Source organism: Streptomyces sp. RFCAC02, from assembly GCF_004193175.1.
Classification (GTDB): domain Bacteria; phylum Actinomycetota; class Actinomycetes; order Streptomycetales; family Streptomycetaceae; genus Streptomyces.
In genome coordinates this window covers 5,374,197-5,430,058 of the sequence record NZ_SAUH01000001.1, presented here as the reverse complement: position 1 = coordinate 5,430,058, position 55,862 = coordinate 5,374,197, and the positions used below count along the sequence as shown (strand labels likewise).

General features: G+C 74.6%; 53 protein-coding genes and 2 pseudogenes (2 of these 55 cut by a window edge). 30 read left to right on the top strand and 25 right to left on the bottom strand.

What is annotated here, in order from left to right:
- The 4 genes from EMA09_RS28720 to EMA09_RS25135 all read left to right on the top strand — a co-directional run.
- Positions 1-519: the 3' end of an ATP-binding cassette domain-containing protein gene (locus EMA09_RS28720; protein WP_129843248.1), read on the top strand. Its footprint begins 546 nt before the window's first position; the window shows 519 of its 1,065 coding nt (coding positions 547-1,065); its start codon lies beyond the left edge, outside the window; the stop codon is at positions 517-519.
- Positions 516-995: a hypothetical protein gene (locus EMA09_RS29515; protein WP_346655856.1), complete on the top strand. Its 480-nt coding sequence runs from the start codon at positions 516-518 to the stop codon at positions 993-995. Before EMA09_RS28720 ends, EMA09_RS29515 begins: the two co-directional genes overlap by 4 nt.
- A 41-nt stretch (positions 996-1,036) precedes the next feature.
- Positions 1,037-1,474, top strand: a complete 438-nt coding sequence (locus EMA09_RS29510) for a hypothetical protein (RefSeq protein WP_346655855.1) — start codon at positions 1,037-1,039, stop codon at positions 1,472-1,474.
- Positions 1,475-1,632: 158 nt separating this feature from the next.
- Positions 1,633-2,382 (top strand): ZIP family zinc transporter, encoded by a 750-nt coding sequence (locus tag EMA09_RS25135; RefSeq protein WP_129843247.1) that lies wholly within the window; start codon positions 1,633-1,635, stop codon positions 2,380-2,382.
- Positions 2,383-2,397: 15 nt separating this feature from the next.
- Here EMA09_RS25135 and EMA09_RS25130 read toward each other — a convergent pair whose 3' ends face one another.
- The 4 genes from EMA09_RS25130 to EMA09_RS25115 all read right to left on the bottom strand — a co-directional run bounded on the left by EMA09_RS25130 (position 2,398) and on the right by EMA09_RS25115 (position 6,013).
- Positions 2,398-3,261, bottom strand: a complete 864-nt coding sequence (locus EMA09_RS25130) for a glycosyltransferase (protein WP_129843246.1) — start codon at positions 3,259-3,261, stop codon at positions 2,398-2,400.
- 112 nt (positions 3,262-3,373) lie between these two features.
- Positions 3,374-3,979, bottom strand: coding sequence for an HAD-IA family hydrolase (locus tag EMA09_RS25125; protein WP_129843245.1), 606 nt, complete (start codon positions 3,977-3,979; stop codon positions 3,374-3,376).
- A complete protein-coding gene (locus EMA09_RS25120; RefSeq protein WP_129843244.1) occupies positions 3,976-5,394 on the bottom strand; it encodes a pyridoxal-dependent decarboxylase in 1,419 nt (472 codons plus the stop codon). The genes EMA09_RS25125 and EMA09_RS25120 overlap by 4 nt, the downstream gene beginning before the upstream one ends.
- On the bottom strand, positions 5,387-6,013 hold the full coding sequence (locus EMA09_RS25115) for an XRE family transcriptional regulator (RefSeq protein WP_129843243.1): 627 nt from the start codon (positions 6,011-6,013) through the stop codon (positions 5,387-5,389). Before EMA09_RS25115 ends, EMA09_RS25120 begins: the two co-directional genes overlap by 8 nt.
- Before the next feature lie 118 nt (positions 6,014-6,131).
- Between EMA09_RS25115 and EMA09_RS25110 the strand changes: the two genes are divergently transcribed.
- The gene (locus EMA09_RS25110) at positions 6,132-7,175 is read left to right on the top strand and encodes a nitronate monooxygenase (protein WP_129843242.1); all 1,044 of its coding nucleotides are present in this window, start codon (positions 6,132-6,134) and stop codon (positions 7,173-7,175) included.
- Here the strand turns inward: EMA09_RS25110 and EMA09_RS25105 are convergent.
- Both EMA09_RS25105 and EMA09_RS25100 read right to left on the bottom strand, forming a co-directional pair.
- On the bottom strand, positions 7,159-8,970 hold the full coding sequence (locus EMA09_RS25105) for a thiamine pyrophosphate-requiring protein (RefSeq protein WP_129843241.1): 1,812 nt from the start codon (positions 8,968-8,970) through the stop codon (positions 7,159-7,161). The genes EMA09_RS25110 and EMA09_RS25105 overlap by 17 nt on opposite strands.
- A 47-nt stretch (positions 8,971-9,017) precedes the next feature.
- Positions 9,018-10,082, bottom strand: a complete 1,065-nt coding sequence (locus tag EMA09_RS25100) for an NAD-dependent epimerase/dehydratase family protein (RefSeq protein ID WP_129843240.1) — start codon at positions 10,080-10,082, stop codon at positions 9,018-9,020.
- Positions 10,083-10,261: 179 nt separating this feature from the next.
- On the opposite strand from EMA09_RS25100, the gene EMA09_RS25095 reads away from it, so the two are divergent.
- From EMA09_RS25095 to EMA09_RS25050, 10 genes are read left to right on the top strand one after another with little or no spacing between them, the layout of a single operon-like run.
- A complete protein-coding gene (locus EMA09_RS25095) occupies positions 10,262-11,266 on the top strand; it encodes an NAD-dependent epimerase/dehydratase family protein (RefSeq protein WP_129843239.1) in 1,005 nt (334 codons plus the stop codon).
- A gap of 43 nt (positions 11,267-11,309) precedes the next feature.
- Positions 11,310-12,959, top strand: coding sequence for a carbamoyltransferase C-terminal domain-containing protein (locus EMA09_RS25090; RefSeq protein ID WP_129843238.1), 1,650 nt, complete (start codon positions 11,310-11,312; stop codon positions 12,957-12,959).
- A 21-nt stretch (positions 12,960-12,980) separates the two neighbouring features.
- Complete coding sequence (locus tag EMA09_RS25085) at positions 12,981-14,012, top strand: glycosyltransferase (RefSeq protein WP_129843237.1); 1,032 nt, start codon at positions 12,981-12,983, stop codon at positions 14,010-14,012.
- Positions 14,005-14,688, top strand: a complete 684-nt coding sequence (locus EMA09_RS25080; protein ID WP_129843236.1) for an HAD-IIIA family hydrolase — start codon at positions 14,005-14,007, stop codon at positions 14,686-14,688. Before EMA09_RS25085 ends, EMA09_RS25080 begins: the two co-directional genes overlap by 8 nt.
- Positions 14,685-15,773, top strand: coding sequence for a glycosyltransferase family 9 protein (locus EMA09_RS25075; RefSeq protein WP_129843235.1), 1,089 nt, complete (start codon positions 14,685-14,687; stop codon positions 15,771-15,773). Before EMA09_RS25080 ends, EMA09_RS25075 begins: the two co-directional genes overlap by 4 nt.
- Entirely contained in the window at positions 15,770-16,735 is a 966-nt protein-coding gene (locus EMA09_RS25070) for a glycosyltransferase (protein ID WP_129843234.1), read from the top strand. The genes EMA09_RS25075 and EMA09_RS25070 overlap by 4 nt, the downstream gene beginning before the upstream one ends.
- Positions 16,735-18,012: a glycosyltransferase gene (locus EMA09_RS25065; protein WP_129843233.1), complete on the top strand. Its 1,278-nt coding sequence runs from the start codon at positions 16,735-16,737 to the stop codon at positions 18,010-18,012. Before EMA09_RS25070 ends, EMA09_RS25065 begins: the two co-directional genes overlap by 1 nt.
- A 45-nt stretch (positions 18,013-18,057) precedes the next feature.
- A complete protein-coding gene (locus EMA09_RS25060) occupies positions 18,058-18,726 on the top strand; it encodes an SIS domain-containing protein (protein WP_129843232.1) in 669 nt (222 codons plus the stop codon).
- Entirely contained in the window at positions 18,723-20,156 is a 1,434-nt protein-coding gene (rfaE2, locus tag EMA09_RS25055) for a D-glycero-beta-D-manno-heptose 1-phosphate adenylyltransferase (protein WP_129843231.1), read from the top strand. The genes EMA09_RS25060 and rfaE2 overlap by 4 nt, the downstream gene beginning before the upstream one ends.
- Positions 20,153-21,139, top strand: coding sequence for a glycosyltransferase family 9 protein (locus EMA09_RS25050; protein ID WP_129843230.1), 987 nt, complete (start codon positions 20,153-20,155; stop codon positions 21,137-21,139). Before rfaE2 ends, EMA09_RS25050 begins: the two co-directional genes overlap by 4 nt.
- Here the strand turns inward: EMA09_RS25050 and EMA09_RS25045 are convergent.
- Positions 21,127-22,047, bottom strand: coding sequence for a glycosyltransferase (locus EMA09_RS25045; RefSeq protein WP_129843229.1), 921 nt, complete (start codon positions 22,045-22,047; stop codon positions 21,127-21,129). The genes EMA09_RS25050 and EMA09_RS25045 overlap by 13 nt on opposite strands.
- Positions 22,034-22,909 carry a glycosyltransferase gene (locus tag EMA09_RS25040; RefSeq protein ID WP_129843228.1) on the bottom strand — a complete coding sequence of 292 codons (876 nt, stop codon included), beginning with the start codon at positions 22,907-22,909 and terminating at the stop codon, positions 22,034-22,036. Before EMA09_RS25040 ends, EMA09_RS25045 begins: the two co-directional genes overlap by 14 nt.
- 68 nt (positions 22,910-22,977) lie before the next feature.
- On the opposite strand from EMA09_RS25040, the gene EMA09_RS29360 reads away from it, so the two are divergent.
- Positions 22,978-23,922 (top strand): polysaccharide pyruvyl transferase family protein, encoded by a 945-nt coding sequence (locus EMA09_RS29360; RefSeq protein WP_129843227.1) that lies wholly within the window; start codon positions 22,978-22,980, stop codon positions 23,920-23,922.
- 73 nt (positions 23,923-23,995) lie between these two features.
- A complete protein-coding gene (locus tag EMA09_RS25030; protein ID WP_129843226.1) occupies positions 23,996-26,116 on the top strand; it encodes a catalase in 2,121 nt (706 codons plus the stop codon).
- A 72-nt stretch (positions 26,117-26,188) separates the two neighbouring features.
- Here the strand turns inward: EMA09_RS25030 and EMA09_RS25025 are convergent, their stop codons facing one another.
- From EMA09_RS25025 to EMA09_RS25015, 3 genes and pseudogenes are all read right to left on the bottom strand, one after another.
- The gene (locus tag EMA09_RS25025) at positions 26,189-27,556 is read right to left on the bottom strand and encodes an NAD(P)/FAD-dependent oxidoreductase (RefSeq protein WP_129843225.1); all 1,368 of its coding nucleotides are present in this window, start codon (positions 27,554-27,556) and stop codon (positions 26,189-26,191) included.
- Between the two features lie 102 nt (positions 27,557-27,658).
- A pseudogene (locus EMA09_RS25020) lies at positions 27,659-28,134 on the bottom strand (DUF6328 family protein).
- Positions 28,135-28,506: 372 nt separating this feature from the next.
- A complete protein-coding gene (locus EMA09_RS25015) occupies positions 28,507-29,286 on the bottom strand; it encodes a class I SAM-dependent methyltransferase (protein ID WP_129843224.1) in 780 nt (259 codons plus the stop codon).
- Between the two features lie 151 nt (positions 29,287-29,437).
- On the opposite strand from EMA09_RS25015, the gene EMA09_RS25010 reads away from it, so the two are divergent.
- Together EMA09_RS25010 and EMA09_RS25005 are read left to right on the top strand one after the other, a co-directional pair.
- Positions 29,438-30,184, top strand: a complete 747-nt coding sequence (locus EMA09_RS25010) for a sugar phosphate isomerase/epimerase (RefSeq protein WP_129843223.1) — start codon at positions 29,438-29,440, stop codon at positions 30,182-30,184.
- Positions 30,181-31,308, top strand: coding sequence for a Gfo/Idh/MocA family oxidoreductase (locus tag EMA09_RS25005; protein ID WP_129843222.1), 1,128 nt, complete (start codon positions 30,181-30,183; stop codon positions 31,306-31,308). The genes EMA09_RS25010 and EMA09_RS25005 overlap by 4 nt, the downstream gene beginning before the upstream one ends.
- A gap of 68 nt (positions 31,309-31,376) precedes the next feature.
- Here the strand turns inward: EMA09_RS25005 and EMA09_RS25000 are convergent, their stop codons facing one another.
- On the bottom strand, positions 31,377-32,237 hold the full coding sequence (locus tag EMA09_RS25000; RefSeq protein WP_129843221.1) for a helix-turn-helix transcriptional regulator: 861 nt from the start codon (positions 32,235-32,237) through the stop codon (positions 31,377-31,379).
- A gap of 86 nt (positions 32,238-32,323) precedes the next feature.
- Between EMA09_RS25000 and EMA09_RS24995 the strand changes: the two genes are divergently transcribed.
- A complete protein-coding gene (locus EMA09_RS24995) occupies positions 32,324-33,085 on the top strand; it encodes an SDR family oxidoreductase (protein WP_129843220.1) in 762 nt (253 codons plus the stop codon).
- A gap of 82 nt (positions 33,086-33,167) precedes the next feature.
- Positions 33,168-33,377, top strand: a complete 210-nt coding sequence (locus EMA09_RS24990; protein WP_129843219.1) for a 4-oxalocrotonate tautomerase family protein — start codon at positions 33,168-33,170, stop codon at positions 33,375-33,377.
- 15 nt (positions 33,378-33,392) lie between these two features.
- Here EMA09_RS24990 and EMA09_RS24985 read toward each other — a convergent pair whose 3' ends face one another.
- Entirely contained in the window at positions 33,393-34,247 is an 855-nt protein-coding gene (locus EMA09_RS24985; protein ID WP_129843218.1) for a methyltransferase domain-containing protein, read from the bottom strand.
- Positions 34,248-34,276: 29 nt separating this feature from the next.
- On the opposite strand from EMA09_RS24985, the gene EMA09_RS24980 reads away from it, so the two are divergent.
- The 4 genes from EMA09_RS24980 to EMA09_RS24960 all read left to right on the top strand — a co-directional run bounded on the left by EMA09_RS24980 (position 34,277) and on the right by EMA09_RS24960 (position 37,978).
- A complete protein-coding gene (locus EMA09_RS24980; RefSeq protein WP_129843217.1) occupies positions 34,277-35,773 on the top strand; it encodes a PLP-dependent aminotransferase family protein in 1,497 nt (498 codons plus the stop codon).
- A gap of 41 nt (positions 35,774-35,814) precedes the next feature.
- Positions 35,815-36,288: an MSMEG_6728 family protein gene (locus EMA09_RS24975; RefSeq protein WP_129843216.1), complete on the top strand. Its 474-nt coding sequence runs from the start codon at positions 35,815-35,817 to the stop codon at positions 36,286-36,288.
- Positions 36,289-36,478: 190 nt separating this feature from the next.
- Positions 36,479-37,147, top strand: coding sequence for a lytic polysaccharide monooxygenase auxiliary activity family 9 protein (locus EMA09_RS24970; protein ID WP_129843215.1), 669 nt, complete (start codon positions 36,479-36,481; stop codon positions 37,145-37,147).
- A gap of 297 nt (positions 37,148-37,444) precedes the next feature.
- Positions 37,445-37,978: a hypothetical protein gene (locus tag EMA09_RS24960; protein ID WP_129843214.1), complete on the top strand. Its 534-nt coding sequence runs from the start codon at positions 37,445-37,447 to the stop codon at positions 37,976-37,978.
- Positions 37,979-38,206: 228 nt separating this feature from the next.
- Here EMA09_RS24960 and EMA09_RS24955 read toward each other — a convergent pair whose 3' ends face one another.
- Positions 38,207-38,965: an alpha/beta fold hydrolase gene (locus tag EMA09_RS24955; protein ID WP_129843213.1), complete on the bottom strand. Its 759-nt coding sequence runs from the start codon at positions 38,963-38,965 to the stop codon at positions 38,207-38,209.
- Between the two features lie 1,247 nt (positions 38,966-40,212).
- Between EMA09_RS24955 and EMA09_RS24950 the strand changes: the two genes are divergently transcribed.
- On the top strand, positions 40,213-41,481 hold the full coding sequence (locus EMA09_RS24950; RefSeq protein WP_129843212.1) for an FAD-binding protein: 1,269 nt from the start codon (positions 40,213-40,215) through the stop codon (positions 41,479-41,481).
- Between the two features lie 80 nt (positions 41,482-41,561).
- On the opposite strand, the gene EMA09_RS24945 is transcribed toward EMA09_RS24950, so the two are convergent.
- On the bottom strand, positions 41,562-43,244 hold the full coding sequence (locus EMA09_RS24945) for a cellulase family glycosylhydrolase (protein WP_129843211.1): 1,683 nt from the start codon (positions 43,242-43,244) through the stop codon (positions 41,562-41,564).
- 150 nt (positions 43,245-43,394) lie between these two features.
- On the opposite strand from EMA09_RS24945, the gene EMA09_RS24940 reads away from it, so the two are divergent.
- On the top strand, positions 43,395-43,637 hold the full coding sequence (locus tag EMA09_RS24940; protein WP_129843210.1) for a DUF2630 family protein: 243 nt from the start codon (positions 43,395-43,397) through the stop codon (positions 43,635-43,637).
- A gap of 127 nt (positions 43,638-43,764) precedes the next feature.
- Here EMA09_RS24940 and EMA09_RS24935 read toward each other — a convergent pair whose 3' ends face one another.
- Positions 43,765-44,370 carry an ABATE domain-containing protein gene (locus EMA09_RS24935; RefSeq protein WP_129843209.1) on the bottom strand — a complete coding sequence of 202 codons (606 nt, stop codon included), beginning with the start codon at positions 44,368-44,370 and terminating at the stop codon, positions 43,765-43,767.
- A 400-nt stretch (positions 44,371-44,770) separates the two neighbouring features.
- Here EMA09_RS24935 and EMA09_RS24925 point away from each other — a divergent pair, with 400 nt between their 5' ends.
- Entirely contained in the window at positions 44,771-45,619 is an 849-nt protein-coding gene (locus EMA09_RS24925; RefSeq protein ID WP_129844242.1) for a TrmH family RNA methyltransferase, read from the top strand.
- Here the strand turns inward: EMA09_RS24925 and EMA09_RS24920 are convergent.
- From EMA09_RS24920 to EMA09_RS24905, 4 genes are all read right to left on the bottom strand, one after another.
- Positions 45,604-45,861: a hypothetical protein gene (locus tag EMA09_RS24920; RefSeq protein WP_129843208.1), complete on the bottom strand. Its 258-nt coding sequence runs from the start codon at positions 45,859-45,861 to the stop codon at positions 45,604-45,606. The two genes, EMA09_RS24925 and EMA09_RS24920, sit on opposite strands and share 16 nt — an antisense overlap.
- Positions 45,862-45,963: 102 nt before the next feature.
- Positions 45,964-46,341 carry a VOC family protein gene (locus EMA09_RS24915; protein ID WP_129843207.1) on the bottom strand — a complete coding sequence of 126 codons (378 nt, stop codon included), beginning with the start codon at positions 46,339-46,341 and terminating at the stop codon, positions 45,964-45,966.
- Between the two features lie 110 nt (positions 46,342-46,451).
- On the bottom strand, positions 46,452-47,666 hold the full coding sequence (locus EMA09_RS24910; RefSeq protein ID WP_129843206.1) for an acyl-CoA dehydrogenase family protein: 1,215 nt from the start codon (positions 47,664-47,666) through the stop codon (positions 46,452-46,454).
- A gap of 22 nt (positions 47,667-47,688) precedes the next feature.
- Positions 47,689-48,162, bottom strand: a complete 474-nt coding sequence (locus tag EMA09_RS24905; protein WP_129843205.1) for an SCP2 sterol-binding domain-containing protein — start codon at positions 48,160-48,162, stop codon at positions 47,689-47,691.
- Positions 48,163-48,238: 76 nt separating this feature from the next.
- Between EMA09_RS24905 and EMA09_RS24900 the strand changes: the two genes are divergently transcribed.
- Entirely contained in the window at positions 48,239-48,892 is a 654-nt protein-coding gene (locus EMA09_RS24900) for a TetR/AcrR family transcriptional regulator (protein WP_129843204.1), read from the top strand.
- A gap of 5 nt (positions 48,893-48,897) precedes the next feature.
- Here EMA09_RS24900 and EMA09_RS24895 read toward each other — a convergent pair whose 3' ends face one another.
- The 5 genes from EMA09_RS24895 to EMA09_RS24875 form a co-directional block, all read right to left on the bottom strand.
- On the bottom strand, positions 48,898-49,530 hold the full coding sequence (locus EMA09_RS24895; protein ID WP_129843203.1) for a hypothetical protein: 633 nt from the start codon (positions 49,528-49,530) through the stop codon (positions 48,898-48,900).
- Between the two features lie 25 nt (positions 49,531-49,555).
- Entirely contained in the window at positions 49,556-51,835 is a 2,280-nt protein-coding gene (locus tag EMA09_RS24890) for a DUF6571 family protein (RefSeq protein ID WP_129843202.1), read from the bottom strand.
- Between the two features lie 13 nt (positions 51,836-51,848).
- The gene (locus EMA09_RS24885; protein ID WP_129843201.1) at positions 51,849-52,232 is read right to left on the bottom strand and encodes a hypothetical protein; all 384 of its coding nucleotides are present in this window, start codon (positions 52,230-52,232) and stop codon (positions 51,849-51,851) included.
- An 88-nt stretch (positions 52,233-52,320) separates the two neighbouring features.
- The gene (locus EMA09_RS29355; protein WP_276324203.1) at positions 52,321-53,064 is read right to left on the bottom strand and encodes a MaoC/PaaZ C-terminal domain-containing protein; all 744 of its coding nucleotides are present in this window, start codon (positions 53,062-53,064) and stop codon (positions 52,321-52,323) included.
- Positions 53,065-53,157: 93 nt separating this feature from the next.
- Entirely contained in the window at positions 53,158-54,522 is a 1,365-nt protein-coding gene (locus tag EMA09_RS24875) for a 3-oxoacyl-ACP reductase (protein WP_129843199.1), read from the bottom strand.
- A gap of 83 nt (positions 54,523-54,605) precedes the next feature.
- Between EMA09_RS24875 and EMA09_RS24870 the strand changes: the two are divergent.
- Positions 54,606-55,862 (top strand): annotated as a pseudogene (locus tag EMA09_RS24870) (acetyl-CoA C-acetyltransferase); its annotated part runs 21 nt beyond the window's last position; the annotation flags it as partial.

Genomic DNA, 55,862 nt, shown 5'->3' with positions numbered 1-55,862 from the left:
TCCAGCCACCTGATGAGCGAGATGGCGCAGACGGCGGACCACCTGATCGTCATCGGGCGCGGGCAGCTCATGGCGGACCAGCCGGTGCGCGAGTTCATCGCGCACAACGCCTCGGACTTCGCCCGGGTGCGGGTCGCCGACGGTCTCGACCGGGAGCGCGAGGCCCTCACCGGGGCGCTGCGGGCGGCCGGCGCGCAGATCGTCGCCGAGCAGGACGGGGCGCTGCGCGTGACCGGGCTGCCGCTGCCGAGGATCAGCGACCTCGCGCACGACGCGGAGGCGCGGCTGTGGGAGCTGTCGCCGCACCACGCGTCGCTGGAGGAGGCGTACATGCGGATGACGCAGGGTGCGGTCGACTACCGGATGGCGGCGGGCGCCGGACCCCAGGGTCCGCCGGCGCAGCAGCCGCCCCACGGCGCCCCGCCGCAGGGACCGTACGCGCCGCCGTCCCCGCACGGCGCCCCGGCCGCCCCGTACGCCCCCACGCCCGCCGTTCCGAACACCCAGGATGTCCGATGAGCACGCCTCCCCCGATGCCCGCGTCGCAGCCGTACGCCCCCTCTCCCGCGCCGGGCGCGCCGTACCCCCCGCAGGCCGGTCCGCACGTGCCGCCGCAGCAGATGGCGCCCGGCTACGGGTCGCCGCTGCCTCAGCACACGGCGGGTTTCGGCGACGCCGTGCGGTCGGAGTGGACGAAGATCCGCACCGTGCGCTCCACTGTGTGGACGCTCGCCCTGCTGTTCATCCTGACCTTCGGCATCGGCCTGCTGTACGCGGCCACGCAGAGCGGTGACGACTACGTGGGGATGCCGCTGCTGTCCGGCGGCCTGTTCGGCCTGATCTTCGGGCAGTTGTGCGTGATCCCGCTGGGCGTGCTCGTCATCACCTCCGAGTACAGCACCGGGATGATCCGCACGACCCTGACCGCCTGCCCGAACCGGGGCCGCGTGCTGCTCGCGAAGACCGTGGTCTTCTTCGGCTGTCGTTCGTCCTGACGCTCGTCACGTGCGTCCTCACGGCGCTGGTGCAGAGTTCGATGCTCGGCGGACAGACCGTCCCCGAGTGGGGCGTGGACGAACTCATGGAGTCGTCCGTCGAGAACGGCGAGATCGTCGCGACCGGCGGGCACTGGATGGGCGCGACGGTGGGCGCGGCGCTGTTCGTGTCGCTGCTCGGTGTGCTGGGGCTCGCCGTCGGGACGATGCTGCGGCACTCGGCCGGCGCGATCACGACGATGTTCGGGGTCGTGCTGCTGCCGCTGGTGGTGAGCCTGTTCATGTTCGGCGAGAGCCTGCAGGACCTGCGCCAGACGCTGATCGACGTGTCGCTCGTCAACGGGCTCGCGCAGATGTTCCGCACCCCGATGGGCGACGACCAGACGGCGACCGGCTGGCCGTACCTGGCCGTACTCGCCGTCATCTCGGTCGGCGCGCTGGTGCTGGCCCACACGCGGTTCACGTCCACCGACGCCTGACGCCCGCCCGGCGGTCCGCCGCCGCCCGGCCGCGCTGACGGCCCGTGATGTCCGAGTCGCGTGCTACGACTGGGACACCGGGTAGACGTCGGTCGTACGGGCGGCGGAAGGAGCGGGACGATGCGTGCTGTGCTGGCGGAGGACGCCGGGGCGTACCCGTGAGCCCGGTGTTCGAGTCCGGACTGTGGGGGTTCGTGGCCGGAGCGGCCCTGCTCGTCGGCGCGGCCGTGGGCTACACGGTGCGGGTGCCGCGCCGGGTCGTGGCGGCGGTGATGGCGTTCGGCGCCGGCGTGCTGCTGTCGGCGGTCTCGTTCGAGCTGGTGGGCGAGGCGTACGACCAGGGCGGTCTCGTGCCGGCCGCCGTCGGTACGGTCTGCGGCGCCCTCGCCTACACCGGCGGGAACGTGTGGCTCGCCCGCCGCGGCGCGCGGCACCGCAAGCGGTCGGGCGGGCAGCAGCCGTCGGAGCGCGAGCACGAGGGGTCGGGCCTCGCCCTGGCCCTCGGGGCGCTGCTGGACGGGGTGCCCGAGTCGGCGGTGATCGGGGTGGGTCTCGCGGACGGCGGCGCGGTGAGCCTCGTGACGGTGGCCGCCGTGTTCATCAGCAATGTGCCCGAGGGGCTGTCCAGCTCCGCCGGCATGCGCCGCGCTGGCCGGCGGCCCGGCTACGTCTTCGGCGTGTGGGGCGCCATCGCGGCCGCGGGGACGGTGGCCGCCGTCCTCGGCTGCGCGGTCGTGGGCGGCGCGCCCGACGCGGTGGTGGCGGCCGTCACGGCGGTGGCGGCGGGCGCGATCCTCGCCATGGTCGCCGACACGATGATCCCCGAGGCCTTCGAGGACGCCCAACTGGCGATCGGGTTGATCACGGTGTGCGGCTTCCTGGTGTCCTTCACGCTCTCCCACCTCTGACGCGGCGCGGGCCGGTCAGCCGCCGAGTTCGCCGAGGACCCGGAGCTGCCGCACCAGCCGGGGCGGGACGGGCCTGCGGCGGCGTACGGCCTCGGGGAGGCGGCGCAGCAGGCCGGCGAGCGCCCGGGCGGCGGCACGGTTGTGCGTGGCCTGGGCGGCGAGCCCTCCGGTGCGGCGGGCGGCGTCCGCGAGGGGCAGGCGCATCCAGCGGACCAGGAGGTCGTTGCGCCGGTGCAGTGCCCAGCGCGCGGGGGCGAGGGGCCGGTGCCCGTCCGGGGCGTGCCGGGCGGTCACGGCGGGCACGTAGGCGGTGCCCCAGCCGGCGGCGGCCAGGTCGAGGGCGAGGAGGCTCTCCTCGCCGCCGAAGAACAGCAGGTCGTCGAAGCCGCCGGCGGCGATGAAGGCGTCGCGCCGCACGACGGCGGCGCAGGCGGGGAAGCCGAGGACGGCGGGTCCCGGCAGCTCCGGCGGCCGGCCGAGGGGTGCGGCGGCCATCTTGCGGGACACGTGGTCCGCGCCGTCGCCGATGAGGACGCGGGCGACGAGCAGCCCGAGGCCGGGGAAGCGGTCGAAGGTGCCGCCGGCCTCCCGGAGGGCGCCCGCCTCCCACCAGGAGTCGTCGTCGCTGAACGCCACGTACGGCGTACGGGCGAGGCGCACCCCGGTGTTGCGGGCGCACGCGCCGTGGTTGCGCCCCAGCCGGACGAGCCGGACGCCGGGGAAGGCGGCCGCTACGGCGTCGGGCGTGCCGTCGCGGGAGCCGTTGTCCACGACGATGACGGGCGGCCGCTCGGGCAGCGCGCCGAGCCGCCGCAGCGTGCGCAGGAGCTGGTCACGCCGGTCACGCGTGGCGATGACGACACTCACCCGGCTGTCCACCGCCTCACCTCCCGTCGTCCCACGGCGGCACCCGCACGCCCCCGGAGTTCCCGGCCCGCCCACGGCCAAACGGCCGGGGGCGGGCGGACGGGGTCCGCCGTCGCGCGTGACGTCACCGCAGGCGGGAGCGCAGGTCCCGGTCGAGGGTCTCCGCGCTGCGGAAACGGAGGGCGGTCCAGCCGGCGGCGCGCGCCGCGTCGGTGTTGGCGGCGCTGTCGTCGATGAACAGGATCTCGCCGGGACGGGCGCCGAGGTGTTTCCCGGCCGCGCCGAAGGCGGCCGGGGCGGGTTTCCGGTGGCCGAGGCGGTGGCTGAACAGCAGGTGGTCGAAACGGTCGAACATCGTGGGGTACAGCCGGAGCAGCACCTCCTGCTCCAGGGGGCCGTTGTTGGTGAGCAGCGCGAGAGTCCGGGAGCCGCGGTGGCGTTCGAGGGTATCCAGGACGGCTCGGTCGGGCCGGAAGGCGCTGCACCAGGCGGCGTCGAGGTCGTCGTCCGCGCCGGTGAACCCGGTGACGTCCCGGACGCGGTCCCGGATCTCCGCCGTGTCCGGGTACGTCCCCGTGTCGCAGTCGGCGCCGAACCCGGATCGCCACAGCAGCGCGTCGACGCGGTCCGCAGGGCGCGCGAGGACGTCGGCCAGGCGCCGCAGGCGATGGGCGTGGTCGAAGCGGAACAGCACGCCGCCGAGGTCGACGACCAGGCAGCGCGGACTCATGAGGTGATCTCCCGCGCCGCGGCCCGGATCTCGTCGAGCAGGACGGGGAGGTCCTCCGGCGTGGTCTCCGGGTGGAGTACGCAGGCGCGCAGCGCGGCGGCGCCCGAGATCCGCGTGCCGGTGAGGAACGCGTGCCCGCGGCGCTGCACGGCGGCCGGTAGCGCCTCGTTGAGCGCTTCCGCGCCCTCCGCGCCGAGGCCCGGGGGGCGGTGGCGGAAGGCGGTGATGGACGTGACCACCGGGGCGAGCAGCTCGAAGTCGTCGGCATCCTCGATCATCCCGGCCAGCGTCCGCGCCAGCCCGGTGGTGTGCCGTACCAGGCGGACGATGCCGGCCCGGCCGAGGTGGGCGATCGTGGCCCACACGCGCAGCGCACGGAACGGGCGGGTCTGTTCGGGGCCGTACTCGGAGAACCAGCCCAGCTCCCCGGCGTCCTCGTCGCGCAGGTACGGGGGGACCAGGCTGAAGGCGTCGCGCGGTCCCGCCGGTTCGCGGAAGAGGACGCAGCCCGCGTCGACGGGGACGCCGAGCCACTTGTGCGGGTCGAGGGCCAGCGAGTCGGCGCGCTCCATCCCGGCGTACGCGGGGGCGGCGTCGTCGGCGAGGACACCGAGCGCGCCGTAGGCGCCGTCGATGTGGAACCACAGTCCGTGCTCGCGGGCGATCCCGGCGATGTCGTCCAGGGGGTCGACCGCCCCGGTGTTGACCGTGCCCGCGCTGGCGGCGACGAGGAACGGGCGTATCCCGGCCCGCCGGTCGGCCTCGATCAGCCGGCGCAGTCCGCCGGTGTCCATGCGGCAGGACGGGTCGACCGGGACGGTGCGGAGGTACCGGGTGCCGAGGCCGAGGAGTTCCGCGGCCTTGCGCAGGCAGCTGTGCGCCTCGGCGGACGCGTAGAGGGCCATCGGGCGGTGCCCGTACAGGCCGGTCTCGCGCACGTCGTGGCCCTGGTCGCGGAACGCCCGCTGGCGGGCCGTGGCCAGGGCCGTGACGGTGGCCATGGAGGCCCCGCTGGTCAGCAGGCCGGCTCCGGGGCGGTGGGGGAACCCCACCAGTTCCGCGAGCCACCGTACGGCGGTGCGCTCCAGCAGGACGCCCGCGTGGTCCCCGCCGGCGCAGCTCGGGTTCATGGCCGCGGCCAGGGGGGCCACCAGGACGCCGGCGGGGGACGGCGGGGAGTTGACCCAGCCGAAGAACCGGGGGTGTCCGTTGCCCATGGGGTAGGGCAGCATCCGGTCGCGCACCTCGTCCAGCAGGTCCGCAAGCGGGCGGCCGTCGCGGGGCAGTGGCTGGCGGGTGAGCCACGCGCGGTCCGCCTCGGACACCGGGCGCCGCACCGGCCCGCCGGCCACGCCCGTCAGGTGTTCGGCGGCGAGGTCCGCGGCCGAACGGGCCGCTGTTCTCAGGTCACGCATCGTGCCCTCCCGGCGTGCGATGGAGCGGGGAATCGACCGCCGGGGCGAGCGTCATGGCCAGGTAGTAGACGCACGGGTCGGCGGATTCATTGGCGAAGGCATGCCGGCGGTCGCCGGGGAAACAGGCCGCGTCCCCGTCCCGGAGCCGGTGGGCGACACCCTCGACGGTCAGGCGCAGGCACCCCTGTTCCACCGCCACGTACTCGTGCGACCCGGGCGCGTGCGGGGAGAACTCTCCGGCGTCCACGCCCGGTCCGAGGGTGGTGCGCATGAACTCGAACTCGACGCCGGGCAGGACCGGGGAGAGGATCCGCCGCTCCCATCCGGCGGGGTCCCGTACCACCCGCTGCCGGTCCCCGGCCAGGACGACCACGCCGGGGCGCGCCGGTTCGTCCAGGAGCCGGGCGATCGAGGTGCCCAGGGCGGTCGCCAGGCGGTCGAGCACCAGGACGCTCGGCGTCTTCGTGCCGCGTTCCACCTCGGACACCATGCTCCGGCTCACGCCGCTCAGCTCGGCGAGCCGCTCAAGACTGATGCTCCGGGCGCGTCGCTCGCCCCGGATCCTGGCCCCCAGCCCGGCCATGGACAGACCGCTGGAGAACGTACCGGCGCCACTCATGCGCTCCACGATAGCGGAGCGCTTTCCGCTGTAGCGTCGGGAGGCCTGCCGGATGTGCAGCGGCCGGCCGCTGCATATCCTTGCCGCGTCACGCCGCCCGACCGCCCGGAGCCGTGCCATGCCCGGTGACCTGTCCGTCCTCGACACCGATCTGCCCGTGTGGGCCGCCCCGATGGCCGGCGGCCCCACCACCCCGGCCCTCGTCCGGGCCGCGGCCGACGCCGGAGGGCTCGGGTTCCTCGCCGGCGGGTACCTGACCGCCGCGGACCTCGCCGCCCGGATCGCCGCGGTCCGCGCGAGCGGCGTGCCGTTCGGCGTCAACCTCTTCGCCCCGAACCCCGTCCCCGTCGCACCGGACGCCTACCGCTCCTACGCCCGCGCGCTACGGCCCGAGGCGGAGCGTCACGGCGTGGCCCTGCCCGCCGACCCGCCCGAGGACGGGGACGACGCCTGGACGGACAAGCTCGGCCTCCTGCTGGCGGACCCCGTGCCCGTCGTCTCCTTCACGTTCGGTCTCCCCGGCGCGGACACCGTCCGGGCGCTCCAGGACGCGGGCAGCCTCGTCGCCCAGAGCGTCACCGGCCCCGGCGAGGCGCTCGCCGCCGCGGAGACCGGGGCGGACCTGCTGATCGTCCAGGCCGCGGCGGCCGGCGGCCACTCCGCCACCCTCACCCCCGGCCGGCCGCAGGCGCCGGTGCCCCTGCCCGACCTGGTCGCCGACGTACGACGCGCCGTCCCGCTGCCCGTGATCGCCGCCGGCGGCATCGCCACCCCGCAGGACACGGCGGCCGCGCTCCGTGCCGGAGCCCGCGCCGCCATGGTCGGCACCGTCCTGTTGCGCACCCACGAGAGCGGCGCGTCGGCACCCCACAAGGCGGCCGTCGCCGACCCGGCGTTCACGGAGACCACGCTGACCCGGGCCTTCACCGGCCGCCCCGCCCGTGCCCTGCGCAACCGCTTCACCGACACCTACGGGGCGCTCGCTCCGCTCGGCTATCCCGCTCTCCACCACCTCACCGGCCCGCTGCGCAGGGCGGCCACCGCCGCGGGCGACACCGCCGTGATCCACTTGTGGGCGGGTACGGGTCACCGCCGGGCCCGCGAGGAGCCGGCCGCCCGTACCCTCAGCCGCCTCGCCACGGCCGTCAGCGGTCGTGGGTGAACTTCGGTTCCCCGCCCGCCAGGTACTCCTGGAGCTTCGTCTTCACGCCGCGCGCGATGATCGCGCCGCGTTCCGGGTCGCCCTTCAGCAGCGCCTTCGCCGTGGACTCCATCTGCTCCCACGTCGCGGACGGCGGGATCGGCGGCACCGACGGGTCGGTCAGGAACTCGACGACCGCGGGGCGGTCCGCCGCCAGGGCCTCGCGCCACGCCTCCGTCACGTCCTCGGGCTTCTCCACCCGCACCCCGTGCAGGCCGATGGAGCGGGCGAACGCCGCCACCGACACGTCGGGAAGCTCCTGCGACGGCTGGAACTGCGGCGCGCCCGACATGGCCCGCATCTCCCAGGTGACCTGGTTCAGGTCGCGGTTGTTCCACACGCCGACGACGAGCCGCGGGTCCTGCCAGCGCTCGTGGTAGCGGGCCGCGGTGATCAGCTCGGCCATGCCGTTCATCTGCATCGCGCCGTCGCCCACCAGCGCCACGACGGGCCGGTCCGGGTGCGCGAACTTGGCACCGATCGCGTACGGCACGGCGCAGCCCATCGTGGCGAGCGTCCCCGACACCGAGCCGCGCATCGTGCCCCGCATCGTGATGTGGCGCGCGTACCAGTTGGTGACGGACGCCGAGTCGACGGCGAGGATCGTGTCGTCCGGCAGCAGCGGGTCGAGGGTGTGCGCGACGTACTGGGGGTTGATCGGGTCGGCGGACACCAGCTCGGCCTCGCGGGCCAGGACCTCCCACCACCGCAGGACGGACTTGCCGATCTTCTCGTGCCGCTCGGCCGCGCCCTGCTTCTCCTCGATGAGCGGCAGCAGGCCGCGCAGCGCGGCGCCCGCGTCCCCGACGAGGTTGACCTCGAACGGGTAGCGCATACCGATCATCCCCGGGTCCACGTCGATCTGGACGGCCCGCGCCTGTCCGAACTCCGGGAGGAACTGGGTGTAGGGGAAGCTCGTCCCGATGGCGATCAGCGTGTCGCAGTCACGCATCAGCTCGTAGCTCGGGCGCGTCCCGAGGAGCCCGATGCTCCCGGTGACGTACGGCAGCGTGTCGGGCAGCACGTCCTTGCCGAGGAGGGCCTTCGCGACGCCGCCGCCGGTGAGTTCCGCGAGCCGTTCCACCTCGGCGCGGGCGCCCGCCGCGCCCTGGCCGACGAGGATCGCGACCTTCTCGCCCGCGTTGACCACCTCGGCCGCCCGCCGCAGCGCGTCCTCGTCGGGGACGGTGCTCCACTCCTGGAGGCCGAGGCTGGACGGCACCATCTTGAACTCGTGCCCCGGCGCCTCGTAGGACAGGAGCTGCACGTCGGCGGGGACGACGAGGACGGCGGGGGCGCGGCGCGCGCGTGCGGTGCGCATCGCGCGGTCGAGGACGTTCGGCAACTGCTCGGGGACGTTGACCGTCTCCAGGAAGCACGCCACGTCCTTGAAGAGCGCGTGGAGGTCGACCTCCTGCTGGTAGGAGCCGCCCATCGCGCTGCGGTTGGTCTGCCCGACGACGGCCACCACCGGCACGTGGTCGAGCTTCGCGTCGTACAGGCCGTTCAGGAGGTGGATCGCGCCGGGTCCCGAGGTCGCGGCGCAGACGCCGACGCGGTCGGTGAACTTGGCGTACCCGACCGCCTGGAACGCGGCCATCTCCTCGTGCCGCGCCTGGACGAACCGGGGCCGGTCGTCGGCCCTTCCCCAGGCGGCGAGGAGTCCGTTGATGCCGTCGCCCGGGTAACCGAACACCACCTCGACGTCCCACTCACGGAGCCGGGCGAGGAGGTGGTCGGCGACTGTCTGGCTCATGGGGTGGAGTCATCCCTTTCCTGGGGTAGGTGCCGGATGGCGGGGTGTCAGGGTCGGCGGCCCACGCCGGTGGCCAGCTCCCGCAGCCGCCCGCCCGCGGGGAGCCTCGGGACCAGCGGCGGCGTACGGTGGCCCGCGCCGTCGCGCAGGGCCTCGACGAGTTCGAGCAGCGCGTCCTCGGCGCTGTACCGGGGGCGCCAGCCGAGGACGTCGGCCGCGCGGGAGCAGTCCATGACCGGCAGCCGCATGAACGCGTCGAAGAGCTGCGGCGACGCCGGTGTGAGGCGGGCGCGCCAGGCCGTGGCCAGGGCGGCCCGCAGCAGGGGGCGCGGCAGCCGCACCGGCCGGGCGTCGAACAGGCGGCCGAGCAGCTCCGCGTCGACGACGGGGTCGGCGGCCAGGTTGAACGCGCCGCGCACGGGCTCGGTGACGCCGAGCCGGAACGCCTCGGCCACGTCGCTCGTGCGCACGACCTGGAACCGCAGGCCGCGTACGTCGGGCATGACCGGGCTCAGCTCAGGACGCACCATCGGGCCGAAGAGCAGCGGGCCGATGAAGAGCCGCCGCTGCGCCGCCGCCGCGTGCCGCGAGAAGATGAAGCCTGGCCGCATCCGGACGACGCGCACCGACGGGTGCTCGTACTCGAACACGTCGAGCAGCCGCTCCACGTACGCCTTCTCGTGGCTGTAGGCGGCCTGCGGCCAGCCGTGCGTCGGCCAGTCCTCGCCGACGGCCCGGTCCTTCGGGCCCGGCGAGTACGCGGCGATGGACGACGAGTACAGCAGCGCGGGCACGCGGGCGGCGGCCACCGCGTTCAGGACGGCGGTGCTGCCGAGGGCGTTCGCCTGCCAGGTCATGAGCGGGTCGCGGGTGGGCTGGATCAGCCAGCCCAGGTGCACGACGGCGTCCGCGTCGCGGAAGTGCCGCGTGAGGTCCGCCTCGGCCCGCCCGCCGGCGCGCAGGTCGACCGAGGCCCAGGAGGTCTTGGCGACATGCCAGTCGGGGATGCGGCGGGCGAGACCGAGGACGGACGTGACGGCCGGTTCCCCGGCGAGGGCGCGGACCAGGGCGCTGCCGACATTGCCGGTCGCCCCCACCACCACGACGCGCATGGCTTCTCCTTCTCGTCGGAGCCGGGCCGAGAACCCTCCAGGTACCCGGACGGGTGAGCGCGACACACCGTTTGCCCCATTTTTCGACGGGTACTTGGAGCGGGTCGCCGGTCCGGGAACGAGTACGGACAGCCAGGAACGGTGACGCACGGCACGTCGCAGTGAGGGAGTGGCAGCACATGCGGTACCAGCACGCGGTCGTCACCGGCGGAGCCGGCTTCGTCGGGTCACATCTGTGCGCGGAACTGCTCGACCGCGGCACGGCCGTCACGTGCGTGGACGACCTGAGTACGGCCGATCCCCGCAACGTGACCCACCTGGAAGGCCGCCCGGGGTTCACGATGGTCGAGGCGGACGTGCGGGAGCCGTTCGACGTGACGCCGCAGGCCGACCTGGTGCTGCACTTCGCGTCTCCCGCCTCCCCCGCCGACTACCTGCGGCTGCCCGTCCACACGCTGGAGACCGGCAGCCTCGGCACACGCAACGCCCTCGCGCTCGCGCGGCGGCACGGCGCCAGGTTCGTGCTGGCATCCACCTCCGAGGTGTACGGCGACCCGCGCGAGCACCCGCAGCCGGAGACGTACTGGGGCCATGTGAACCCGGTCGGGCCGCGCAGCGTCTACGACGAGGCGAAACGGTTCGGCGAGGCGCTGACCATGGCCGAGGCGCAGGCGAACGGCACGGACGCCGGCATCGTGCGGTTGTTCAACACCTACGGGTCGCGGATGCGCGGGCACGACGGCCGGGCGGTCCCGACGTTCATCCGCCAGGCCCTCGCCGGCGAGCCGCTGACGGTGGCCGGCGACGGGCGGCAGACGCGCTCCCTCACCTATGTGGACGACACGGTGCGCGGTGTGCTGGCGATGGCCGGAGCGGCCGGGCTGCGCGGCCCGGTCAACATCGGCAACCCCGACGAGATCACCATGGTCGACCTCGCCAGGACCGTCATCCGGCTCGCCGGGTCGCGCTCCACCGTCCGGTACATCGAGCGGCCCGAGGACGACCCGACCGTGCGCTGCCCGGACATCGCGCTCGCCCGCGAACGGCTCGGCTGGGAGCCGCGCGTCCGCGCCGCCGAGGGGCTCGCGCGCACCATCGCCTGGTTCCGCGAGCAGGAGGCGGACGCCGCCGCGCCGGCCCGCGCTGACACCGCCGGGCGCGACGGCGTCCCGAAGGCCGCCTGACCCACGCCCCCCACCGCCCGCCCCGCCCGCTCCGGAGGCCACCATGCGCGTACTCGGTATCAACGCCCTCTTCCACGACCCGGCGGCGGCCCTCGTCGTGGACGGCAGGATCGTCGCCGCCGCCGAGGAGGAACGGTTCTCCCGCCGCAAGCACGGCAAGCGGCCGGTACCGTTCGCCGCCTGGGAGCTGCCCGAGCAGGCCGCCGCGTGGTGCCTCGGCCAGGCGGGGCTGCGGCCGGAGGACCTGGACGCGGTGACGTACTCCTTCGACCCCGCGCTCGCCCGGCCGGCGGACGCGATGGGCCTCGACGACCCGTGGGACGGGCTGCGCCTCACCTACGCGCGCGAGGCGCCGTCGTTCCTCGCCACCGCGCTCCCGGGGCTCGACCCGTCGCGGGTGCGGTTCGTGCCGCACCACATGGCGCACGCCGCGTCAGCGGTGTACGCGGCACCGGACGCGGAGCGGGCGTCCGTCCTCGTCCTCGACGGGCGCGGCGAGTCCGCGTCCCACCTCGCGGCCCGCCGGACCGGCGACGGCCTCGAACCACTGCGCGGCCAGGAACTCCCCGACTCCCTCGGGCTCGTGTACGAGGAGCTGACGGAGCACCTCGGCTTCCTCCGCTCCAGCGACGAGTACAAGGTCATGGCCATGGCGTCCTACGGCACCCCGCGCATGCTGCCCGAGCTGCGGAAGTACGTGCACTCGACGGGCGACGGCGGGTTCCGCGCCCATGGGGTGCCCTGGTCGGAGCTGTGCCCGAGGCTGCGCCCCGGCCAGGCGTGGACGCAGGAGCACGCCGACCTCGCCGCCGGCGCGCAGGCATGTCTTGAGGAGACGCTCCTCGACATGGTGCGCTGGCTGCACGGCCGCACCGGCGACGACGTCCTCGCGATGGCCGGCGGCGTGGCGCTCAACTGCGTCGCGAACTCCCGGATCGCCCGCGAGGGGCCGTTCCGGCACGTGTGGGTCCAGCCGGCGGCCGGCGACGCGGGAACGGCGCTCGGCGGCGCGCTGCTGCACGCGGCCGAGGCCGACACCGCGCCGGTCGCGCCGCAGGAGGGCGCCGACCTCGGGCGCGGCTGGTCGGACGCGGAGCTCGAGGCGTGGCTGAAGACGGCGGCCGTCCCGTTCGAACGGCCGCAGGACGTGGCCGCCGAGGTCGCGGGGGCGCTCGCGGAGAACGCCGTGGTGGCCTGGTTCCAGGGCCGCGCCGAGTACGGGCCGCGCGCCCTCGGGCACCGGTCGCTGCTGGCGCACCCCGGCCGTTCGGGGAACCTGGAGCGGCTCAACGACATCAAGGGCCGCGAGCAGTTCCGGCCGGTCGCGCCGATGGTGCTGGCCGAGCGGGCCGCCGACCTGTTCGAAGGGCCGCTGCCCAGCCCGTACATGCTGTTCGTGCACGACGTGCGGCCCGAGTGGCGCGACCGCATCCCGGCGGTCGTGCACGTGGACGGGACCGCGCGCATCCAGACCGTGTCGGCCGACCGCGAGCCGCTGGTGGCCCGGATGCTGACGCGCTTCGAGGAGCTGACCGGGCTGCCCGTGGTCGTCAACACGAGCCTCAACACGGCGGGCCGTCCCATGGTGGACGACCCCAGGGACGCGCTGGAGTGCTTCGGGTCGGCCCCGGTCGACCTGCTGGCGATCGGCCCGTTCGTCGTGCGCCGCGCCGGTCTGTACGCGCGGCGCTGAGCCGGAGGAGGAGAGAGAACCGTGAGCGTACCGGCGTCCGCCGCATTCGCCGTCGTCGTCCCGACCGTGGGCCGGCCGAGCCTCAACCTGCTGCTCGCCACCCTCGCCGCCGGCACCGGGCCGAGACCCGAGCGGATCGTGCTGGTGGACGACCGGCCGCCGCACGACCCGACGCCGCTGCCCGCCGTCGTGCCGGACGCGCTGCGCGACCGCGTCGAGGTGGTGCCGGGGCGCGGCGCGGGACCGGCGGCGGCGCGGAACACGGGCTGGCGCGCCACGGACACGCCGTGGGTGGTGTTCCTCGACGACGATGTGGTGCCGGGGCCGGGGTGGGCGCCGGCGCTGGTCCGCGACCTGACGCACGCCGCGCCCGACACGGCCGGCGTGCAGGCGCGGATCACCGTGCCGCTGCCCGCCGACCGGCGCCCCACGGACTGGGAGCGCACCACGGCCGGGCTCGCGACGGCGCAGTGGATCACCGCCGACATGGCGTACCGCAGGGCGGCGCTGGCCGATGTGGGGGGCTTCGACGAACGGTTCCCCCGCGCGTTCCGCGAGGACGCCGACCTGGCGCTGCGGGTGCGCGACGCGGGCTGGTCCCTCACCATCGGGGAGCGCCGCACGACGCACCCGGTGCGCCCGGCGGACGACTGGGTGTCGGTGCGCACGCAGGCGGGCAACGCCGACGACGTCCTCATGAACCGGCTGCACGGCCCCGGCTGGTGGGCGCGCGCGGGCGCGCCGCGCGGGCGGCTGCCCCGGCATGTCGCGGTGACGGCGGCGGGGCTGCTGGCCACCGCGTCGGCGGCCCGGCGCAGGCCGTGGGCGGCGCTCGGCTGGGGCGCTGTGTGGCTCGCGGGCACGGCGGAGTTCGCCGCCGCGCGGATCCTGCCGGGGCCGAGGACGCGGGACGAGGTACGCCGGATGGCGGTGACGAGTGTCCTGATCCCGCCGGTGGCCACCGCACATTGGCTCAGAGCGGTCGTTCGCTACCGAGTGCGTCCAAAACCGTTTGATCCTGCGAATTCGGGCAACTCACTCGTTCATGACTGATCGACCGTGGCTCCTGCCGCAGCGACCGACCGGGGAGGCCCCCGCGCGGTCCGGGCGGGATGCCCTGCCGGCGTGGTGTCCCGAGGCGGTGCTGTTCGACCGCGACGGGACGCTCGTCGAGGACGTGCCGTACAACGCCGATCCCGCGCTGGTGCGGCCCCTCCCGGGCGCGCGCGAGGCGCTGGACGCGCTGCGGGCGCGCGGTGTCGCGCTGGGCGTCGTGACGAACCAGTCGGGCGTGGCGCGCGGCCTGTTCGGCCGGCCGGGCGTCGAGGCGGTGCGGCGGCGCGTCGAGGAGCTGCTCGGGCCGTTCGCGGTGTGGGCGGTGTGCCCGCACGGCCCCGACGACGGCTGCGGCTGCCGCAAGCCGGCGCCCGGTCTCGTCGTGGCGGCGTGCGCGCGGCTCGGCGTCCGGCCCGGGCGTACGGCGGTCGTCGGCGACATCGGCGCCGACATGGCGGCCGCCGGGGCCGCCGGGGCGCGCGGCGTCCTGGTGCCGACGCCGGTCACGCGGCGGGCCGAGATCGCGGCCGCCGCCCTGGTCGCACCCGATCTGCCGGCCGCCGTGGCGCTGCTGCTGCGGCCGGGCGGGGGACCGCCGTCCGCGGACACCGGCCAGGGCGGGGACGGCCGGGCCGCGGACGGCCCGGGACGGCGGAAGGAGTGCCGGCTGTGAGCGAGGCCAGGACACCGACCGCGCGCGACGGCGGCGCGGCGCCCCGCACGCTGGTCGTGCGGCTCGACAGCGCCGGCGACGTCCTGCTCGCCGGCCCCGCGATCCGCGCCGTCGCGGCCGGATCGTCGTCGACCGCGCTGCTGTGCGGCCCGCGCGGCGAGGCGGCCGGGCGGCTGCTGCCGGGCGTGGACGACCTGCTCGTGTACGACGCCCCGTGGGTGGGCCTCTCCCCGGCCGAGCCGGACCGCGCCGACCTGCTGGCGCTGGTGGACCGGCTGGCCGCCGGCCGCTTCGACCGCGCGCTGGTGCTCGCCTCGTACCACCAGAGCCCGCTGCCGATCGCGCTGCTGCTGAAGATGGCGGGCGTGCCGTGGATCGGGGCTGACAGCGAGCACTACCCGGGTTCGCTCCTGCAACTGCGGCACCGCCGCGCGCCGTACCGGCACGAGGCCGCCGCCGCCCTGGAACTCGCCGAGGCGGCCGGATTCGCGCTCCCGCCCGGCGACGGCGGGGCGCTGGCGGTCCGCGGCTGCCCCGACATGACGCACCTGACCGGGACCGACCCCTACCTCGTCGTCCATCCCGGCGCGGCCGTCCCCGCCCGCACCTGGACGCCGGACCGCGCGCGGCGCGCGGTGGCGGCCCTCGCGGACGCCGGGCACCGGGTCGTGGTGACCGGCGGGCCGGACGAGGCGTCGCTGACGGCCCGTGTGGCCGGGCGGCACGCGCTCGACCTCGGCGGCCGCACCGGCCTGCCGGAACTGGCCGGCGTACTGGCGGGCGCACGCGCCGTCGTCGTCGGCAACACGGGACCCGCCCACCTGGCCGCGGCCGTCGGCACCCCCATCGTCAGCCTGTTCGCGCCGGTCGTGAGCCCGGACCGGTGGCTGCCCTACCGCGTCCCGCACCTGCGGCTCGGCCGGCAGGACAGCCCGTGCGCCGACAGCAGGGCGCGCCTGTGCCCGGTCGCGGGCCATCCCTGTCTCGACTCCATCACGGACCGGGAGGTGCTGGCCGCCGTCACGGCGCTGACGGGCGGCGGACACCGGCACGACGCCCCGGCCGGCCCGAAGGCGGTGGCATGAACATCCTCCTGTGGCACGTGCACGGATCCTGGACGACGGCGTTCGTCCAGGGCACCCACTCCTACCTGGTCCCGGTGCTGCCGGACCGGGGCCCGGACGGGCTGGGGCGGGCGCGGACGTTCCCCTGGCCCGAGTCGGTCAGGGAGGTCCCGCCCGAGGAGCTGCGGGACGCGCCGGTCGACCTGGTCGTGCTGCAGCGGCCCCACGAGCTCGACCTCGCCGAGCGCTGGCTCGGCGGCCGGCGCCCGGGCCGCGACGTGCCGGCCGTCTACCTGGAGCACAACGCGCCGCACGGCGACGTGCCCGACACGCGGCACCCGTTCGCCGACCGCGACGACCTGACGCTCGTGCACGTCACGCACTTCAACCGCCTCTTCTGGGACGCGGGCCGCACCCGCACCACCGTCATCGAGCACGGCGTCGTCGACCCTGGGCACCGCTGGACCGGCGAGCTGGAGCGCTGCGCCGTCGTCGTGAACGAGCCGCTGCGCCGGGGCCGCACGACCGGGACCGACCTCCTGCCCGGCCTGTCGGGGGCCGCGCCGCTCGACGTGTTCGGCATGCGGACGGAGGGACTCGCCGAGGCGCTGGGCGTGCCGTGGGCGCGCTGCCGCTCGTACGACCTGCCGCAGGCGAAGCTGCACCAGGAGATCGCGCGGCGGCGGGTGTACGTGCACCCGGTGCGCTGGACGTCCCTCGGTCTCTCGCTCGTGGAGGCGATGCACCTCGGCATGCCGGTCGTCGCGCTCGCCACCACGGAGGCGGTGGACGCCGTGCCGCCCGAGGCCGGTGTCCTCTCCACGCGCCCCGAGGTGCTCCAGCGGGCGGCGGCCCGATTCCTCGGGGACATGGACGCGGCGGCCGAGGCGGGCCGCGCGGCGCGGCACGCGGCGCTCGAGCGCTACGGGCTGAAGCGCTTCCTGGACGACTGGGACCTGCTGATGGAGGAGGTGATCCGCTGATGAGGCCGACGATGAGGCCGGCGCCGGGGCCGCGCGCCACCGGCGGGCTCGGCATCGCCCTCGTCTCCGAGCACGCCAGTCCGCTGGCGGCCCTCGGCGGGGAGGACGCCGGCGGGCAGAACGTGCACGTCGCGCAGCTCGCCGCGGAACTGGCCGGGCGCGGCCACGACGTGACGGTCTACACCCGGCGCGACTCCACGGACCTGCCGCTGACGGTGCGCACGGGACCCGGTGTGACGGTGCGGCACGTCCCGGCCGGGCCGCCGGAGCAGGTCCCGAAGGACGGGCTGCTGCCGTTCATGGCGCAGTTCGGCGCGTTCCTTGAGCGGGAGTGGTCGCAGGCGCCGCCCGACGTGGCGCACTCGCACTTCTGGATGTCGGGCGTCGCGACGCTGCAGGCCGCCGGGTCCCTCGGCATCCCGTTCGCGCACACGTTCCACGCGCTGGGCACGGTGAAGCGGCGACACCAGGGCGCCGCGGACACGAGCCCGGCCGACCGGATCACCTGGGAGCGGTACGTCGGGCTGAGCGCCGACCGGACGGTGGCGACCTGCCGCGACGAGGTGGCGGAGCTGACCGCGATGGGCCTTCCCGCGTCCCGGATCAGCGTGGTGCCGTGCGGCGTGGATCCGGAACGGTTCACGCCCGTCGGTCCGGCCGAGCCGCGCGGGCGGTTCCGGCACCGCGTCCTGCAGATCGGGCGTCTCGTGCCGCGCAAGGGCGCCGAGCTGTCGATCGCGGCCCTGGCCCGGTTGCCCGACACGGAGCTGGTCATCGCCGGCGGCCCGCCGCCGGCGGCGCTTGACCGCGACCCGGAGGTGCGGCGGCTGCGCGCGGTGGCGCGGGCGCACGGCGTGGGCGACCGGGTGCGGTTCACCGGCGGCGTGTCGCGCGACGAGGTGCCGGTGCTGCTGCGCGGCGCCGATCTCGTGCTGTGCCCCGCGGACTACGAGCCGTTCGGGATCGTGCCGCTGGAGGCCATGGCGTGCGGGGTGCCGGTGGTCGCGAGCGCGGTCGGCGGGCAGCGCGACACCGTCGCCGACCCGGCGACCGGGCGGCTCGTGCCGCCGGGCGAGCCGATGGCGCTGGCCGAGGCGGCCGGCGCGCTGCTCGCCGACCCGCGGGAGCGGGCGGCGCGCGGTGCGGCCGGGCGGCGGCGGGTCCTCACCCGCTTCCGCTGGGCGGCGGTCGCCGCGGCGACCGAGGAGGTGTACCGGCAGCTCGACGCGGGCCGCCGTCGGAGCCCGAGCCCGGCCCCGGTCAGCGGTACGGCCTGACCCGTCCCGTCAACGCAGGCTTTCAGGACACCAGGAGGGAACACCATGCACGCACCGCGCAGCGCGCAGCGGCACTGCCAGTCGCTGCAGGACGCGCTTCTGGGCTTCCGGGACGACGGGGACGGTCTGCCGCGGGCCGTCTCCTGGGGCCGGCACCTCGCGTCCGCCCTGTCGGCGGGCGGGCGGCTCCTCGCCGCCGGCAACGGCGGATCCGCGGCGCAGGCCCAGCACCTGACGGCGGAGCTGGTGGGCCGGTACGCGGCCGACCGCCGGCCGTTCTCGGCGATCTCGCTGCACGCGGAGACCTCGGCGCTGACGGCGATCGGCAACGACTACGGTTTCGACGACGTGTTCGCGCGCCAGGTCGCCGCCCACGGCAGGCCGGGCGACGTGCTGGTCCTGATGTCCACGTCGGGCCGCAGCGACAACCTGCTGAGCGCGGCCACGGCGGCGCGCGAGGCGGGCGTACGGGTGTGGGCCATGACCGGCCCGGTGCCGAACCCGCTGGCCGCGCAGGCGGACTCCGTCCTCAGCGTGGACTCGCCGAGCACCGCGACCGTGCAGGAGACGCATCTCGTGGCGCTGCACGTGGTGTGCGAGGCGTTCGACGAGGCGCTGTCCGAGGCGCCGGCCGAGGCGCGGGCGGCGAGCCCGGAGGCGCCGGACGCGCCGCCGGCGCCCGCCGTGCTGACGACCCGGCGGGACGCGGCGTGAGCGCGCGCGGCCCGCTCGTCGTCGTGGGCGACGTGCTGCTGGACGAGGACGTGACGGGCGAGGCGACGCGGCTCGCGCCGGACGCGCCGGTGCCGGTCGTCGAGGTCGGCGCGGAACGCCGCCGCCCCGGCGGGGCGGGGCTGGCCGCCCTGCTCGCGGCGCGCGACGGGCGGGAGGTCGTCCTCGTCACGGCCCTGGGCGCCGACCCGGCGAGCGAGGCGGTCCGCGCGATGCTGGCGCCGCACGTCCGCCTGGTGGAGCTTCCGCTGGCCGGCACGCTGCCGGTCAAGTCCCGGGTGCTGGCGGACGGCCGTCCGCTGGTCCGGATGGACCGGGGCGGCGGCACGGCCGGGCCGCCGGGTCCGGCCGTGCGCGCCGCGCTCGCCGGCGCGGGCGCCGTCCTGGTGGCCGACTACGGCCGGGGCGCGGCGGACGCGGTGCGGGACGCGCTGGCGGACGCCGCGCGGCGCGTGCCCCTCGTGTGGGACCCGCATCCGCGCGGGCGCGGCCCGGTCCCGCACGCGCGGCTCGTCACGCCGAACGAGCACGAGGCGCGCCGGTTCGTGCGCGAGCACTGCCCGCGCGCCCCCGGGGCCGCCCTGGACGACGGTGACGGCACGCTGGGCGGGCACGCCCTGCGCGGCGCGCTGCTCGCCGAGCGGTGGCGGGCCGCGTCGGTCGCCGTGACGCTGGGCGAGCGCGGCGCGGTCCTCCTGCACGCCGACTCCGACGAGCCCCAGTACGTGCCGGTCGCCGCGGCGGGCGAGTGCGACCCCTGCGGCGCCGGCGACTGCTTCGCCGCGACCGCGGCGATCGCGCTGGCCGACGGCGGGCTGCCGTCCGAGGCCGTGGGCCGCGCGGTGGCGGCCGCCGCCGCCTTCGTGGCGGGCGGCGGCGTGGCGGGGCTCGCGGACCAGGGCGGCGCGCCCCGGCCGGGCGCCCTGGCGCCGGGCGGCGGGGTGCCGCGCGACCTGGCGGGCATCCGCGCGCTGATCCAGGAGGTGCGGGCGCGCGGCGGGACGGTCGTCGCGGCCGGCGGCTGCTTCGACCTGCTGCACGCGGGCCACGTCCAGTTCCTGGAGAACGCGCGCCGCACCGGGGACTGCCTGGTGGTGTGCGTGAACTCCGACGCGTCCGTGCGCCGCCTGAAGGGTCCGGGGCGTCCGCTGAACCCGGCCGCCGACCGCGTCCGGGTGCTGGGCGGCCTCGGCTGCGTTGACGCGGTCGCCGAGTTCGGCGAGGACACGCCGGAGGCGCTGCTGCGGGAGCTGCGTCCCGACGTCTGGGTCAAGGGCGGCGACTACCGCGTCAGCGATCTGCCGGAGGCCGCCGCGCTGCGCGAGTGGGGCGGGCAGACGCTCGTCCTGCCGTACCTGGACGGCCGCTCCACCACGGAACTCGCCCGCCGCGCGGCCCGTACCGGCCGGTGAGCGTCCCCTCCCCCGCCGGGCCGCCCACGGTCGTCGCGCTGCGGGCGCTCGGGCTCGGCGACCTGCTGACGGCCGTCCCCGCGCTGCGCGGGCTGCGGCGCGCGTACCCCGGGCACCGGCTGCTGCTGGCCGCGCCGGAGGCGCTGCGGCCCGCGGTGGCGGCGACGGGGGCGGTGGACGGTCTGCTGCCGGTGGCGGCGCCGGGCCGTGCTGTCCCTCCGCGCGTGCCCTGGACTGGCGCGCCTCCGGCGTGCGCCGTCGATCTGCACGGGTGCGGCCCGGAGAGCGCCGCTCCACTGCGGGCGCTGCGCCCGCGCCGGCTGCTGGCGTACGCGGCGGCGGACGGCCCCGCCTGGCACGAGACCGAGCACGAACGGGCGCGCTGGTGCCGCCTGCTGGTCCACCACGGCATCCCGGCGGACCCCGATGACCTGCGGATCGCGCCGCCGCCCGTGCCGTCGCCGGCGCCCGGTGCCGTCGTCCTGCACCCCGGCGCGGACGCCGGCGCGCGGCGGTGGCCGGCGGAACGGTTCGCCGCCGTCGGCCGCGACCTGCGCGCCGCCGGGCGCACCGTGGTCGTCACGGGCGGTCCGTCCGAACGGGCGCTGGCCCACCGCGTGGCGGACGCGGCGGGGCTGCCGGCGACGGCCGTGCTCGCGGGCGTGCCGTTCCCGACGCTCATGGCGCTGGTCGCGGGGGCGCGGGCCGTCGTCGTGGGCGACACGGGCATCGCGCACCTCGCGACGGCCCTCGGCACGCCGTCCGTCGTCCTGTTCGGCCCGGTCTCCCCCGCGCTGTGGGGGCCGCCCGGCCTGCCGCGCCACCGCGTGCTGTGGCACCCCGGCGCGGGGCCGGTCACCGCGCGCCCCGGGGACGCCCACGGCGCGGAACCGGACCCGCGGCTGCTGCGGATCACGCCCCCCGAGGTCATGGCCGCCCTCGACGCGCTGGACGCGGCGGCGGCCGGGCGTCAGCCGACGTAGCGGCGTGCCCGGGAGGTCCGCTGCGTCTCCTCCAGCAGGCGCAGCCGCTCCTCCACCTCGCCGGGGACGGCCCTGCGCTCCAGCAGGACCCACGGCAGGCCCGCCACGGCCCGCAGCACCGCGAGGGCGGAGGTGCGGTCGTGCGGGACGGTCCGCAGCAGGTGCGCCGTACGGCGCAGGACGGCGCCGGGCGGGCGGCGGAGCCACGTGTACCAGAGCGTGTTGCGGATGCCGTCCGCGCGGCGGCGCGTGGGGTCGCGCAGCGCGGACGGCTCGTGGTGCACGCGCAGGTCCTCGGCGTAGACGAGCCACCACCCGGCCGTCATGAGGTCGGCGGCGAGCAGTTCCTCCTCCCCGCCGAGCCACAGGCGGGGCGAGAAGCCGCCGGCGGCGCGGAACGCGTCCGTACGGACGACGGTCGCGCCGGCGAGGAACGAGCCGAGGGCCGGCCCCGGCAGGTGGTCGGGCCGGGGCAGCGGCGAGGTGCGCAGCTCCTCCACGATGGGGTCGTCGGTGCCGCCCGGCTCCACGATGATGCGGGCCGTGACCGTGGCGACGGTGGGGTGGGACTCCAGCAGGTCGGCGGCGGCGCGCAGGGACCCGGGCTCCCACCAGGTGTCGTCGTCGCAGAAGGCCGTGTACGGGGTGGTGACCTCGCGCAGCGCGAGGTTGCGGCCGACCGCACCGAGGTTGGCGCCCGGGGTGAGGACGCGCACCTCCGGGTGGGCCTCGGCGGCGGCCCGCGCGCTGCCGTCCGACGAGCCGTTGTCCACGACGATGACGCGCGGGCGCTCCGGCAGCGCGGTGAGGCGGCCGAGGGTGCGCAGGAGTTCGTCGCGGCGGTTGTGGGTGATCAGGACGACGGTGACGCGCGGGTCGTGCCCGGGCGGCGGGTCAGGACGTGGCATGGGTGCGCTCCAGCAGGCGGACGTCGGCCTCCACGTCGGGCGGCAGGGGCCGCCGGGCGCGCCAGGCGGCGGGGAGGCGGGGCATGACCTGGCCGAGGGCGGCGCGCGCGGCGGGGTCGGTGGGCGCCTCGCGCACCAGGTCCCAGGTGTCGCGCAGGGCGACGGGCAGCGGGCGGCGCAGCCAGGTGGTGAGGTTCTGCGCGCGGCGGACCGTGGCGCGGCGCTCGGGCCTCGGGTCGTCGGCGGGCTCGTGGACGGCGGTGACCTCCGGCGCGTAGGTGACGAGCCACCCGGCGACGGTGATGTCGTACGCGAGGAGGGTCTCCTCGCCGCCGATGAACAGCAGCGGGTGGTAGCCGCCGGCCGCGAGGTAGGCGGTGCGGCGGGCGATGGCCGCGCAGCCGAGGAAGCCGAGGACCGGGGGGCCCGGGAGTCCCGCGGGTCCGGTGAGAGGGGAGGCGGCGAGGGCGGAGTTGACCGGGTCGGGGGTGCGTTCGGCGCCGACGACGGTGCGGGCGGCGAGGAGACCGATGCGCGGGTCGGCGTCCAGCAGGCGTACGGCCTCGGCGAGGGCGCCGGGCTCCCACCAGGAGTCGTCGTCGGAGAACGCCACGTAGGGCCGGTGCACGGCGCGGACCCCGGCGTTGCGGGCGAGGGGGCCGACGTTCGCGGACAGCGGGAGCAGCCCGACGCCGGGGAAGCGGTCGGCGACCATGGCGCGCGTGCCGTCGGTCGAGGCGTTGTCCACCACCAGGACCTCGGGCCGCTCGGGCAGGGCGGTGAGCCGCTCCAGCGTGCGGGCGAGCCGGGCGGAACGGTTGTGGGTCGCGATCACGACGGCGATCGGCGGGTCGTGCGGCACGGCGGCCGAGTGCCCGTGGCGGGCGGCCCGAAACGTTTGGCGGGCGGCGGCACGGGGACCCGGTGGCGATGGTGAGCGAGGTCGGGCGGACCCTGGTGACGGGGTGGTTCAGTTTCCTTGACGGCGAGGCGACGGCCGGTGACGTGCTGGCGCTGCGCCGTGTCCTCGCGGTGCTCGACGGGCGGGGCGTGCCGTACGACGTGGCGTGGAGTCCCGGGTTCCGGCCGGACGGGCTCGCGCTTGAGGACGCGCGGCCGGCGGACTACGAGCGGCTGGTCTTCGTGTGCGGGCCGCTGCACGGGCCGCTGGTCGCCGGGCTGCACGAGCGGTTCGCCGGGTGCCGCCGGGTCGCCGTCGGCGTGTCCGTGATCGACCCGGACGACCCGGCGGTGACCGGTTTCGACGCGGTGCTGGCGCGGGACGCGGCCGGCCGCGCGCCGGCGGCCGATCTGTCGCTGCGGGCACCGGCCGAGCCGCGCACGCCCGTCGTGGGTCTGGTGCTGACGCAGGGCCAGCGGGAGTACGGGGCACGGCGCGCGCACGGGGAGGTCGCGGAGCGGGTCACGGCGTGGCTCGCGGACACGCGGTGCGCGCCGGTCGTCCTGGAGACGCGGCTCGACACGTCCGACGGACGGCTGTGCGCGACGCCGGCGCAGTTCCTGTCCGCCCTGGAGCGCATGGACGCGGTGGTGACGGACCGGCTGCACGGCCTGGTGCTGGCGCTGCGGGCGGGGGTGCCGCCGGTGGCGGTCGATCCGGTGCGCGGCGGCGCGAAGGTGACGGCGCAGGCGCGGGCGTGCGGCTGGCCTGCGGTCGTCCCGGCGGAGCGGCTGGACGAACGGCGGCTGGACGGGTGGCTCGCATGGTGCCTGGGGCGCGGCGCGCGGGCGGCCGCCGTGCGCCGCAGGTGGCTGGCGGCGGCGCCGGACCCGGCGGACGGGCTGCTGCCGGCCCTGGGGGCGGTGACGGGGGCACCGGACGCGGGATCCGATGCGGATCAGGCCGGTTTGTGACGTTTGTTCCTGTCGGGCAGGGTTAGCCGGGAGGGCGGTTTTCGCCCCTGCGACGGGAAGGACAGGCACACAGATGCCCCAGCAGGACCAGGGCGGCCGGACGCCGGAGAAGCAGGAGCAGCTCGACCCGCTGCGCGACCGTCCCGAGGACGGCCACCTGACGACGAACTCCGGGACCCGGCTCCACGACACGGACAACTCGCTGAGCGCGGGCGAGCGCGGCCCGACGCTGATGGAGGACTTCCACTTCCGCGAGAAGATCACCCACTTCGACCACGAGCGCATCCCCGAACGGGTCGTGCACGCCCGGGGCGCGGGCGCGTACGGCCACTTCCGGCCGTACGAGTCGCTCGCCGAGTTCACGAAGGCGGACTTCCTGCAGGACCCGGACCGCAGCACGCCGGTCTTCGTGCGCTTCTCGACGGTGGCGGGCTCGCGCGGCTCCGCCGACACGGTCAGGGACGTGCGCGGCTTCGCGACGAAGTTCTACACCCGCGAGGGCAACTACGACCTGGTGGGCAACAACATGCCCGTCTTCTTCATCCAGGACGCCATCAAGTTCCCCGACTTCGTGCACGCGGTGAAGCCCGAGCCGAACAACGAGATCCCGCAGGCCCAGTCGGCGCACGACACGTTCTGGGACTTCGTGTCGCTCCAGCCGGAGTCGATGCACATGGTGCTGTGGCTCATGTCGGACCGCGCTCTGCCCCGCAGCTACCGCATGATGCAGGGCTTCGGCGTGCACACCTTCAGGTTCGTCGACGCGCAGGGGTGCGGGACGTTCGTGAAGTTCCACTGGAAGCCGCTGCTCGGCACGCACTCGCTGGTGTGGGACGAGTGCCAGAAGATCGGCGGGCAGGACCCGGACTTCAACCGGCGCGACCTGTGGGAGGCCATCGAGACCGGCAACTTCCCCGAGTACGAGCTGGGCGTGCAGCTCGTACCGGAGAAGGACGAGTTCGCGTTCGACTTCGACCTCCTGGACCCCACCAAGATCATCCCCGAGGAGATCGTGCCGGTCCGGCCGATCGGGAAGATGACGCTGGACCGCAACCCGGACAACTTCTTCGCGGAGACGGAGCAGATCGCCTTCCACACCGCGCACGTCGTGCCGGGCATCGACTTCACCAACGACCCGCTGCTCCAGGGCCGGAACTTCTCCTACCTCGACACCCAGCTCATCCGGCTGGGCGGCCCGAACTTCGAGCAGCTCCCGGTCAACCGGCCGGTCGCGACCGTGCGCAACAACCAGCGCGACGGCTACGGCCAGCAGCGCATCCACCCCGCGCGCGCCGCGTACGCCCCGAACTCCCTCAGCGGCGGCTGCCCGGCCGTCGCCTCCCCGGACCACGGCGCGTACCTGCACTATGCGGAGCGCGTCGACGGCGCGAAGATCCGCAAGCGCAGCGAGAGTTTCAACGACCACTACAGCCAGGCGACGCTGTTCTGGAACAGCATGGCCGACTGGGAGAAGGAGCACATCGTCGCCGCCTACCGCTTCGAACTGGGGAAGGTGGACACGCGGGAGATCCGCGAGCGGACGGTGGACCGGCTCAACCACATCGACAACGACCTCGCCACCCGGGTGGCCGAGGGGCTCGGGCTGACCCCGCCGGCCGGCCCCGCGATCCCGAACCACGGGCGCTCCTCCCCCGCCCTCAGCATGGCCGGGCAGGAGGGCCTCGGCCCCGCCACGCGCAAGGTCGCCGTCCTCGCGGCGGACGGCGTGTCCGCGGCCGACGTGCGGGCGCTGCGCGACACGCTCACCGCGGCGGGCGTCATCGCCGAGGTGCTGGCGCCGCACCCGGGCGAGCTGAGGACGGCGGACGGCGGGACCGTCGCCGCGGACAAGGCCCTCACGACGATGGCGTCCACGCTGTACGACGGCGTGGTGCTGGCCGGCGGCGAGGAGAGCGTCAGGACCCTGGCGGCGAACGGCAGGGCCGTCCACTACCTCACCGAGGCGTTCGCGCACAACAAGACCGTCGCGGCGGTCGGGGACGCCGTGGAGCTGCTGCGCACGCTGCGGCTGCCGGGCGTCCGGCTGGCCGAGGACGGCGACGGCGTGGTCGACGACCACGGCGTGGTGTCGGCGGGCGGCGGCGCGGGTCCCACCGAGGTCGCCGAGACGTTCACCGAGGCGCTGGCGAACCACCGGCACTGGGACCGCGAGGTGGACGGCGTGGCCGCCTGACCCCCGGCGGACCGGTGCCCGGGTCCCGCGGCGTACTGCCGTGGCACCCGGGCACCGGCGCGTGGCGCGGGCTCAGGCGGCGTCGCGCCCCCGGCCCGCCCCGTCGCCGGCCACCTGACGGCCCGACTGCTGGTCGCGGAAGACCCGCGCCAGCTCCGGGCTCGCCGTGTCGATCGGTACGGACCCGGACCTGACCATCCCGAGCTGGACGGCCTGCCGCGGCTGGACCGCCTCCAGGATCCAGTCGGCGGCGACCCGCACCCGGTTGCTCGGCATGGCGAGCAGGTGGTAGCCGCGCGTGACGGCGCCGGCCAGGGGTCCCGACATCGCCACGTGCATCGGGTTGGCCGCGGCCTGGAAGCCGCCCAGGTCCACGACGAACCCCTTGTCGTGGTGGACGTACGGCTGCCGCTCGCCCACCCCGTGGTGCGCGAGGACGTTGCGGGCCGCCGTCTTGCCGTGCCGCCAGGCGTGCTGCGCGGTCATCGGCGTGTACGACCCGGGTTTGGTCAGGTCCGGGACGGCCGCCGCGTCGCCGCACGCGAACACCTCGGGATGGCCCGGGACGTTCAGGAACTCGTCGACGCAGACCCGGCCGCGCTCGGTCGGCAGGCCCACGTCGGCGACCAGCGGGTCCGGCCGCACGCCCACGCACCAGATGAGCGTGCGCGTGTCCACCTCGGAGTTGTCGGTGAGGACCACCCCGTTGTGGTGGGCCTCCTTCACGGACGTCTCCATGCGCACGTCCACGCCGCGCTGCCGCAGGACGCGGTCGGCGGTGCGGGAGAGCCGTTCGTCCAGCTCGGGCAGGACGCGGGGCGCGATGTCGAGCAGGGTCCAGCGCGGCTTCACGGCCCGGCCGGCGCGCGCATTGCGCTTGGCGAGGGAGTCGGCGAACATCGCGCCGTGCGCCGCCAGCTCGGTGCCGGTGTACCCGGCGCCGACGACGACGAAGTTGCTGCGGGCGCGCGCCTCCGCCTCGTCCTTCGCGCCGGCCGCGAGTTCGAGCTGGCGGACGATGTGGTCGCGCAGGTAGAGGGCCTCGGGCAGACCGCGGAAGCCGCGGGCGTGCTCGGCGACGCCGGGGATCGGCAGCAGCCGGCTGACACTGCCGACGGACAGCACCAGCGTGTCGTAGTCCAGCTCGCCCTCGTTGTCCTCGGGGTCGGTGTAGCGCACGCGCCGCGTGTCCAGGTCGACGCCGTGTGCCTCCCCCAGCACGAGCCGCACGCCCGGCAGGGTCCCGGTGAGCGACACGGTGACGCGGCGCGGCTCCAGGATGCCGGCCGCGACCTGCGGCAGCAGCGGCAGGTACAGGAAATAGTCGGTGGGGTTCAGCAGGACGATGTCCAGTTTGTCGCGGGCCTTGCGGGCCAGGGTCCTGGCCGTCTGATAACCGGCGAACCCCGCTCCGACGATCACCACTCGCGAGCGGCTCATGACTCCGCCTCCTCACGGCTTCCCGATGGGATGCATGCTCCTCGATGGCGTGAAATACCCCGGGTACCCCGCTGGGCGGCGGTGATGCGGCGGACGCCGGGTTCAGCGGCGCCGGGGCGGCTTTCCGGCGGGGTGCGAGCGGGCGACGGCCGTGCGTCTGAGGGCCTGCGGCAGGACCAGCCACAGCGCGCCGCACAGGAGGAACGCGCCGACCGCCACGATGATGCCCGCCGTGCGGCCCGCCACCACGTCCACGACCAGCAGCAGCGCTCCGGTGAACGACAGGGCGAGCGCCGCCAGGCCGTAGCCCGCGAGCCGGGACGAGGTGTCCACGATGGTGCGTTTGGCGCCCAGGCCGAAGAGCTGCCGGTGGAGCGCGGCGGGGCGGTGAACATGACGGTGGCGGTCATGGCGAGCAGGAGCGTCGTCACGTAGGTGACGCGCTGGGTGGTGTCGAGGGACGGGAAGCGGGCGCTGAACGCGAGGGTGAGGAGGAACGCGAAGAGGATCTGTACGCCCGTCTGGGTGACGCGCAGTTCCTGGAGCAGCTCGACGAAGTTGCGGTCGGCGCGTTCCATCGGCGTCTCGTCGCGCAGGGCGGCGTGGAAGCCCTCGTGCGCGCCGTCCCGCTCGTCACGGTCCTCCCGCTCGTCACGGTCGTCGCGCCGGGCGCGGTCGTCGCTGCCGTCCATGGCGTCATCGTGCATCGGTCGCCTCCGCTCCGCCGCGCAGGCACGAGAGGGTGCGTCCGATCGGCGGGGCGCCGCCGGGCGGGCGGTGGGCAGGGGTCGCGGGGCGTGCGGGGGCGGCGTGCATCGGCGTCACTCCTGCTCCTTCGGCCGGGTCCTGGCCATGCGCGGCCGGTACCGGTTCCGTCCTGGACCGGTGTCGAACACGTGCCCGGGCGGTGGAGGCCGAAACCCGGCGGAAACCGCCCCCGGCGGCCTCCGTCAGCCGGTGCGGCGCGCCTTCCAGATCTCCTCACTCGGCCACTGGTTGGCCCACTCGGCGGAGACCTCCGCGTAGTCGCGGTGGGCGGGCTCGGGCGCCTGGATCTCGATCAGGTCCTCCACCTCGAAGCCGCAGCTCCGCAGCAGGCGCAGCATCTCCCCGTGCGGCAGGACGAACTCGACGCGCTCCCCCCAGTCGAGCCTGCCCAGCTCGAAGTGGCTGCGCAGCATGGTGGTCCCCGCCTGCCCGCCGGGCGGCACGCACAGGGCGTACGTCGGCGAGTAACGGCTGAACGCGAGCCGGCCGCCGGGCCGCAGCAGCCGCGCCGCCTCCGGGATCCATGCGTAGGGATCGCACCACAGCGAGGCGCCGAACTCGCTGATCGCGAAGTCGAACGAGCCGTCCGGGTACGGCACCTGCTCGGCATTGCCCTGCACCAGCGGAAAGGCGAGGCCGAACTCCTCCTGCATCGCGCGGGCGGTGGCGAGCTGCTCCGCCGAGACGTCCACGCCGACCGGCAGCGCGCCCGCGCGCGCCAGCCAGGCCGAGACGTACGCCGTGCCGCAGCCGAGTTCGACGGCGTCGGCGCCGGCGAGCGTCGCCGGCAGGACGGACACCTCCGACTCCGGAGTGGCCCACAGACCCCAGGCGGGCTCGTCCCGCGCCCACGCGGCCCGGGCGAGCGGCCCGTGGGCCGCGGCGCCGACCCGGTCCCAGTAGGTCTCGTTCCGCTCGACATAGGGGTCGTGGGCGCGGTCGCTGTCTCCGGGACGATCCATGCCGGCGATTGGACAGCACTCCGGCGGCCGGGGCAACGCCTTTTCCCCGCCGGGCTCCTGGACCGTCGTCCGGAACACATTGCCATCAGCGGATTCGTCGGATTAGCTTCTCCACGGCCGTACGTCAGGACGTTCCGGAAGGCAGCACGACATGGCACCACCACTCGGCGTTCAGCTCTACACCCTGCGGGAGGCACTGACCGCCGACCGGGACGGGACCCTCGCACGTGTGGCCGCGCTCGGCTACACGGCCGTCGAACCGTACGACCCGGCCGCCGACCCCGAGGGGTTCCGCCGCGTCGCCGACGGCCTCGGGCTCACCGTGCCGGGCGCGCACGCCATCGGGCTGCTCGGTGACGAGCCCGACCGCGTCCTGGAGGCCATCGCCACGCTCGGCGGCGACCTCGCGATCGTCCCGGCCGGCATACCCGAGGAGGACTTCGGCTCGCGCGACGGCCTGCACCGCGCCGCCGAGGTGCTCAACGGCCTCGCCGAACGGGCCGGCCGGCACGGCCTCACCCTCGGCTACCACAACCACTGGTGGGAGCTCGAGGCGCGCGTCGACGGCCACCACGGCATCGAGGCCCTCGTCGGCCTGCTCGACCCGCGCGTCGTCCTGGAGATCGACACGTACTGGGCGGCCGTCGGCGGCGCCGACGTCCCCGCGCTGCTGCGCCGCCTCGGCGACCGGGTCCGCGCGCTGCACGTGAAGGACGGCCCCGGCGTGAAGGGCGAGCCGCACGTGGCGGTCGGGGCGGGCACCATGCCCGTCGCCGACATCCTGGCGGCCGCGCCGGACGCGTGGCGCGTCGTGGAGCTGGACGAGTGCGCCGGCGACGTGTTCGACGCGCTCGACGGCAGCCGGACGTTCCTCGCCGGCCTCGGGGAGGCGGCGTGAGCGGCGGCGGACCGGTCGGCGTCGCCATCGTCGGCGCCGGCGTGATCAGCGGGGAGTACCTGCGCACGCTCGGCTCGTTCCCCGACGTCCGGGTGCTGGCCGTCGCCGACCTGGACCCGGACCGCGCGGCGGCCGCCGCGCGGGAGCACGGCGTACCGGTCGCCGGCGGCGTGGACGCGGCGCTCGCCGTCCCCGAGGTCGAGATCGTCGTCAACCTGACGGTGCCCGTCGCGCACGCCGAGGTGGCCCTCGCCGCGCTGCGGGCCGGGAAGCACGTCTACGGCGAGAAGCCGCTCACCGCGACACCGGCCGAGGGCGAGGCCGTACTCGCCGAGGCGGCGGAGCGCGGGCTGCGCGTCGGGGGCGCACCGGACACCTTCCTCGGCGCCGGCGTCCAGTCCGCGCTGCGCGCGGTGCGGGAGGGCCGGATCGGCACCCCCGTCGCGGCGTACACGGCGACGCAGAGCCTCGGCCCCGAGGGGTGGCACCCGGACCCCGCGTTCTTCTACCAGCCGGGCGGCGGGCCGCTGTTCGACATCGGCCCCTACTACCTGACGGCGCTGACCGCGCTGTTCGGGCCGGTCAGCGGTGTCATGGCGACGGCGGCCAGGGGGCGGGCCACGCGGGCCGTCGGGTCGGGACCGAAGGCGGGGCAGGAGTTCCCCGTGAACGTGCCGACGCACGTCAGCGCCCTGCTGGAGTTCGCGTCCGGACCGCGGGCGAACTCCACGTTCAGCTTCGACTCGTCGCTGCCCCGCACCGTCATCGAGATCACCGGCAGCGAGGGCACCCTGGCCGTGCCGGACCCGAACACGTTCGGCGGCCCCCTGCGGATCCTGCCGAACGGCGCCGACGACTGGACGGAGCTGCCCGTCGAGGGCGCGACGGCCGGACGCGGCCTCGGCGTCCTGGAGATGGCGCGGGCGCTGCGCGCCGGCGACCCGCACCGGGCGTCCGGCACGCTGGCGCTGCACGTGCTGCGGACGATGACCGCGATCGCGGAGTCCGCGGAGAGCGGGGAGCCGCGGCGGCCCGGCACGCCGGTGCCGTCCGGACTCGGCGAGGTCGTGGCGCCCGAGCCGCTGCCGGCGGGCTGGGATCCGTACGAGGCGACCCTCGGCTGAACGGCGGTCCCGCGGCCGGCCGGACGGCGGCGCCCCTCCCCCGGGGCGCCCGTCGTCCGGCCGGCCGCTCAGCGCGCGGGGCCGGCGAACTCCTGCGTGCCGATGACCGTGAGCAGGTCGAGCAGGCCGGCGCTCTCCGTGCCGGTCGCGGGGGTGAACCAGAGCAGCCGCTGCCGGCCGTCCTCGCTGAACAGGTTGAGGCAGTTCACCTCGATCAGGCCGAGCGCGGGATGGACGATGCGCTTGCGGTCCTTGCGCCGGACCGCCACGTCGTGCTCGGCCCACAGCGCGGCGAACTCCGGCGACGTCCTGAGCAGCCCGCCGATCAGCGCGGCGGCCTCGGCGTCCTTCGCGTCCCGCCGGGCGGCGGCGGCCCGCAGATCGGCGACGAAGGAGCGCGCCTGCGCCTCGTGATCGGCCTCGGGGTACAGCCGCCGGGTCCCCGGCTCGGTGAACCACCGGTGGACGAAGCTGGCCCGCGCGCCGTGGAAACCGGAGTGATCCCCGAGCAGGGCCACGGCGAGCGGGTTCTGCACCAGGGTGACGTGCAGGTCGGTGATGACCTGCGCCGGCGTCGAGGTGAGGCGTCCGAGCAGGTCGAGCAGGCCGGGGTGCACGTGCGACGCGGCACCGCCCTGGGGCGGCACCGGCCGGTCGGCCAGGTGGTAGAGGTGGTCGCGCTCGTCGGCCGTCAGCCGCAGCGCCCGCGCGAGGGCGGCGATCATCTGCTCGGACGGCTGCGACCCGGCGCCGCGCTCCAGCTCGTTGTAGTAGTCCACCGACGCGCCGGCGAGCTGCGCGACCTCCTCACGCCGCAGCCCGGGCACGCGGCGGCGGGGCCCCGTGGGCAGCCCCACGTCGGCCGGCCGGACGCGTGCGCGCCGCGAGCGCAGGAACTCCCCCAGTTCGGTGTACCGCGCAGAAGCCATGCCGCCATTCTGCGCCCGGGCCGGGACGGGGACACAGGGGATGGGATCCCCTGGTTGCGCCGCCCCGCGCTGTTCACTCTGGAGGCATGAACACACCTGACTCCACCCCGCCCGCGCAGGCCGCGCGGGTCGCCGTCGTCACGGGCGGATCGCGCGGCATCGGCCGGGCGGTCAGCCTGCGGCTCGCCCGGGACGGCATGGCCGTCGTCGTGAACTACGCCGGCGACACGGCCGCCGCCGAGGAGACGGTCGCGGCCGTCACCGAGGAGGGCGGCCGGGCGGTCGCGGTCCGGGCCGACGTGGCGGACGAGCACGCGGTCGCCGCGCTGTTCGACCGCGCCGAGCGGGACTTCGGCGGCGTGGACGCCGTCGTCAACTGCGCGGGCCGGATGGTCCTGTCGCCCATCGCCGACCTCGACCTCGCGGAGCTCGACGCCCTGCACCGCACCAACATCCGGGGCACGTTCGTCGTCGCGCAGCAGGCGGCGCGGCGGCTGCGGACGGGCGGCTCGTTCGTCGCGTTCTCGACCTCCGTGGTCGGCACGCAGTTCCCCACCTACGGCGCGTACGCGGCGAGCAAGGGCGCCGTCGAGGCCATGACCATGATCCTCGCCCGTGAACTGCGCGGCCGGGACATCACCGTGAACACCGTCGCCCCTGGGCCGACCGCCACCGACCTCTTCCTGGAGGGCAAGACGGACGAGCAGGTCGACCGGCTCGCCAAGGTCCCGCCCCTGGAGCGGCTCGGCACCCCCGAGGACATCGCCCGCGTCGTCGCCTTCCTCACCGGACCGGAGGGGCACTGGGTGAACGGGCAGATCCTGCGCGCGAACGGCGGCATGGTCTGACGCCGCCGGACGCCGCCCGGCACTGCGACGACGCCCGACGACGCACAACCGACCGATGAGAAACGATGAAAGGGGAGGCCCCGTGCCTTTCGCCCACTTCAAGGTCCCCGCCGGCACCGTCACCGACGAGGACAAGAGGAAGATCGTCGAGCGCACCACCGACCTCTTCGCGGAGATCTACGGTGAGCGGGCACGCCCGACCACCGTCGTGCTCGTCGACGAGGTCGCCGACGGCGGCTGGGGTGTCGCCGGCACCGTCCTGACCGCCGCCGCGCTCAACGGGGACGCCTGACCCCGGCGGGGTCCGTCACGGCCTGGCGGCCGGTTTCACCGCCGTCCCCTTCATGAAGGCGTAGTGGAACGTTCCCCCCTCCCCGGCCGTCCGGTGGAGGTCGGCGATCCCCCGGTCCCATTCCGCGCGGTCCATCAAGCCGGCCGCCGCCGCGTCCGCCCCGGCCGCCGCCATCAGCGCGGTGAACGTACGGCGGGTGAACCCCTCCACCAGGTCGGGCCGTGACGCGTCGGCGTACACGGTGCGCGGCTCGACCCGTACGCCGGCGAAGCCCGCCGCGGTCAGCAGCGGCCGGAGCCGGCGGCCGATCAGCGCGTCACCGCCCGCCGCCGCCTGCAGCCGGGTCTGCGCCCGGATCACGGCCCGCGCGGCGGCGCTGTCCGGGTGGAAGAACGCCGACCCGTGGTCCCCCTCGATCACCGTGATCGTGCCGCCCGGCCGCAGCACGCGCCGCAGGCCGTCCAGCACGGCCGCCGGGTCGGGGACGTGTTCGAGGACGAAGCAGACGAAGACGTGGTCGAACGACCGCTCGTCCAGCGGCAGCCGCCGCACGTCCGCCCGCCGCCACTCGACCTCCGCGTCCGGTACGGCGGCCGCGACCCGCGCCCGTGCCCGGGCGAGGGACCGCGCGTCGATGTCCACAGCCGTGAGCCGGATGCCCGGGCTGCCCCGCAGCAGGTGCGCCGTCTGCGCCCCGACCCCGCAGCCGGCCTCCAGCACGCGGCTGCCCGGCGGGTAGGACGTGCCGGCGTGGAGGAGCGCGGCCAGCGAGTCGGCCTGGTCGCCGAGCCGGCGGGCCTCGTCCACCGAGTATCCGTGCACGTACGGGGAGGCGGCGGGGCCGCCGGTGGCGCTGATCGTGGTGTCCATGGGGCCAGCGTGCCGGTGAGAATGCACCGGTGGACAGAGCCAAAGACGCCCCGGACGACCGGTCCGAAAGCCGTGCCGCGCACGCCGGTTCGGACTTCCTCCAGCTCTCCCCCGGCGACGCCCCGCCGGGCGGGCTCGCGGACTGGCTGGCGGGCGCCCTGCGGGCGGCCGTCGCGGACGGGCGGCTCCCCGTCGGCGCCCGTCTCCCCGCGACCCGGGTCCTCGCCGCCGACCTGCGCGTGTCGCGCGGTGTCGTGACGGAGGCGTACCGGCGGCTGTCGGAGGGGGGCCTCGTGGCGGGCCGGGGCCGCAACGGCACGGTCGTCGTGGCCGCCCCGGCGACCCGCCCCTCCCCCGCGCCACCGGTCCCCCGCGCCGGTGGCTCCGGCGTGTTCTCGGGCACGCCGGGGACGGACGTGTTCGAGGAGCTGCGCGCGCACCCCGCCCTCGTCGACCTGTCGCCCGGGGTCCCGGACCTGGCCGCGTTCCCGCGCGCCGCCTGGCTGCGGACCGAGCGCGCCGTCCTCACCGGCCTCCCCACGTCGGACCTCCGCTACGGCGACCCGCGCGGCGTGCCGGAGCTGCGCCGGGCGGTCGCCGCCTGGCTCGCCCGCAACCGGGGGTTCGCGCCCGACCCGGCGGACGTCCTCATCGTCACGGGCGTCGCGCAGGCCCTCGGCCTCATCGCCCGCGTGCTGCTGGCCGACGGCACGGGGACGCTGGCCGTGGAGGACCCCGGTTCGCTCGGCGTACGGCAGCACCTCGTGGCGTCCGGCCTCGTCACACCGCCCGTTCCGGTCGACGCGTACGGCCTGCGCGTCGACGCGTTGCGGGCGTCGGGCGCCCCGGCCGTCCTCGTGACGCCGGCGCACCAGTTCCCCACGGGGGTGGTGCTCGCGGGCGGACGGCGGCGCGAGCTGATGCGCTGGGCCGGCGGTGGCGGGCTGATCGTCGAGGACGACTACGACGCGGAACACCGCTACGACCGGCCGCCCGTACCGGCGCTCCGTTCGCTGCTCCCCGAGCACGTGCACTACACCGGGAGCGTGTCCAAGCTGCTCGCCCCCGCCCTGCGCATCGGGTGGCTCGTGGCCCCGCCGCGCCACCGGGACGCCCTGACGGCGGCGAAACGGTACGCCGACCTCGGCAACGCCGTCGTCCCCCAGCTCGTGCTCGCCCGCCTCATGGACTCCGGCGCGCTCGAACGCCACGTGCGGCTGCTGCGCACCCGCCACCGGCGGCGGCGCGACGCGATGATCGGCGCGCTGCGCGCGCACCTGCCGGGCGCGGTCGTGCACGGCGTGGCGGCCGGGCTGCACCTGATGGTGACCTACGGCGGAGCCGGGGCGGACGACCGCGCGGTCGCGGCGGAGGCGCTGGCGCGGGGGGTGAAGGTGCAGCCGTTGTCGTGGTTCCACCAGGAACCGGGGCCTGCCGGGGCCGTCCTCGGGTACGGGGCGTGCGGTCCGGCCGAGATCGAGCGGGGCGTCGCGCTGCTGGGGGAGGCGCTCCGGGCGGTCGGGTGAACGGGCGGGCGGACGGGGGCGCCACGTCGTCGAATGGGGGCATGCAGACGTTTCTGCCCTACCCGGGTTTCGCCGCCTCGGCGGCCGTCCTCGACCCCAGGCGGCTCGGCAAGCAGCGCGTGGAGGCGTTGCAGGTACTGCGGGGGCTGACCGTTCCCGGATACGGGTGGCGGAACCATCCGGCCGTGCGGATGTGGACCGGGTACCGGGAGGCGCTGGTGCGGTACGGGCTGGAGGTGTGCGCCGTGTGGTCCGCCGCGGGGCGGGCGGACACGTGCGCGGCGTCGCTCGTCACCGGGTTCGGTGCGGCCGGCGGGGGGCGCGGCGGTGCGGTGCGGGGGCAGGAGGAGCTGGCGGCGGCGGGCGAGGTGCCGCCGTGGCTGGGGGACGAGGCGTTCCACCGGAGCCACCGTTCCGCTCTGGTGCGGAAGGACCCCGGGTTCTACGGGGGGCTGTTCCCCGGGGTGCCGGACGACCTGCCGTACGTGTGGCCCGCGTCGGACCGGGCGGCGTGAGTTGGCCGGAAGTTTTCGACGCGTCCGCGTCAAGCCGCTGACCTCGTCCTCGGCTCCCGGCGGGGCGGACGGCGGGCGGCGCGGCGGGGAACGGCATGTTTCGCGGATGTGTCGCCGGGTAAAGCCACCGCGAGCATGGGAGCGCTCCCAAAACCGGCAACCCCCACTACCGGAAACACGGAGACCGCAAATGCACCGGCCCCGACTCTCGAAGACGTCCCGTCGGACCCTTCGCGCCCTGCCCCTCGCCTCCGCCGCTCTGCTCTGCATGATCCCGATGGCCGGCACCGCGAGTGCCCACGGCTCGGTCGTCGACCCCGCCTCCCGCAACTACGGCTGCTGGGCGCGGTGGGGCAGCGACTTCCAGAACCCGGACATGGCCACCGAGGACCCCATGTGCTGGCAGGCGTGGCAGGACAACCCGAACGCCATGTGGAACTGGAACGGCCTCTACCGCAACAACGTGGGCGGCAACCACCAGGGCCAGATCCCCGACGGCCAGCTCTGCAGCGGCGGCCACACCGAGGGCGGCCGCTACAACTCGCTCGACGCCGTCGGCCCCTGGAAGACCACGTCGGTGAACGACAACTTCACCCTCGTTCTCCAGGACCAGGCGCAGCACGGCGCGGACTACCTGCGCATCTACGTCAGCGAGCAGGGCTACGACCCGACGACCGAGCCGCTCGGCTGGGACGACCTCGAACTCGTCGAGGAGACCGGCTCATACGGCCCGGCCACCAGCTACGTCGCGCAGGTCAACACGTCCGGCTACAGCGGCCGGCACGTCGTGTACACGATCTGGCAGGCGTCGCACATGGACCAGGTGTACTACCTGTGCAGTGACGTGGACTTCGGCTGACGGGGACCGGCCGGGCCGGCACCGCCCGCCGGCCCGGCCCGTGATGTGACCGGCGCTCCGGCTGCCCGCGCCGGTCACGCCGGCCCGCGGGCGCTCGACCGTGCGAACGGCGCGTGCCATCCGGCGCGCGAGCTGCGACCGGGGTATGACGGCTCCTGACTCCACGGTCCGACTCCCCCTTCGAACCCATGCGTCCGAAGACGGACCCGCTCTCCCCTGTGGACCGATGTGGCCGCGCGAGCACGCGTGACAGCCTCCGGGATGACGCGATCAGTCCGCCCAGAGGGAGCCGGTCCCATGACCACCAGCGCACTGCCGACCACCCCCGCACGTCACACGACCACCGCGCCCGTCCCCCCATGGGCACGGCGCGCGGCGGCCGCGGTCCTGTGGACATCGATGCCGTCGGCGCTGTGGCGGTTCGCCGTGGTGATCGGCGTTCCGCTGGGGCTCGCCGAGTCCGAGTACGACGCGATGCTCATCCCGGGCTGGGGGTACCTCGTCGTGCCGCTGCTGTCCGTGCTGCAGGAGGCGCTGGCTTTCCTGACGCTGGGGCTGGTGAGGCCGTGGGGCGAGACATGGCCGCGGTGGATACCTTTTCTGCGCGGGCGCCGCATCCCCGTGCTCGCCGCCGCCATACCCGCGGCGCTGGGCGCGCTCGCCTGCACGGTCTACGGGGTGCTCTTCGTGTGGACGACACTGCACTCGGACATGGCGATCACCCCGTGGGGAGAGTGGGTGATGACCATCTGCTACGTGCCGATGATTGCGTGGGGACCGCTGCTGGCCGTCGTCACAGCGCACTACTACCGCCGCCGCACACGTGGGTAGGAACCGGCACGAACGCCGTTCCCGGCGGCCCATACGGCTCCAGGCGGCAAGGCATATCGCACGTGACGGGCCGACCACCCCTCGAAGCTCCACATCGTCGTCCTGCGTGGAGTGGGTCGGCCCCGCTCCTCCGCGCTGGACGGGGAGCGCGTGCCCGCACTGGCCCGAGCGTCGCCGACCGCCCCACCTGGCCGCGCTGTCCGGTGGGGCACCGGCGTCGGACGTTCGTCAGGCCGCGGCCAGGAGCCCTTCGATCACGCGGACCACCTCCTGCCGGTGCCTGCTGACGAAGAAGTGCCCGCCGTCGTACCGCCGCAGCGTGAACGGGCCCGCCGTCGCGTCCCGCCACGCCTCCGCCTCGGCGGCGCCCACCTTGGGGTCGTCCGTCCCGGTCAGGACGTGCACGGGGCAGGACAGCGGCGGGCCCGGCGTGTACACGTACGTCTCGATGGCCCGGTAGTCGGCACGGATGGCGGGGAGCACGAGGCGCAGCAGTTCCTTGTCGCCGAGGACGCGGGAGTCCGTGCCGGCGAGGGACGTGATCTCGGCGACGATGGCGTCGTCGTCGCGCAGGTGGAGGGCCTCGGCACGGTGCGTCCCGGGGGCGCGGCGTCCCGAGACGATGAGCGCGGCCGCCACGAGGCCCTTGTCGCGTTCGAACCGGCGGGCGATCTCGAAGGCGAGCGCCGCGCCCATGCTGTGTCCGAAGAACGCGAGGGGGCGGTCGGCGTACGGCAGGAGCGCCTCCGTCAGGGCATCGGCCAGCTCGGGCACGGACGCGACGGGCGGTTCCTCCAGCCGGTCCTGCCGCCCCGGGTACTGGACGGCCAGGACGTCCGCGCTGCGGGCGAGGTCCTGCGAGAACGGGAAGAAGAAGCTGGCGGATCCCCCCGCGTGCGGCAGGCAGATGAGGCGTACGCGACTGTCTCGGCCCTCGGGGTGGAAACGGCGCACCCACGGCGAGTCGTGGGTCGGGCGGTCGGTCATGGCGGGCTGCTCCTGTCGCGGTCTCGTCGGGCGCGCGCCGACGGACGGCGAGGCGCGGGGGCGGACGCCCGGGCCTGACCGGAGCCGTGCGGCGGACGCCGGGGGTCGGGATGGCCCATCACAGCGCGACGAGCGGGGCGCACTCCGCGCACGGGTGCTCTTTCGGTCGTTTTCGGCCCGGCTCGCGGACCGGGAGAACGTTCCACCACCCAGGCCGCGCGTCCCCCGGCCGCCGCACCGTCCGGCGGCCACGCACCACCCACACCTCCGGACGAGCAGGTACATCGATACACCGCATCGTGCTGCTTCCGCACGGCCACCGGACCCCATCAGCACACCCACACACCTCCCACCCCCGCGCCGCCAGCCAGCCAGGCAGGTGCATCGATACACCTGACGATGAGGCCATCCCCCCACCCGAATCACAGCAGCCCGGGAAAACGCTCCACCACCCGCGCGGCACAACCCCGGCAACCACCTCACCACCGCCCTCACGAGCAGGTGGAGCGATACACCCCGCCCCCACGGCCACCACCCGCCCCAACCCCGCTCACCAACCGGGAAACCTCCCACCGCCCGCACCACACAACCCCCGCAAACCACCTCACACCCCGCCGCCGCGCCCGACCAGCCACAGCCACGCCCCGGCTCCCCCGCGCGCCGGACCCCAGATCCCGGACAGGCAGATACATCGATACACCACCGCGTCGCCACCACCTGCCCCAGCCGCACACGGACTTGGAAAACGATCCACCTCCCGCGCCACACGCCCCGGCAACCACCTCACCACCAACCCCGTTCACTGCCGGACGAGCCCGTAGATCGATACACCCGCCCCGCGGCCACCACCCGCCCCGGCCCACCTCACCAACCGGGGAACCCCTCCACCGCCCGCACCACACAACCCCGGCAACCGCCCGCCACCGCCTGCCCCGGCCCGGTGCACCAGTGGGTACAACCTTCCGTCCCGCGCCACACGCCCCGGCCCCCGCACACCTGGTCACCACAGCCGACCAGCACGGCCGCGCATCGGCCTCCCCCGCGCCGCCGCACGAGCAGGTAGATCGATACACCCCACCGCGCTCCACCATCCGCCCCGGGGCCACAACAGCCCGGTACAACGTTCCACGCCGCCGCGAAGGACACCGGAAACGCTGCGTGATCGGACATCTCCCGACAGGCATCGGCTCCGAGCCGCCGACCTGGGCCTCTGTCGGTCGCACACACTTCCGTATTACCGTCGGTGCATGCTGACGACCGGGAGCCCCGCGCACAACTGGGCAGGAAACATCACTTTCGCCGCCGAGCGGCTGCACCGTCCCGGTTCGGTGGACGAGCTGCGGCGCGTCGTCGCGGCGGCCCGGCGGGTGCGGGTCCTCGGCACGGGTCACTCGTTCAACCGGATCGCCGACACCGACGGCGATCTCGTCCGCGTCGACGGGCTCCCCCGCCGCGTCGAGGTGGATCCGGACGCCCGCACGGTCACCGTGAGCGCCGGGCTGCGGTACGCCGAGGTCGCGGCCGCGCTCCAGGAGGCTGGATTCGCGCTCGCCAACATGGCGTCCCTGCCGCACATCTCCGTGGCCGGGTCCGTAGCCACCGGGACGCACGGCTCGGGCGACGGCCAGCGCGGCCTGGCGGCGTCCGTCGCCGCCGTCGAGCTGGTCGGCCCGGAGGGCGACCTGGTGCGGATCGACCGGTCCGCCGATCCCGGCCGGTTCCCCGGCGCGGTGGTGAACCTGGGCGCGCTCGGCGCCGTCACCGCCCTGACGCTCGACATCGAGCCGTCCTTCGATGTCGCGCAGTGGGTGTACAACGATGTACCTCTCGACGCCGTGGCCGACGGCTTCGACGAGGTGACGGGCGCCGCGTACAGCGTGAGCACCTTCACCGACTGGGCCGGCGGCCGCGGCACGGTGTGGCTCAAGCGGCGCGTCGACCAGGACGGCACCGGGCACCCCGGCGACGCCTGGCTCGGCGGCACCCCGGCGCGCGGCCAGTGGCACCCGATCGCGGGGATGCCGGCGGACTACTGCACGCGGCAGGAGGGCGTCCCGGGACCGTGGCTCGAGCGGCTGCCGCACTTCCGCGCGGAGTTCACGCCGAGCCGTGGCGAGGAACTGCAGTCGGAGCTGTTCGTGCCGCGTGCGGCGGCGCCCGCGGCGTTTGCCGAGCTCCGGGCGCTCGGCGGCCTCCTGGCACCCGTCCTCCAGGTGTCGGAGGTGCGGACGATCGCCGCGGACGACATGTGGCTGAGCCCGGCGCAGGGCCGTGACTCGGTCGGCCTCCACTTCACCTGGGTCCTGGACCCGGCCGCGGTGACGCCGGTCCTCGCCGCCGTGGAGGAACGACTGTGGCCGCTCGGCGCCCGTCCGCACTGGGGGAAGCTGACCACGGCGCGCCCCGAGGACATCGCCGCCCGCTACCCGCACATGGACGACTTCCGCGCGCTCGCCCGTTCGCTCGACCCTCAGGGCCGCTTCCGCAACGAGCACGTGGACGCGCTGCTCGGCTGACACGCACCGCCGGACGGCCGGTGGGACCGCACGCGGCGGCCCCACCGGTTGTCGGGGCGGTGCGCGCCGTCAGCTCCGGATCAGAGCGTCTGGCACGTGCCGCCGCTCAGGGTGAACGCCGCCGGCTCACTGTTGGTCGAGCCCCTGGACGCGGTGAACCCGATGGTGACCGAGCCGCCGGCCGGGATGGTGGAGGTGTAGGACGCCGGGGTCACGGTGACCGTTCCCCCGCTCTGCGCGGGCGAGCCGCCCCACATGTTGCTGATGCCCTGCCCGTTGGCGAAGCCGAAGCCGAGGCTCCACCCGCTGATCGGCGAGGTGCCGGTGTTGTGGATCGTTATCTGTCCCTGGAAGCCGCTCCCCCAGTCGCCGATCACGTCATAGGCAACACCGCACGACGCGCCCGGCGTTCCGCCCGACGCGGTGGTGACCGCGACGGTCCCGGACCGGGTGGAACGATTTCCGGCGGCGTCCTTCGCATAGACCGCGAACGTGTACGACGTGTCGGCGGCAAGCCCGGAGACCGTGACGCCCGTACCGGTCGAGGACGCGACGACCGTCTCGGTGGAGCCGTTCACCCGGACGACGTCGTAGCCGGTGACGCCGACGTTGTCGGTGGCTGCGGACCAGGACAGCGCGACGGAGGTCGACGTCACGCCGGAGGCGCTCGGTGTGCCGGGGGCAGTGGGGGCCTGCGTGTCACCCGGGTCGCCGCCCCCGCCGTAGACCTCGGCCTCCTCCGACGTGGCGGCGATGCCGTTGGCACCGTTGAACAGCCGCTGCCCCCACGACGTGAGCTGCGCCGGGTCGAACGATGTCACGAGGTCCAGGTATTCGACGCCGCCTCCGTTGCCGCTCCACGACCAGCCCAGGTAGCCGAGGCCGAGCTGCTCGGTCGTGGCCATGATGGCGTCCTCGTCCGGGTTGCCGTCCGAGTGGTTGAAGCCGAACTCGCCCACGAGGATCGGCAGACCGGCGTCGACGAAGGTGTTCAGGTACGACTGGACCTCCGCCGCCGTGTCGTACACGCCGTACATGTGGACCGAGAAGATCGTGTTGGCGTCCGGGTCGGAGTCGAACACGGCCTGCGCGTTGTCCCGCATGGTGCCGGTCCAGTCCTGGCCCCAGTTGGGCGCGTCGACCATGAGCGTGTGGTCGAAGCCCGCGTTGCGCAGCTTGCTGATCGCGTTCTGCGTCGCGGCGGTCCAGCCCGTGTAGTTGGTGTTGCCCCAGGGCTCGTTGCCGATGTTGAGGATGACGTACTCCTCCTGGCCCTGCAGGGCGCTCTGGATGCTGATCCAGTAGTTCGCGGCCTGGTCCAGGGTGGCGGCGGCCCCCTCCTCGCCGTAGCCGGTGGTGTCGTGGACCTCCAGCACACAGATGAGGCGGTTCTGCTTGCACAGGCTGATGACGTTGGACACGTCCGAGGCGCTGTTCGGCCCCCAGCGCTGGCCGCTGCCGAGGACGACGCGCACCGTGTTGGCCCCCATGGCCTTGATATCGGCGAACGAGTCGGTCTCGTTCGGGTACCAGGCGTGGGCGTGGTTGACTCCGCGCATCACGAAATCGTTGCCGTTGGCCTCCACCAGCCGGCCGTTCTCGATGTGGAAGCCGGTGGCGGCGGCACTGATCGGGGCGTCCTCCGCGGGGGCGGCCGCCTGTCCGGCCGGGGCGAGGGCGAGCGACGAGAAGAGGAGGCCGACGACCGCCGCCGCGGCGGTGGCGGCACGGCGTCCGAGGCGTGTGAGGGGTGGCAATCTCATGGCGGCTCCAGGAGAGATGGCGAAACTTACCCAACCGAACTAAGTTGGGAGCGCTCCCAGGGAATGAACGCACCATGTCATTCACACGTCAAGACTTCGCGCACCGAATGCCGAATGGCCGGGGGCCGCATGCCGGACTAGCCTGGCGTAATGGACGACAAGGACATCTTCGCCCGTGTCGGTGCACTGGTCTCGGAAGAGCGGGCGCTCCGTGACCGCTCCGTGGGCCAGGGGCTGCAGGAGGCGGAACGTGCCCGCCTCGCGGCCGTCGAGGTCCAGCTCGACCAGTGCTGGGACCTGCTGCGCCAGCGCCGTGCCAGGGACGAGTTCGGCGACAACCCCGACGACGCCGCCATGCGCCCGCCGCGCGAGGTCGAGGAGTACGACAACTGAGCCGGAGCGGCATCCGCCGACGGTATGGCCGTCCGAGCGCTCGGCCGGCGCGGGACGTTCCCCGGCCTGAGAGTGCCACTGAAGCAGTCGCCGGCCATGTGTTGGGCAGCTAGCTGTGGCGAGTGGGTCAGGCGCCGGTGGATCCGCCCCTTGCACGGCGGTAGTGGCGGGCCGCCCTCGCGCGGTTTCCGCAGGACGGCTTGCACCACTCCTGCCGGCCGTGCTCCTTCACGAAGTAGCGCACGCAGCGCGGGGCGGTGCAGGCGCGCAGGCGTTCGCGCTGCGGTCCGGCGAGGAAATCGATGGAGGCCCGTGCGAGGTGGGCGACGAGCCGCGCGTCCGGTGCCGCGTCCACCTCGACCGTGCGGGTGGCCGGTGCCGCGTCCCCGGGCCATTCCAGCGCGACCGTGACCGGTGCGCGGGCGGCGGCGGCGTTGAGCCGGTGGAGGGCCTGCTCCGGCGGGAGCAGGCGGTGGGCATCGGCCGGACTCGGCGGCCCCGGCCGCACGGCCCGCGCGAAGAGTGCCCGCACGGCCTGCCGCAACGCGACGACCTCGCCGCGCAGGACGTCGTCGGCGAGGAAACCCGTGCCGTCGTCCGCCATCGGAAGCAGGTCGGCGCGCTCCCGCACCCAGCGGGTCAGACCTCCCGGTGTGAGCAGGTCGTCGGCGATGCCGCCCTGCCCGTCGTGGCGTATGGTGCAGGCCAGTTCGAGCGCCAGGTATCGCGCCACGCCCGCTCCCCCCTCCGCCCCCGATCCGAACCGTCAGCCGGTCCACTCTACCCCCGCCCACCCCACCGCAGACGCCTTCCGTGTGCGGGCGCATGCGAAGGGTGAGGGTGCTGCCGGCGAAGTCGGTCGCAGCCGGCACGGCACCGGGTGGGTATGCGCGGGCGAAGACGGCGCCGGTGCAGGAACTCACCGACCGCGCCTGTGCACAAGTCGGCCTGCCACCGGAACTCGCGTGAGAGAAACGGCCTCGCTGACGTACGGGCGCACCGTGGTGGCATCGCCAGCGGAACCGCCTGAGCACGCTGCCGGCCGGCTCAAGGTGGACAGCCGCAGGACTCCGGGTGCACCGGTCGACCCCGGCTGCCCGGCGGGGCGTCGTCACTGTCGGTGTAGTGTGCTGATCGTGGCGGCCCAGCGGATTACGACCAGAAATGCCCGGTTTCAGCAGTGGCTTGCGGAATTGTCGAACCGCAGGACACGGCAGCGTGAACGGGAGTTCCTCATCCAGGGAGTGCGGCCGATCACGCAGGCCGTCGAGCACGGCTGGCCCCTCCGCGCGCTCCTGTTCGACCCGGCGCGCTCCCCCAGCGCATGGGCTCGCGACCTGCTGCGCGAGGTGCGCGCCGAGAAGATCGCCATGGCCCCCGACCTCCTCGCGGAGCTCGGAGAGAAGGACGAGGGCGTCCCCGAGCTGATCGCCGTCGCCTCACTCCCCGACGACGAACTGCGTCGCGTTCCGATCGGTCCCGACTTCCTCGGAGTCGTCTTCGACCGCCCGAGCAGCCCCGGGAACATCGGAACGATCATCCGGTCCGCCGATTCGTTCGGCGCGCACGGCGTCGTCGTGACGGGACACGCGGCGGACGTGTACGACCCGAAGTGCGTACGGGCGAGCACGGGTTCGCTGTTCGCGCTGCCCGTCGTGCGCGCGCCCGGGCTGCGCGAGGTCGGGGCATGGCTCGACGCCGCCGGCGGGCGCGGGCAGCGGGTCACCGTCGTCGGCACCGACGAGCACGGCAGCGCGGAGGCGGCCGACTTCGATCTGACCGGCCCCGTCCTCCTCGTGATCGGGAACGAGACGGCCGGCCTGAGCGCCGCGTGGCGCGAACGGTGCGACGTCCTGGTGCGCATCCCCATGACGGGCTCGGCGAGTTCGCTGAACGCGGCGAGCGCCGCCAGCGTCATGCTCTACGAGGCCGCGCGCCAGCGGGCGCGCGCCGGCGCCCCGGCGGCTCAGGCGCAGATGTGAAGGCCGCCGCCGGCGTCGGTGGCGAGTGACGTCGGGTAGCCGAACGGGCAGCGCTGCCCCGTGTGCCGGTGCCAGAAGCGGCCCCGGGGCCGCACGCACGTGGTGCACACCCACGCGGGCCTGCCACCGCCGGCCGTGATGTCCGGCCAGAGCGGGCCGAGGCACACGTCGCAGGCGGGCCAGGGGCGATGCGTCACGGGCCGCGAGCGCCGCGTACGGGTGGACAGGAGAGTCTTGCGCACGTGCGGCATCCTTCAACGGGGCACCGCCCGTCCGTGGCCGCCAGCGGCATTGTTCGTCCGAACGAGTGAGGTCGGGGACGGTGCCGCGCGCCCCCTCCGTCGTCACGCGCCGGCGATGAAGAGGCAGAACGGGTGCCCGTCCGGGTCCGCGCACACCCGTACGTCGTCCTGCGGCTGGAACTCCATCACCGTCGCGCCGGCCGCCACGGCGTCGGCGACCGCGACCTCCAAGTCGTCCACCAGGAAGTCGAGGTGGCATTGCATCTGCTGGACATCCGCCCGCGCGGGCCAGACCGGCCGGCGGTACTCCGGCTCGTACTGGAACGACAGACCGGCCCCGCCGTCCAGGCAGTCGAGCTTCACCCACTCCGCTTCGTCCTCCGCGCGTGGCCAGCCGAGCAGTCGTTCGTAGAAGGCGGCCAGCGCGCGGGGGTCGGGCGAGTTGAGGACCGTGGCGGCGAGTTTCGGACGAGGGCTCATGCCCGCCGAGTGTAGTGGCGCGGGGCAGGGGAAAGCCCGTACCGCCGCCCGGTGTTGGAGGGCAGTGGGCGGCGGTACGGGTTCCCGGTCAGGGGCGCCGGTTCCGGCGGTCAGCGGATCTGACGGCCCGAGATGGCGCGGGCGATCACGAGGCGTTGGATCTCGCTCGTTCCTTCGAAAATCGTATATATCTTCGCATCCCGGTACATCCGTTCCACCGGGTGCTCGCGGCTGTAGCCCGCGCCGCCCAGGATCTGGACGGACTTCTCCGTGGCGCGGACGGCCAGCTCACCGGCGCGGAGTTTGGCCATGGATCCCTCCCCCGCCGTGAACGGCTTCTCGTTGCGCCCCATCCACGCCGCGCGCCAGATGAGCAGCCGCACCGCGTCGATCTCCGTGCGCAGGTCCGCCAGGGCGAACGCAATGGCCTGGTTCTCGATGATGGGACGCCCGAACGCGATCCGCCCGTCGGCGTAGTCGAGGGCGTACTCGTAGGCCGCCCGCGCGATGCCGAGCGCCTGCGCGCCGACGGTGGGCCGCGACACCTCGAACGTCGCCATGGCCGCCTGCCCCTTGGCCCGGTCGCCCTCCCGGGCGCGCGCGAGGCGCCGGTCCAGCTTCTCCTTGCCGCCGAGCAGGCACGCCCCCGGCACCCGCACGTCGTCGAGGAACACGTCGGCCGTGTGGGAGGCACGCAGACCGAGTTTCTTGATCTTGCGGCTCCCCACGAGCCCCTCGGTGCCCGGCGGTACGACGAACGCCGCCTGGCCCCGGGCGCCGAGGTCCGGGTCGACGGAGGCGACGACGACGTGGACGTCGGCGATGCCACCGTTGGTGATCCACGCTTTCTGGCCGGATATCACCCACTCGTCGCGCGCCTCGTCGTAACGGGCACGCGTACGCATCGCCGACACGTCCGATCCGGCGTCCGGCTCGGAGACGCAGAACGCGGCCACCTTGGGGTCGGACTCGTCACCGAAGCACTGCGGCACCCACTCGACGAGCTGGTCGGGCGTACCGGCCGAGAAGATCCCCGCCACGGCGAGAGAGGTGCCGAACAGGGCCATGCCGATGCCCGCGTCGCCCCAGAACAGCTCCTCGTTGGCCAGTTGCAGGGAGAGCCCCGTCGGGTCGCCGAACATCTCCGCGAGGGACTCGAAGCCGTACAGCCCGATCTTGGCGGCCTCCTGGATCACCGGCCAGGGGGTCTCCTCGCGTTCGTCCCACTCGGCGGCGGCGGGGCGGACGACATCGGCGGCGAATCCGTGCACCCAGTCCCGGAGGTCGCGCTGCTCCTCGGTCAGGTCGAGGGAGAAACCACTCATCGCGTCGTCTCCTCCGGGGCCGTCAGGACTTCGGGATGTCGAAGATGCGGGTGAGCGCGGACGCCAGCCCCACGTCACCGGCCACCTTCAGCTTGCGGGTCATGAACATCGTGACCGGGCTGCCGTTGCCCGAGACCAGCTTCAGGAACTCGGGATCAGCCATCGTGAGGGTGACGCGCGGCTCGGCGTCCGAGCGGCCCGGCGTCACGGCGCAGGCGCCGTCCGCGATGGACGTCTCGTACACGACGACCGGGTCGCCGGTGATCTCCCAGCGGATGAGGGCCTTCAGGGAGCCGGCACCCTCCGGGTTGAACTGCCGCTCCATCCGGCCGAAGATCTCCGCGAGGACGCGTGCACGCAACTCACCGCGCATCAGCTCCGCCATCTGCGCCCTGGACGTCTTCTTGACCAGGGCGCTGAACTCGGCCGGTGTCACGCTCGCGAAATCGAGCGCGGCGAAGTCCTGGCTGCCCAGGTCGGGCGTCGGGTCGGCCATCGTCGCATCCGTTCTTTACCGTGAAGTAGACTTACCAGACAGTAAGATTAGGACGGCGGTGGGTAGGCTGGCAAGGGTGAGCGACAAGCCGAGACGCCGACTGCCACGGAGCGTGCGCGAACAGGAGATCATCGACGCCGCGCTGCGGGTCTTCTCGAAACGGGGCTACCGGGCCGCCGTCGTGGACGAGATCGCCGAGCAGGCGGGCATCTCGAAGCCGATGGTGTACCTCTACCTCGGCTCGAAGGAGGGCCTGTTCATCGCCTGCATCCGGCGCGAGGCGCGACGGCTCGTGACGACCTTCCGCGAGGCGGCGTCGGCCAAGGAGTCCCCGGAGGAGCGGCTGTGGGCCGGTCTCGGCGCGTTCTTCGCGTTCGTCGCGGAGCGGCGCGACAGCTGGGTCGTCCTGCACCGGCAGGCCCCCGAGCAGAGCGAGACCGTCGCCGCCGAACTGGCGACGGCCAGGCAGTCGGTGATGGCCGAGGTGACGGGCCTCGTCGGCGACGGCATCACCAAGGGCCAGGCACCGGCGGTCGGCCTGAGCAAGGTGGACGCCGACTTCGTCGCCCACGCCCTGGTGGGCGCCGCCGACTCACTCACCGACTGGATGGAACGACACCCCGACGAGACCCCTGAGCGCGTCACGCTGCGGCTGATGAACATGACGTGGGTCGGCATGCGGGACGTCCTGGCCGGCGACGTCTGGACACCGCCGGAGGCCCCGGCCTGACCTCGTCACCGGACGGGCCGGAGATCCGGCTCGTCCTCGAGCCCGCCGTCATCCTCACACCGCATGGCCCTGGCGAGGGACAGGGCGACGGAGTGGGCGACGGCAACGGTGTCCTGACTCGTTCCACCGTGGAACGTCGACCCGGCGCGGACGCTCAGGTGCGCTCGCACGGTCGCGGGCGATGATCTGCCCGACGACGGGATGACGCAATCGAAATGGACGGACGCACGCCGACTGGTTGCCAAGGCACGGCGTCCGAGGGCGAAGACGTCCGAGTCGGCGGGGGTTTGAGCGTTATCGAGCTGCCGTAGCGTGAGGAGCTGGAAATCAAGCGTCAAATCAGGCTGAGGAGCTGCTCGATCGACAGAGACTTCGCACATCCTGTGCGTGCGCACTCGTCCGGTCGTCGCCCCTCCTGTCAAGTACTCCACCGTGATCGAGTCAGCAATATCCGACAATGTCTCGTGCGTGGAACTGAGAATATCGTCACGTCGGTCAGCGATCTTTTCAATTCTCTGCACAGCCATCGCCTCCAGCTCACCATCGCACATCTCGGACAGATCACCATTCGATGCACCGGGAGCGCTGTCTTCGTGGTGCTGTCGGCAGCCAAGGACCAGAAACAGGATGGCACCCACGGCAACTGAGCGAAGCATCACGGAGTCAGCCACCTGCGCCACCAGGACCTGTGCGTTCCTGCCAAACGACTCCCGTTGCGTACCCCGACGTGAAGGCGTCCTCCAAGTCCTGCCCAAAGTCACTCTCGGGATCGAATCCCCGGCGCCGCATGAAGTCGTCTACCACCTGCTGGAGAGAACTCCTCCCTGCCGCGAAGAGAGCACTCGTCAGCTCCCGAGTCTCGTCACTCGTGTCACGCTGGGCCGTCTCGGACCAGTGGCCGATCAGTTGGTCGATGTGTTCCGTCAGTGCGCCGCTTGCCGTGTCGATGCCCAGAGGGACGAGCACCGCCGCCGCGCCGGCGCCTGCTGCCGTCACCGGCAGCAGGGCCACGCCCGCGCCGATCGCCGCGCCGGACGCGAACGTGATCCAGGACGTCCTCGTCTCCAGCGCGCGGTTGTACTCCTCGTCCCGCGCCCGACCGTCGGCCGTCAGTTGGTCGGCCCGTGACTGGTCGAGCATGCCCTGCACCGAGGCCCCCGTGCGGAGAACTTCCCTGACCGCCGCCTCATCGACCGCGCCGTTCTTCGCGACCTGCGCCTCCATCATGCCGGCCGTATAGATCTGTTCGGCTTGCGCCACGGTCGCGTACCCATCGGGGTGCTGCCCGAGCGTGCTCAGGAAGACTCCGGCGTCGTCACGGAAAATCGCGTGGGTGGATGTGTCCGATGGTTCTGGGCAGAAGATGCTGTCGGCCCGGTTTCGGTTCAGTGCCCAGTTGATGTCGTCCACGTAGGCGGCGGCCATCGTGCCCAGGCTGTCCGTCAGCGCCTCCATCCTCCGTGTCATCGCGGAGTCCGAACCGAAGGCGTGTACCACGTCCTCCATGACGCGTGCTCCCGCCTCGCTGCGGTTCATCGCCGGTGTCGACGCGTCCCACGGGTGGCCCAGTGCCGCCGCCTGCAGAGCGTGGCCCAGTGCGTCGGGGAGATGCGTGATCGATTCCTCCAGTGCCCGTTCGTCGAAGCCGTTGATATCGGCGAAGTCCCGGTACGACTCCTGTGTGAAGTAGTCCAGGTAATTCGTGATCGCGCGGCCTTCGCCGTCGGTTCCCAGGTCCGCCGCCGGATTCGCCGTGAAGAATTCCTGTGCCGCCTCCGGGCTGTGTCCCAGTGCCTCGAGGACGCTCAGCACCGGGTCGTAGCCCGCGCCGTTCCGGCCGTTCGGGTTGAACGGGTGGGGTGCCCCGAAGCCGATCCCCTTGGTCGCCGCGAATCGTGCCGGGTCGTCCGCGTGCAGTTCCACCACGTGTTCCGCGATCGGTGTCAGGAAGGCGGGATCGTACGAGCCGTAGCGCAGCAGGCCGCCGAGCAGTTGGTAGCCGTACGGCGGAGCCGAGTCGCCGGAGAATCGCTCGATGTGTTCCGTGCCGAGCGTCCGCAGGGTCGCCCCGAACGAGGCCGGGAGGTGCGTGGCGCGGTCCGGGTCCGTGGCGGTGGCCAGGGCATGCCCCAGGTTCCGCTGCAGCGCCTTCAGTTCGCCGAGCCGCCGGTCGTCGTCCGTCACGGCGGTGAGGCCGCCGAAGAAGGACAGCGTGCCCTCCGCTCCGAGGGCTCCGAAGAGGCCCGTGGTGAAGAAGCCGGAGCGACGGTTGTCCTGGAGGAGGTCGTTGAGCACGGCGAGTTCGCGTGTGGTGAGTTCCCGTCCCTTGCCCACCAGGACGAGTGCGCGGGCCAGTTCCTCCTGGTCGAGGGACGTGTGGCGGGCAGCGGCGAAGTCGTGCAGGGCGTCGGCCGCGTTCGCGCGCAGGGCGCGGGCGAGGGACTGGTCGGCGTCGTCGAACGCCTCCACGAGCGTGTCGATGCGGCGCTGCAGCGCGGCGACGGCTTCCTGTTCCGCGCGCTGATGGGCCGCGTAGTGGGTGTCGTGCTGCCGGGCGTCGGGCTGTGCGGCGAGCGGGTGACGCGGTGCCACGGCGCCCGAGTCCGAGACGGTCAGGTACGCGGCCGGCGCGTCCGTGTCGACGGCGCGGCGCAGGTCGGTGCGGGCGCGTTCCAGGGTGGTGTGGGCGTCCTCCAGGAGGCGGCGCAGACCGTCGGCCGCCTCGGCCGCGTCGTCGAACTCCCGCGCGGCCCTGGTGACGAACGGTCTGGTGACGCCCGCGTTGACGCCCTCCCAGTCGGCCCGCTCGCAGTCGGCGAGCAGGGTGTCGCGGGCGTCGGCGGCGAGGGACGCCAGGCGGATCGCCGTCGCCGCCCAGGCGTCGGCGGCGGCCTTCAGCGGGGCGAGCGGCGCGCCGTAGGCGTCCTGGAAGGTCAGTGGCACGGGAACCGGGGCCTCACGTCAGGCGGCTGTCGACGCGTGACAGGGACAGGTCGGCGGCGATCCGGGTGTCCTCCGCCCGGTGGGCCGCGACCGTGCGGTCGAGGTGGTTCGCGATGTGCGCGCAGGCGTCGAGGAGTGTGCCGGCGCGGGCCGCCCAGGCGTCGGCGGTCACGGTGAGGGCGCGGCCGGACGCGAAACCGTGGCGCGACAGGGAGCGGGCCGCCTCCTCGGTCGCGGTGTCGGCGCTCGTGGCGTCATCGGCGAACCGGCCGTGCAGGGTACGGGCCGCGTGCCCGACGCGGCCGAGGTCGTCGTGCCGCGCGGCGAGACCGGGGCCGGCCCCCGCCGAGCGGGCGGCCCGCTCCTGGATCTCCCGCCATTCCCGGTCGAACGACACAGCAGCCCTCCGTACACCGAGTGAGGGGACGGTCACATGACGTGCCACACCCTAGCCGCGCGCGGGTGCGCGGTGCACCTCGCCGGTGTCACCCGATGGGCGTCAGTCGGCCCGTCAGGTGGGGGCGTGCGCCGTCCTCCTGGGGGCGCACGGAGAACGCTGTGCCGTCCGTCGTGAAGCGCACGCGCCCCGGCAGTGGTACGGGGGCGCGGAACGTGACGTCCAGGCCGAACGCGTCCGGCAGTCCGCCGGTGGACAGGGCGGCCAGGCAGCGCGCGGTCGTCCACATGCCGTGCGCGATGGCGTGGCGGAAACCGAACGGGCGGGCCGTGAGGGCGTGGAGGTGGATGGGGTTGCGGTCGCCCGAGACGGCGGCGTAGCGGCGGCCCGTGTCGGCGGGCAGCGTCCAGGTCTCGGTCCGCCGCGGGGCCGGCGCGGGCACGGAGTGTCCGGGGCCGGCCGTACGGGGCGCGGCCCGGCCGCCACGGCTCAGATAGGTGCTGGTCGAGCGCCAGACGACGGCCCCGCCGCTCGTGGCGTCCGCCGTCACGTCGAAGACGGTGCCCCTCGGGTGCGGGCGCGGCGCGGTCGTGGTGACGCGGTACGTGAGGCGTTCGGCGGTGCCGATCGGCCGGGTCCGTTCGACGTGGTTGGCCGTGTGGACGAGCCCGAGCACGGGGAACGGGAAGTCCCGCCGCGTCATCAGCTCCATGGCGAGGGGGAACGCGACGACGTGCGGGTACGTCACGGGCAGGTCCGCCGGGTCGGCGTGGAGGCCGCAGACCTCCGCGTAACGGGCCAGGTGTGCGGGATCGGTCGCCCTGTCGGGCAATTCCAGCGTCCGAGGGGGCAGGGACGGAGCGGCAGCATGGAACCCGCTGCGTTTCGGCAGCAGCGCGCGTGCGTAGAGGCGGAGCATCAGGTGTCACGCCCCCAACAACGACTGGCCGCAGACGCGCAGCACTTGGCCGGTCACGGCTCCGGTCCCGGGCGACGCGAGGTACGCGACGGCCTCCGCGACGTCGACCGGCTGCCCGCCCTGTCCGAGGCTGTTCATCCGGCGCCCCGCCTGGCGGACGACGAACGGCACGGCAGCCGTCATCCGTGTCTCGATGAACCCGGGGGCGACGGCGTTGACCGTGATGCCGCGCCCGGCGGTCCCGGCGGCCGGGGCGAGCGCGCGCACGAGGCCGATGAGACCGGCCTTGGACGCGGCGTAGTTGGTCTGGCCGGCGTTCCCCGCGATGCCGCTGATGGAGGAGGTGCACACGACGCGGCCGCCGTCGCGCAGGACGGGCAGCAGTTCGGCGGTGAGCCGTTCGGCGGCGGTCAGGTTGACGGCGATGACGGATCGCCACCGGTCGGCGTCCATGCGGCCGAGGGTCCGGTCGCGGGTGATGCCCGCGTTGTGGACGAGGATGTCGAGGCCGCCGTGTTCGTCGCGGAGGCGCTCGGCGAGGCGCTCACCCGCGTCGGGCGCGGTGATGTCGAGTCCGACGGCCGTGCCGGCGACCCGGTCCGCCGTCCGCCGCAGCGCCTCCGCCTGCGCGGGGACGTCGAGGCACACGACGTGCGCGCCGTCGCGGTGCAGGACCTCCGCCACGCACGCGCCGATGCCCCTCGCGGCGCCGGTGACGAGCGCGGTGCGGCCGGCGAGCGGGCGCTCCCAGTCCTCCGGCACGGCCTTCCCCGCGCCCGCGGGGGGCGCGTCGAGCACGATCGTCTGCCCCGACACGTAGGCGGAGCGCGCGGAGAGCGCGAACCGGACGGTGGACTCCATCAGCTCCTCGGCGCCGGGCGCGACGCGGACCAGGTGCGCGGTCCCGCCGCGCCGCAGCTCCTTGCCGACCGAGCGGACGAGGCCGTCCAGCGCCTGCTGCGCCGCCGCTCCCGCCGGGTCGGCGGCGCGTTCGGGCGGGGTGCCGAGGACGAGGATGCGGCCGCAGGCGGCGAGGGTACGTATGCGGGGGTGGAGGAACGCGTGCACGGCGTCGAGCTCCGCAGGACCGGTGATGCCCGTGGCGTCGAGGACGAGGGCGGCGGGCCGTTCGCCCTCGGGCGGCGCGTCCCCCGGCGCGCAGGCGCGGACGTCGGCGCCGCACGCGTCGAGCACGGCGCGCAGCCGCTCGCCGAGCCGCCCGCCGTCCGCCGCGCTGGTGACGACGGGTCCCGCCGTCACGGGCCGGCCCGGGGCGTGACGGCGCAGCGGTACGGGGGTGGGCAGCCCGAGCCGCCGCGCGACGGCGCCGCCCGTCCGGCCGGAGACCCAGGAGAGATAGCGATCGGCCATTGATTTCCTCCCTACCAAGCGGTAAGTCTACTGAATGGTCAAACAATAGGGACAGACGCAGACCGACAGAGAGGCGGACGTCCATGGCAGCGGCACCGGCCCGCCGGGTGGCGGTCCTCGGCGGCAACCGCATCCCCTTCGCCCGCTCGGACGGGCCCTACGCGACCGCGTCCAACCAGGAGATGCTGTCGGCGGCGCTCGCCGGGCTCGTGGAACGGTTCGGCCTGCGGGGCGAGCCGCTCGGGGAGTTCGTGGCGGGCGCGGTCCTCAAGCACAGCCGGGACTTCAACCTCGCCCGGGAGACCGTCCTCGGCAGCGCGCTCGACCACCGCACCCCGGCGTACGACATCCAGCAGGCGTGCGGCACCGGGCTCGAAGCGGTCGTCCTGGTCGCCAACAAGATCGCGCTCGGCCAGATCGACGCGGGCGTCGCGGGCGGCGTGGACACGGCGAGCGACGTCCCGCTGGCCCTGGACGACGGCCTGCGGCGGCTCCTGCTGCGCGCCCGCCGCGCCCGGACGGTCGGCGGCAGGCTGCGGGCGCTCGGCGGGCTGCGGCCCCGGCACGCCGTCCCGGAGATCCCGCGCAACGCCGAGCCGCGCACCGGCCTTTCCATGGGTGAGCACGCCGCGGTGACGGCCGGGGAGTGGGGCATCGGCCGCGCCGCGCAGGACGAGCTCGCGGCGACCAGTCACCGCCGGCTCGCCGCGGCCTGGGAGAGCGGCTTCTTCGACGACCTGGTGACGCCGTTCCGCGGCCTGGAGCGCGATCAGAACATGCGGCCCGACAGCACGCCCGAGCGGCTGGCCCGGCTGCCCGCGGTCTTCGGCGACGGCCCGGACGCCACCATGACGGCGGGGAACTCGACCCCGCTCACGGACGGCGCGGCCACCGTCCTGCTGGCGAGCGAGGAGTGGGCCGCGGCGCGCGGGCTGCCCGTGCTCGCGTGGCTCACCCACGTGCGCACCGGCGCGGTCGACTTCGTGGCCGGTCCCGACGGGCTGCTGACCGCTCCCGTGCACGTCGTGCCGCGGCTGCTGGCCGACGCGGGGATCACGCTGGCGGATCTGGACCTGGTGGAGATCCACGAGGCGTTCGCCTCCCAGGTCCTCGCGACGCTCGCGGCCTGGGAGGACCCGGAGTTCTGCGAGCGGCGCCTCGGCCTCCCGGAGCCGCTGGGACCGGTGGACCGGGAGCGTCTGAACGTCGCGGGGTCCTCCCTCGCGACGGGCCACCCGTTCGCGGCGACGGGCGGCCGGATCGTCGCCACACTCGCGAAACTGCTGGCGCGGCGGCGCCCCGCGCGGGGCCTGATCTCCATCTGCGCGGCCGGCGGGCAG

Excerpts from the sequence above, each read along its gene's own strand:
- EMA09_RS25105 (WP_129843241.1), bottom strand. The coding sequence starts at position 8,970 with ATGAGCCAGACAGTCGCCGACCACCTCCTCGCCCGGCTCCGTGAGTGG.
- EMA09_RS25070 (WP_129843234.1), top strand. The coding sequence starts at position 15,770 with ATGAACATCCTCCTGTGGCACGTGCACGGATCCTGGACGACGGCGTTC.
- EMA09_RS24950 (WP_129843212.1), top strand. The coding sequence starts at position 40,213 with ATGCTGACGACCGGGAGCCCCGCGCACAACTGGGCAGGAAACATCACT.
- EMA09_RS24905 (WP_129843205.1), bottom strand. The coding sequence starts at position 48,162 with ATGGCCGACCCGACGCCCGACCTGGGCAGCCAGGACTTCGCCGCGCTC.
- EMA09_RS24970 (WP_129843215.1), top strand. The coding sequence starts at position 36,479 with ATGCACCGGCCCCGACTCTCGAAGACGTCCCGTCGGACCCTTCGCGCC.
- EMA09_RS24875 (WP_129843199.1), bottom strand. The coding sequence starts at position 54,522 with ATGGCCGATCGCTATCTCTCCTGGGTCTCCGGCCGGACGGGCGGCGCC.
- EMA09_RS25060 (WP_129843232.1), top strand. The coding sequence starts at position 18,058 with ATGCACGCACCGCGCAGCGCGCAGCGGCACTGCCAGTCGCTGCAGGAC.
- EMA09_RS25065 (WP_129843233.1), top strand. The coding sequence starts at position 16,735 with ATGAGGCCGACGATGAGGCCGGCGCCGGGGCCGCGCGCCACCGGCGGG.
- EMA09_RS25110 (WP_129843242.1), top strand. The coding sequence starts at position 6,132 with ATGCCCGGTGACCTGTCCGTCCTCGACACCGATCTGCCCGTGTGGGCC.
- EMA09_RS24955 (WP_129843213.1), bottom strand. The coding sequence starts at position 38,965 with ATGACCGACCGCCCGACCCACGACTCGCCGTGGGTGCGCCGTTTCCAC.
- EMA09_RS25115 (WP_129843243.1), bottom strand. The coding sequence starts at position 6,013 with ATGAGTGGCGCCGGTACGTTCTCCAGCGGTCTGTCCATGGCCGGGCTG.
- EMA09_RS25025 (WP_129843225.1), bottom strand. The coding sequence starts at position 27,556 with ATGAGCCGCTCGCGAGTGGTGATCGTCGGAGCGGGGTTCGCCGGTTAT.
- EMA09_RS25045 (WP_129843229.1), bottom strand. The coding sequence starts at position 22,047 with ATGCCACGTCCTGACCCGCCGCCCGGGCACGACCCGCGCGTCACCGTC.
- EMA09_RS25100 (WP_129843240.1), bottom strand. The coding sequence starts at position 10,082 with ATGCGCGTCGTGGTGGTGGGGGCGACCGGCAATGTCGGCAGCGCCCTG.
- EMA09_RS24975 (WP_129843216.1), top strand. The coding sequence starts at position 35,815 with ATGCAGACGTTTCTGCCCTACCCGGGTTTCGCCGCCTCGGCGGCCGTC.
- EMA09_RS24995 (WP_129843220.1), top strand. The coding sequence starts at position 32,324 with ATGAACACACCTGACTCCACCCCGCCCGCGCAGGCCGCGCGGGTCGCC.
- EMA09_RS25080 (WP_129843236.1), top strand. The coding sequence starts at position 14,005 with ATGACTGATCGACCGTGGCTCCTGCCGCAGCGACCGACCGGGGAGGCC.
- EMA09_RS24985 (WP_129843218.1), bottom strand. The coding sequence starts at position 34,247 with ATGGACACCACGATCAGCGCCACCGGCGGCCCCGCCGCCTCCCCGTAC.
- EMA09_RS25010 (WP_129843223.1), top strand. The coding sequence starts at position 29,438 with ATGGCACCACCACTCGGCGTTCAGCTCTACACCCTGCGGGAGGCACTG.
- EMA09_RS29515 (WP_346655856.1), top strand. The coding sequence starts at position 516 with ATGAGCACGCCTCCCCCGATGCCCGCGTCGCAGCCGTACGCCCCCTCT.
- EMA09_RS24915 (WP_129843207.1), bottom strand. The coding sequence starts at position 46,341 with ATGAGCCCTCGTCCGAAACTCGCCGCCACGGTCCTCAACTCGCCCGAC.
- EMA09_RS25015 (WP_129843224.1), bottom strand. The coding sequence starts at position 29,286 with ATGGATCGTCCCGGAGACAGCGACCGCGCCCACGACCCCTATGTCGAG.
- EMA09_RS29360 (WP_129843227.1), top strand. The coding sequence starts at position 22,978 with ATGGTGAGCGAGGTCGGGCGGACCCTGGTGACGGGGTGGTTCAGTTTC.
- EMA09_RS25000 (WP_129843221.1), bottom strand. The coding sequence starts at position 32,237 with ATGGCTTCTGCGCGGTACACCGAACTGGGGGAGTTCCTGCGCTCGCGG.
- EMA09_RS24910 (WP_129843206.1), bottom strand. The coding sequence starts at position 47,666 with ATGAGTGGTTTCTCCCTCGACCTGACCGAGGAGCAGCGCGACCTCCGG.
- EMA09_RS25090 (WP_129843238.1), top strand. The coding sequence starts at position 11,310 with ATGCGCGTACTCGGTATCAACGCCCTCTTCCACGACCCGGCGGCGGCC.
- EMA09_RS24940 (WP_129843210.1), top strand. The coding sequence starts at position 43,395 with ATGGACGACAAGGACATCTTCGCCCGTGTCGGTGCACTGGTCTCGGAA.
- EMA09_RS29510 (WP_346655855.1), top strand. The coding sequence starts at position 1,037 with ATGCTCGGCGGACAGACCGTCCCCGAGTGGGGCGTGGACGAACTCATG.
- EMA09_RS25120 (WP_129843244.1), bottom strand. The coding sequence starts at position 5,394 with ATGCGTGACCTGAGAACAGCGGCCCGTTCGGCCGCGGACCTCGCCGCC.
- EMA09_RS24945 (WP_129843211.1), bottom strand. The coding sequence starts at position 43,244 with ATGAGATTGCCACCCCTCACACGCCTCGGACGCCGTGCCGCCACCGCC.
- EMA09_RS25125 (WP_129843245.1), bottom strand. The coding sequence starts at position 3,979 with ATGAGTCCGCGCTGCCTGGTCGTCGACCTCGGCGGCGTGCTGTTCCGC.
- EMA09_RS24960 (WP_129843214.1), top strand. The coding sequence starts at position 37,445 with ATGACCACCAGCGCACTGCCGACCACCCCCGCACGTCACACGACCACC.
- EMA09_RS25030 (WP_129843226.1), top strand. The coding sequence starts at position 23,996 with ATGCCCCAGCAGGACCAGGGCGGCCGGACGCCGGAGAAGCAGGAGCAG.
- EMA09_RS25095 (WP_129843239.1), top strand. The coding sequence starts at position 10,262 with ATGCGGTACCAGCACGCGGTCGTCACCGGCGGAGCCGGCTTCGTCGGG.